The following is a 42,110-nucleotide window of genomic DNA, read 5'->3' as shown; positions in this document are numbered from 1 at the left end:
TAGCGATCCACGATCGTGGCGAACGCGCGCTCGTCACCGGCCCGCGTGAGCGCCACCAATCGGCCCGCGGCGGCGGCGGCGGCCGGTGGCGCGGCGGCGGCGACCGGTCGTGGCGGCGGCGGTCGTGGCGCGGCGGGTCGTGGGCGGAGTCGCTTCCAGCAGGGCGGCAAGTTCGAGCCGCCCGAGGACGACTCGGATCTTGCCGCGCAGGCCGACGACTCGCCCGAGGTCACGGCGCTGCTCGATCAGGTGCGCGAGCGGCGGCGGAGCGTTCGCGAGGGCCGGAAGATGGTCGCCGAGGCCGTCTCCGACGCCGCGGACACCGAGGGCGCGCGGCTCAAGCAGGCGGCAGCGCGCACGGCGTCCGCGATCACGGGCGCCGTCGGCAAGCACCAGCGGGACGTGTCGGCGGCGGGGACGGCGCAGCAGGGCGTCGTCAAGGGTGCGTTCTCCCGTGCGCAGGGCAGCGTGTCTTCGGCGGTCGCGGGCGCGAGAGGGAAGGTCACCAGCGCGGGCGCGGCGGCGAGCGGCCAGGTCAAGTCCTGGCAGGGCACGGCGAAGGGCAAGGCGCAGAGCTCGGTCACCGAGGCGGCGGGCGACGCGACGCAGGCCGGCACGCAGTTCGCGGGCCAGGGCCGCGCCGCGGGTGAGGCGACGACCGGCAAGGTCACGGGCTCGATCAACTCCACGGCGGGCGCGATCCAGGGCCAGGCCGGCGGGGGCGGCGGCGCGAACGAGGCCGCGGCCAAGGGCAACGCCGAAGTCGCCTCGCGCGTGTCCAGCGAGACGTCCGGCAAGGTCCGCTCGCAGGGCGCGGGCGTCATCTCGGGCGTGCGCGGCGAAGGCACGAAGATGGCGACGGCCTTCCAGGCCAAGGGCAAGGAGGCGGCGCAGAGCATCAAGTCGACGCTGCCCGCGGCGGTGTCGGCGATCAGCGGGCTCGCGTCGTCCGCCACGGGCGCGGTCAAGAAGGGCGTCAGCGGCGGCAACGCGGCGCTCGGCCAGGTGCAGTCCGGCGCCAAGGGCTCACTCTCCTCGCAGCAGGGAGGCGCGCAACGCGGCATCGCGTCCACGGTCTCCTCGGCCAAGGCGGGACTGGCGCAAGCGGGCAAGGCGGCGCAGACCGCCGTCAAGCAGCAGCACAGCGCCGCCACGAAGGCGCTCAAGACCAACGCCGCGCGCCTCAAGCGCCAGCTCAAGCGCGCGCAGATCACCCGCGAGGACGCCCCGGAGGCGATCGCGGACATCCGCAAAGACCTCAAGGGCCTGTCCTCCAAGGGCATCGTCGCGGGCGGCAAGGTCGCCAAGAAGGCCACGCACGCCGCCGGCAACGCGGCGAAGGGCGCCAAGTCGGGCATGGCCGGCCAGGCCGGCTCCGCCGCGTCCGGCGCCTCCTCCACGGCCGCCGGCGCGGCCGGCACCGCCTCGTCCACAGCGGCCGGCGTGTCCGGTCAGGTCAAGAGCACGGCGCAGTCCGCGACGCAGACCGGCAACAAGACGATCAGCCAGTTCTCGAGCAAGGTCAAGGCGTCGGCGGGCAAGGTCAAGGGGAAGTTCAGCTCGGGCCTGTCCGGCGCGAAGGGCAAGCTCGACGCGACGGCCGGCAAGGTCCAGAGCGGCACGCAGCAGATCCCCGGCCAGAGCTCGGGCAAGATCAGCCAGGGCCAGGCGAAAGTCAACGCGGAGGCGTCGAAGGAGCCGCCGAAGGACGACAGCCTGTGGGGCAAGGTCAAGAGCGCCGCGAAGGCGGCGTGGAACGCGCTCAAGGCCGCGTTCGAGTTCGTCACCAAGCTGCTGAGCGACCCCGGCTTCTGGGTCAGCCTCGTCGTCGCGGTGGCGCTCACGGCGCTCGTCATCGGCACCGGCGGCCTGGCCGCGGGCATCGTCGCCGCGATCGTGATCGGCGCGATCAGCAGCGGCGCCGGCCAGGTCGTCACCAACCTCGCGTCGGGCAAGAAGTGGAACGAGGGCCTCGTCCAGGCGGTCGCGTTCGGCGCGATCGGTGGCGCCGTCTTCGGCCCGCTCGGCGGCAAGATCGCCGGCGCGATCGGCTCGAAGGTGATGTCCACGACCGCGGGCAAGGCCACCGCCGCCGCCGCGAGCCGTGTCTCCAGCCGGGTCGCCTCCAGCGCCGCCGGCCGCGCGGTCTCGGCGACCGCGCGCGGCGTCTCCCGAGGCGTGAGCGCGGCCAAGAGCGGCGCCCGCCGCGCGGCCTCGGCCGGCGCGAAGAAGGTCACCGCCGCCGGGCGCTCCGTGCGCAACGCGGTCCGCACCGGCGGCCGCCGCACGCCGAAACCGGCCGCACGTGCCCGTGCCCCGAAGCCTGGGACGGCCGCCAAGCCCAAGCCCAAGGGCCGGACGACCTCGAAGGGCAAGACGCGGGCCAAGGCCAAGCCGAAGCCCAAGGCGGGCGGCAAGTCCAAGCCGGCCGCCAAGCCGAAGCCGAAGCAGCGCCCGAAGGACCAGGCCGACGGCGCGAAGCCGGACGCGAAGCCCCGGCAGCCGACCGTGGACGAAGGTCCCGAGATCCCGGTCGGGAAGACCCGGCAGAAGCTCAAGACCGAGGTCAAGGAAGACGGCGCGGACGTCCTCGCCTGCTCGGACATCTGCCGCCCGCTCGAGTCCAAGCTCAACGCGGCGATCGCCGGCTCCAAGGGCGACATCCGCGAGCGCCTGATGGCCCTGCGCAAGCGAGCGATCGAGCTCGAAAAGCGCATCGGGAAGAACAACGGCAAGGACATGCCGGAAGGGCCGCACCGGCTCGCCGAGCTGCGGCGGATCGGCGACGACCTGCGGGCGATCGGCAACAAGGACCCGAAGGTCGGCGAGCTGCTGGACACGCCGCCCGACTGGGGCAAGCTCGGCGTGACGGTCGGCGAGCCGAAGTTCATCCGGCCGGGCCAGGTCGACACGCTTGCCCTCAACGGCGACGACCAGGTGCTCTATGTCATGCGGGACAAGGCCAACGGGCAGATCCTGAAGGTCGGCAAGACGACCGGGGACACGATCGAAGGTCGCTTCGGCAAGTACGACCTGGCCGAGGGGAAGAACGGCATGCAGTTCGAGATGGAGATCCGCGTGGTCACCGTCCCGGACGGCAAGAAGGTCGAGTCGGTCGAGAAGGCGCTCCGGCAGCAGCTGGACTGGGGCGAGAGCGGCCGGCTGCCGTTCGACAACACGAAGGGCCACGCCAACGTCCCGCGGCTCGGGCGCGAAGGCCCGGGCATCCCGTACACGCGCCTGAACTCGAAGCTGCAGCAGAAGGGCTACCGCTGGGAGGGACGCGACCTCGTCGACGCCGACGGCGTGCCCGTGATGTTCCCGGCCATGCGTCCGCCGGACCAGGCGGAGCTGGTCGGCATCCTGGTGGCCAGTGAAGGTAATGTCGCGCGCGCCGCGCAGGGTGCCGGCGTGCGGGAGGAGACGTTCCGCGACTGGATGGCCAACCTCGGCGTGACCGCCGACTAGAGCGAAGGACGCAATGGACGAGAACGAGTTCTGGACGCTGGTCGACGCGGGGGTCGACGATCCCGGCGTGGTCGAGCAGCGGGTGAAGGGGATGTCCGAGCAGGAGCTCGTCGACTTCTACTGGCTCTATCAGGACCAGATCGACGAGCTGATGGACGACGAGTTCGCGGAGGTCTTCGGCGAGGACTACTCCGAGGGCCATCACGAGGACCTCGCGACGTGGGTGGTCCGTCAGGGCAAGGCGTACTTCGACGGCGTGGTCGCCGCGCCCGAGACGTTCCCGACCGAGCTGCCCAAGAGCACCGGGCCGTCCTACCAGACGCTCGTGACGCGGGAGTACAAGCCGCGCTACGGCAAGCTCATCCGGGGCCAGGACGACCCGCCGCCCGCCGACGCCTGATCTCCCGGGTAGGCTTTTTGGTCATGGCGACCCGTGAGCGTGTCCGTCTCCCGCCCTCCGTTTTCCGCCTGCCGGTGGAGAAGATCCGTGAGGGCTACTACTCCGACACCTACTTCAACCTGACGAAGCAGCTGCTGGAGGCCGACGACCACCACCCGCGGGTGCTGATGCAGGTCTTCCAGCGCAAGGAGTCGATCCTCGGCGGCGTCGACGAGGCGATCGCCGTGCTCAAGCAGGGCACCGGGCACTACGAGGGCGACGTCTGGGTCCCCACGTTCGACCAGCTCGAGGTCAAGGCGCTCCACGAGGGCGACGAGATCGAGCCGTGGGAGACCGTGATGACGATCGAGGGCGACTACGCGGAGTTCGCGCACCTGGAGACCGTCTACCTCGGCGTGATGGCGCGCCGCACGCTGATCATGCGCAACGTGCGCGAGGTCGTCGAGGCCGCGAACGGCAAGCCGATCCTGTACTTCCCCGCCCGCCACGACCACTGGCTCGTGCAGACGGGCGACGGCTGGTCGGCGCACATCGGCGGCTCGATCGGCGTCTCCACCGACGCGCAGGCCTCCTGGTGGGGCGGGCGTGGGATCGGCACCGTCCCGCACGCGCTGATCGCGGCCTACAACGGCGACACGGCGCTCGCCGCGAAGAAGTTCGCCGACCGCTTCAGCCGGGACATGAACGTCACCGTGCTCGTGGACTTCAAGAACGACAGCGTCAAGACCGCGCTCGAGGTCGCCGACGCGCTCGGCGAGGACCTGTGGGGCGTGCGCCTGGACACGTCGAACACGCTGGCCGACGAGTCGCTGCAGCGCCTCCACGGCGACGAGGCGCCCAAGGGCGTCGCCGCCGAGCTGGTGGAGCTGACCCGGTCCGAGCTGGACAAGCACGGCTACGGGAACGTGAAGATCGTCGTCTCGGGCGGCTTCAACGCCGACCGCATCCGCGCCTTCGAGGCCGCCAGCGTCCCCGTGGACTCTTACGGCGTCGGCTCCAGCCTCATCCGCGGCTCGAACGACTTCACCGCGGACGTCGTGCTCAACAACGGCCAACCCGCCGCGAAGGTCGGCCGCGAGTACCACCCGAACCCCCGCCTCGACGTCGTCAAATAAGCGGCACGAAGCGCACCCGCTCGAGCGTCGTGCGCTCGAAGCCGCGGGACGTGTGCTCGATCACGACCAGGCGCTGGTCGCCCTCCTCGACCGGCGCGACCAGTCGCCCGCCGCGCGTGAGCTGCTCCTGCAGCGCGGGCGGGATGGCCGCGGCGGCGGCCGCGACGTTGATCGCGTCGAAGGGCGCGGTCTCGGGCAGGCCGCGCGTGCCGTCGCCGACGAGCAGCGTGACGTTCGCCACCTCGGCCGCGGCGAGGTTCAACGCCGCCTGCTCGGAGAGTGCCGCGTGCCGCTCGACGCTCCACACGTGCGCGGTCAACCGCGCCAGGATCGCGGCGTGGTAGCCCGAGCCGGTGCCGATGTCCAGCACCCGCTCGTCCCCGCGCAGCCGCAGCAGCTCGCACATGCGCGCGACCACGAGCGGCTGGGAGATCGTCTGGTCGTTGCCGATCGGCAGCGGGATGTTCTCCCACGCGTCGCGGGCGAGCTTCGCGGGGACGAACCGGTCGCGCGGCACGGCGTGGACCGCGGCCAGCACGCGCTCGTCGGCGACGTGCGGGCGCAGCTGGGCCAGCAGCCGGTCGCGCCCCCGTCTCACGCCATTACGCCACCCGCGGCACGCACTTCGGAGAGTGCGCGTTCGGAGTCGCCGTCCTGCACTTCCACGCCGCGCACGGCCGTGGAGTCGACGGTCACCTGAAAGCCGGCGCGGAGCGCGTCCAGCGCGGTGTTCTTGACGCAGTAGTCCGTCGCCAGCCCGACGACCGTGACCTGCGTGATGCCACGCTCGCGCAGGATCTCCTCCAGGCCGGTGCCCTCGAAGCCGCTGTAGCCGTCGGTGTCGACGGCCTGGCCCTTGTCGACGATGACGTCGATGCGAGACCGATCCAGCGCGGGGTGCAGCTCCGCGCCGGGCGTGCCGGCGACGCAGTGCACGGGCCACGGACCACCCTGCTCGCTGAACGACCCGTGGTCGGCGGGATGCCAGTCGCGCGTGGCGACGACCAGCGCGTAGTCGCCGGACGCGGACAGCGCGTTGATGCGCTCGGCGATCTCGTCGCCGTGGGGAACCGCCAGGGCCCCGCCCGGCGTGAAGTCGTTCTGGAAGTCGACGATTACGAGTGCTCGCGCCATGAAGCCATGAACGTAGCGGCCACGTCCGACTCGCCGTGGCCGGCTTCGACGGCGCGCAACATCTGGTCGCGGACGAGCTTGGGCAGCGGCAGGTCGGGCGCGGCCTCGACGATCAGCCCCGCGTCCTTCGCGGCCAGCGCGAGCGGGAAGCTCGGCGGGAACTCGCGAGCGATCATCGGCTCGCCCTTGAGCCGGGCGTAGGGCGTGTCCATCAGGCCGCCCTCGATCATCTTCAGGAAGTCGCGCGGGTCCACGCCCAGGTGCTCGGCGAGCGCGATCGTCTCCGCCAGCGCCTCGACCAGCCCGAGCACCCACGAGTTGCCGACGAGCTTCATCCGCTGCCCGGCGCCGACCTCGTCCCCGAGGTCGATCACCTTGGCGGCGACGGCGTCGAAGACGTCCCCGAGCTGCTCGCGTCCGGGACCGCTCGCCAACACGGTGAGCTTGCCGTCCTCGGCCGGCTTGCGCGTGCCCATCACGGGCCCGTCCACGTAGGCGTCGCCGAGGGCGTCGGCCCAGTCGACGCCGACCGTGCTCGCCTGCCACCAGAGCGCGTCGTCGGAGACGAAGGCCTCCTGCATCACGGCCGCGACGGTCGGCCCGTCGGCCAGCATCGTGATCACGACCTCGGCGCCCTTCACGGCCCCGGCCGGCGAGTCGAAGACCGTCGCGCCCAGGCCCTGGGCCTTGGCGGAGGTGCGGTTCCAGGCACGGACCTCATGCCCCGCGGAGGCGAGGTTGCGCGCCATCGGCGCGCCCATGATGCCCGTGCCCAGGACCGCGACGATCATCAGAACCGGAGCAGTGCCCCGATCCCGCCCATCGGCTCCAGGTCGGTGTGGTGGCGGACGACCAGCGCGCTCGCGGACTGCTCGATCGCCTTCTCGATCGCCGGCTCGACGATGTCCGCGACCGGCTCACCGCCTTCCGCGTTGTCGGGCAGCAGCAGCCCGGCCTGGAAGTCCACACGCCCGCTCGCCCGGAAGTTCTCCGAGATCAGCAGCGTCTCCACGCGCGCCTGGTTCAAGGCGTCCAGCACCTCTTCGATGCCGGCCGCGCCGCGCCCGCCGGCGCCGACGCCCTGCTGGAGCCGGTCCAGCACCTCACGCTCGGAGCGCATGTTGTGCGCGGTGATCTCGGGGCGCGCCGCCGCGCACACGTCGTCCAGCGACGCGTTCTCGACGTCGACGTTGATCTTGCCCGCCGCCCGCTCGATCAGGTACGGGTGCAGCTTGCTCTTGAGCTCGGTGAGCAGCTCGCCGGGCACGCCGACGAGCACACGGTCCGCGCCCTGGGTCTTGTAGAGCTTGAACGCGAGGTCCGCGGCGTTCTGGAGGTGGTCGGAGACCTCTTTGTCGACGGAGCGCTGGTAGTTGGACTGCGACCAGCCGCCCTTGCCGTGCTGCTGGTGGACGTCGTCGACGAGCCGGTCGGTCTCCTCGAGCGCGTCGCCCGGCCCGAAGAACAGCCGCGCGGCGCGGCGGTTGACGAGCAGCACCATCCAGCGCTCGTCCGTGCCCTGCACCACGAGCGGCTCGACGAACGCGGTCCGGTCCAACACGACCTTGTTGTCGACGGGCCGCCGCAGCTTGATGACGTCCAGCAAGCCCTCGGAGCCACAGGCGTACACCGCGACCGCGCGCGTGCCGTTCTGGGCGATGTCCGAGCCCTCCAGCACCTCGCGCACCCGCTCGACGTCGTCCCGCAATCCCAATCGCTCGTCGTGCGTGAGCCCTTCGCTTTCGTCCACCTTGTGCGCGGCAGCGGTGATCACCGAGGTGATCGCCGATGATCGTGCCGCGGGCGTGGCGAACGAGGTCGGGTCCAGGTTCAGGAACACGGACAGCACGCGCCCCTGCTGAGGATGCACGGCGGAGAGCGCCCGGAGGCGGGCCTGCGTGATCGGTTCTGCCATATGTGTCGCGCCTACCCCACGTTTGCGGTGGCTGAACTCCGCGGCGTCAACACACGCACGCGGGTCTCATGAGCACCGGTCGTCGGACTCGCCTCGGGGACGACCCCGAGGCCTTCAAGCATCACGAAGAACGCTCGCGCCCACACGGATTCGGTGGTGCGGGAACGAACGTCGTCCCAGTCGATGCGCTCGCGCAGTGCGCGGGCGATGGCCAGCAACGACTCGTAACGCAGCGAGTGCTCATCCAGAGCCATGAGCTTCGTCACGAGCACGTCTTCTAGCGCCATCACGCGCATCTCCATGCCAAGCACTGACATTACCTCTCCCCGCTCGATCAGCGCGTCGTCGACCGGCGTGCCCTTCGGGTGGTGGATCAGATCGACGAGCGTCTCGCCGTCCCAGACCTTCGCCAGCCACTCCTCGGGCGGGTCCTCGTAGCGCATCCCGATCTCGCCGAGGGCCGCGACGGCCCGCTCGACGTCGTCCGGCTTGACCATCAGATCGAGGTCGTGCCGGGTCTCGGGGCCACCGCGCGCCCAGCTCGCCAGGCTGCCGCCCAGCAGGAACGGGACGTCGGCTTCGCGCAGCGCGGCTGCGGACCGCTTCAACGAGCTCTCGAGGTCCGAGAACGGGCTCTCCTCATCCGTGGACATGTGAACGGGCTACCCGTCGCCTGGGATCGGGTAGCCGGTTTGGATATGAGCTCGACCATCGCCACCGACGGTCGCCCCGCCGTACATCGCGAGGAGTGCCGGATCCGGATCGCTGCCGCCGGGGATATCCACTACGGCGAGCGTGACGACGATCGCGAGCGTGCACACGCCACGTTCGCCGCGCTCGAGGATCGGGTCGACGTGATCCTGCTGGCCGGCGACCTGACCACCCACGGGGAGCCGTACCAGGCGCAGATCGTCGCCGACGCCGTGCGCGACGTCGGCGTTCCCGTGCTGACGGTGCTCGGCAACCACGACTGGCACGTGGACCGCGCCGACGAGTTCAAGGCCGTCCTGCAGGAGGCCGGCGTGATCGTGCTCGACAAGGAGCACTCGCACGAGACCCTCGAGCTGTGCGACACCCAGGTCGGGATCGCGGGCGTGAAGGGCTTCATGGGCGGCTTCCCCGGCACGCACCTGCCCGACTTCGGCGAGCCGTCGCTGCGCGGCGTCTACCGCGAGAGCGTCGAGGAGGCCGAGGCGCTGGACGCCGGCCTGCGCGCGATCGCGATGTGCCCGTTCCGGATCGTGCTGATGCACTACGCGCCGACCACGCAGACGCTGGTCGGCGAGCGCGAGGCGATCTGGACGTTCCTGGGCACGGACCGGCTCGCCCCGCCGATCCTCGAGCACAACCCGGACATGGTCCTGCACGGCCACGCGCACGCGGGCACGTTCGAGGGCCGCCTCGGCGAGGTGCCGGTCTACAACGTCAGCGTCCCCGTGCTGGGCGAGGACTTCTGGGTCTTCGAGCTCGCCGGCGAGCGCCGGCGAGTCCCCTCAGAAGTCCACTAAGAAGGCTTCGTCACGTCGCGCAGATCGGGCTCCACGCCTTCCGGCGTGGGGTCCGCGTTGCCGTCGGTGGTCGCGTCCGCGTCGTCGCCCGCGCTGAGGTCGATGCCCTCGGCCGTCGCGGGGGAGTCGTCGCCGGTGGTGCGTCCCGTCGTGCCGTCGTCGTCGGTGTCGCTGGGCACGATGCCCTCGTCGGCGACCTCGGCCCACTCGCCCTTGTTCTCGTCCATGCGTTGTGCGTTACCCGCGACCGGGCCAGGAGACGCCGCGGCCCTTCAGGTTCGCCGTGATGTACGGCGGGTCGCTGCCCTCCGGCAGGTAGAGCAGCCACTGCGGCGTGCCCTCGATCGGCTGCGGGCGCAGGATCGCGTACATCGCGCCCTTGAGCCCCTTGGCGTACTTGCTCTTGGCCATCCGCTCGACCGCCCTGGCGTCCACGCGCGACAGCGGGATCGACGTGGTCTGCGCGCCGTTGAGCGCGTTCACGTCGCGGCTGGTGAGCTCGGCGTCGAACCCGAACTGGAGGCTGACCGCGCGGCCGCCCTTCTCGACCTGCACGGACGCGCGCTCGGGCCAGAGGGTGAGGTCGAGCAGGCGGCTGCCTTCCTTGGCGGCCGCGTCGAGCACCTTCTGGAGGTTCTTCGCGCGCAGCAGCGAGTCCGGCGCGCCGCCGAGCGGATCCGGGTTCTCCTCGCCGCTCAGGCGCAGGCCCGTGCCGTTGAGGTTGGCGACGAAGCTGTCGGGCTCCCCGCGCAGCATGTAGACGGTCCACTGGCGGTTGCCGCCGTACAGCGTCACGTTCTTGACCGGCTCGCCGGTCTCCTTCACCGCCGCCTCGCGCAGCACGTCGAGCGCCGCGGGGTCGATCTTGCTGACGGGGATCGTGCCGGTGGGGAGCGCGTCGCCGAACTCGTTCTTCTCGGAGTTCCCGTTGGCGTCGATCCGGATCGAGACGCGCCGGCCGTCGACGACGCCGGTGGCGGTGGCCTCGAGCAGCTCCACGTTGAGGTTCGAGATGCGGCCGTCGGGCCCGAGGTCGCGCTCGAGCGCCTCCACCACGCGGGCGAAGTTGCGGCTCTCCAGCAGGTTGCCGTCGATCGCCGTGGTGCCGCGGCCGTAGGAGTTCGAGAGGTCGCCGGGCCCGACCTCGCGCATGAGGAGGAAGCCGCCGTAGGCGCCGGCGACGGTGGCGATGAGGCCGAGCAGGACCGCGAGCGTGCGCATGCTCAGAGCTCCGAGAGGATGCGCTTGCGCTGCTCGTCGTAGGCCGCGTCGTCGAGCAGCCCGGACTGCTTGAGCTGATCGAGCTGGCGCAGCCGCGCGGCGACGTCCTCGGCGTCCTTGGGCGTGCTCCGCTGCCACTGCGTCGCGGGCGCGTCGAAGGTCGGCGGGGTCGCGGCGGTCGCGGGCTCAGGCGCGGTGAACGTCTGCGCCATCTGGGGGGTGATGACCACCCCGCGCGAGCGTCGGCGACCGAGGAACGGGACGGCGAACAGAACCAGCGGCGCGGCGACGACCGCGACGATCTCCAGCCCGGGGCGCGTGTCGGTCTCATTGAGGTCCATGAAGCCGAGGAGGACCCCCGCGCAGACGGCGATGATCGCGGGGATGATGAACCGCACGAGCGAGCTGGCCAGCGCGGCGCCGCCGAGCGCCGCGAACGAGCCCAGCACCATCAGCACGATCATCGGCCCGAATCCGTCCGGGCATGGCGCGCCGAGCACGTTGCCGTACTCGTCGGTGCCGCAGCTGCCGTTCTCGATCGCCTGGGCGATCCCGTAGGTCAGCAGCGTCAGCCCACCGGCCGCCGCTCCCATCCCGATCGTCGTTCTCACAAGCACGCGGCGATCGTATGGGGCGTCCGGGAGCCCGCGCCAGTGGGGGAACCGAACCATCGTCGGGGGTGGCCCGTCGCGTTGCCGCACGCCCACACACCACTTAGGGAGCCCTTACACGGTTTCGGGGGTAGGCTCATTGACACGAAAATCCACTCCTACGGGAGCTTTGAAACCGTGTCAGACAATTCGTTCAACGCCAAGGCCGATCTTGAGGTCGGCGGGCGTTCATATGAGATTTACCGCCTGGATGCGCTCCAGGAGAAGTTCGACGTCGCGCGCCTGCCGTTCTCGCTGAAGGTGCTCTTGGAGAACCTCCTGCGCACCGAGGACGGCATTTCGGTGCGCAAGGCGGACATCGAGGCGCTCGCCAGCTGGGATCACAACGCGGAACCCTCCAAGGAGATCGCGTTCACCCCCGCGCGCGTGGTGATGCAGGACTTCACCGGCGTGCCGGCGATCGTGGACCTCGCGGCGCTGCGCGACGCGATGTCCGACCTGGGTGGCGATCCGGCGAAGATCAACCCGCTGGTCCCGGCTGAGCTGGTCATCGACCACTCGGTCCAGGTCGACGCCTTCGGCACCCGCGAGGCGCTGCGCTTCAACACCGAGCGCGAGTACGAGCGCAACCAGGAGCGCTACGAGTTCCTGCGCTGGGGCCAGACGGCCTTCGAGGGCTTCGTGGTCGTCCCGCCGGAGACCGGCATCGTCCACCAGGTCAACCTCGAGTACCTCGCGCGCACCGTGTTCGAGAAGGACGGGGTCCTGTACCCCGACACGCTCGTGGGCACCGACTCGCACACGACGATGATCAACGGCCTGGGCGTCCTGGGCTGGGGCGTCGGCGGCATCGAGGCCGAGGCCGCGATGCTCGGCCAGGCGATGTCGATGCTGATCCCGCGCGTGGTCGGCTTCAAGCTCGAGGGCGAGCTGCCCGAGGGCGCGACCGCGACCGACCTCGTCCTCACGATCACCCAGATGCTGCGCGAGCACAAGGTGGTCGGCAAGTTCGTCGAGTTCTACGGCGCGGGCGTGACCAACACGCCGCTCGCCGACCGCGCGACGATCGGCAACATGTCGCCCGAGTTCGGCTCCACGTGCGCGATCTTCCCGATCGACGCCGAGACGATCCGGTACATGCGCTTCACGGGGCGCTCCGAGGAGCAGTGCGAGATCACCGAGGCCTACGCGCGCGCCCAGGGGCTGTGGCACGACGAGCACGCCGAGGAGCCGACGTACTCCGAGACGCTCGAGCTGGACCTGAGCACGGTCGTCCCGTCGCTCGCCGGCCCCAAGCGCCCGCAAGACCGCGTCATCCTCACCGAGTCCAAGTCCGCCTTCCGCGGCGCGCTGGAGGACATCCTCCCGCAGCCGGAGGCCGATCACACCGACGGCGGCACCGACGTCGACGAGGAGGTCGCGGAGTCGTTCCCGGCCTCCGACCCGCCGGCGCACAACGGCAACGGCTCCGGCCACGACGACTCCGAGGATCCGCACGAGGGTTCCCGCGTGCAGGTCGCCGAGCGTGTCGAGAAGGCCGTGCCGTTCACGATGGCGGACGGCACGGAGACCGAGCTCGACCACGGTCACGTCGTGATCGCCGCGATCACCTCCTGCACGAACACGTCGAACCCGTCCGTGATGCTCGCCGCCGGCCTCGTGGCCCGCAAGGCGCGTGCGCGTGGCTTGAAGGCCAAGCCGTGGGTGAAGACCTCGCTCGCGCCGGGCTCGAAGGTCGTCATGGAGTACTACGAGCAGGCCGGCCTGGTCGAGGACCTGGAGTCGCTCGGCTTCCACCTCGTCGGCTTCGGCTGCACGACGTGCATCGGCAACTCCGGCCCGCTGCCGCAGGAGGTCTCGGACGTCGTCAACGCCGAGGACCTCGCGGTCGTGTCGGTGTTGAGCGGCAACCGCAACTTCGAGGGGCGCATCAACCCCGACGTGAAGATGAACTACCTGGCGTCGCCGCCGCTGGTGGTCGCCTACGCGATCGCGGGCACGATGGACATCGACCTGCTCGACCAGCCGCTCGGCGAGGGCTCGGACGGCGAGGACGTCTACCTCAAGGACATCTGGCCCACGACCAAGGAGGTCGCGGACCTCGTCGAGGGCTCCGTCAGCGAGGAGATGTTCAAGAAGTCCTACGAGTCGGCCTTCGAGGGCGACGAGCGCTGGCGCAACCTCGAGATCCCCGAGGGCGACCGGTTCGCGTGGGACGAGCGCTCGACCTACGTGCGCCGCCCGTCCTTCCTGGAGGACATCCCGAAGGAGCCGATCGCGCCCGAGGACATCCAGGGCGCGCGCGTGCTGGCCAAGCTCGGCGACAGCGTCACGACCGACCACATCTCGCCCGCCGGCGCGATCAAGAAGGGCACGCCGGCGGCGGAGTACCTCAACGCGAACCACGTCGAGCAGAAGGACTTCAACTCCTACGGCTCGCGGCGCGGCAACCACGAGGTGATGGTCCGCGGCACGTTCGCGAACATCCGCCTGCGCAACCAGCTGGCGCCGGGCACGGAGGGCGGCTTCACCCGCCACCAGCCGTCCGGCGACGAGACGACGATCTACGACGCCTCGATCCGCTACGCGGAGGACGAGGTGCCGCTGCTCGTCCTCGCGGGCAAGGAGTACGGCTCGGGCTCGTCGCGTGACTGGGCGGCCAAGGGCACGAAGCTGCTCGGCGTACGCGCCGTGATCGCCGAGTCCTACGAGCGCATCCACCGGTCCAACCTGGTCGGCATGGGCGTGCTCCCGCTGCAGTACCTGGACGGCGACAGCGCCGAGTCGCTGGGCCTGACGGGCGAGGAGGAGTTCTCGATCACCGGTGTCGAGGGTGGCGAGGCCAAGGAGGTGACCGTGCGCGCCGACGACAAGGAGTTCAAGGTGCGGGTGCGCATCGACACTCCCAAGGAAGTCCAGTACTACCAGCACGGCGGCATCCTGCCGTTCGTGCTCCGACAGCTCCTGGCGGCCTAGATGGCGCTCCCGGAGACTTTGCGCCGGCTGCTGACCGCAGCCGGCCCGTCCGGGTACGAGCAGGCGCCCGCGGCCGTGTTCCGCGAGGCGGCGTCGGCGTTCGCCGAGGTGACTCACGACACGGTGGGCTCCACGGTGGCGCGCGTGCCCGGCACCGGCGGCGGCAAGTCCGTCGCGGTCGTCGGCCACATCGACGAGATCGGCCTGATCGTCCATCACATCGACGACGACGGGTTCCTGTGGTTCACGGGCGTCGGCGGCTGGGACCCGATCGTGCTCGTCGGCCAGCGCGTGGAGGTCTCGACGCGCGAGGGCAAGGTCTTCGGGGTGGTCGGCAAGAAGCCGATCCACCTCATGAAGGACGAGGACCGCAAGAAGGTCCCCGAGCTCAAGCACCTGCACATCGACATCGGCGCCGCCTCGGGTGAGGCGGCGCGGGCGCTCGTGCGGATCGGTGACGTCGCGGTGATCGCCGGCGATCCGGTCGAGCTGCCCGGCGGGCGCTACGTCTCGCGTTCGATGGACAACCGCATCGGCTGCTTCGTCGCCTACGAGGCGGCGCGGCTCGTCGCCGAGGCCGGCGGCGCGCCGGGTGACGTGTACGCGGTCGCGGTCGCTCAGGAGGAGATCACCTTCGGCGGCTCGCGCACGACCGCGTACTCGCTGCGCCCGGACGTGGCGATCGCGGTCGACGTGACCTTCGCGACCGACCAGCCGGGCCTGTCCGAGCAGGAGCTCGGGCGCCACCGGTTCGGCAGCGGCGCCGTGATCACGCGCGGCTCGACGCTGGACCCGACCGTGTTCGAGCTGCTGCACGAGACCGCCGAGGCCGAGGACATCCCGTTCACCGTGGACGCCTCGGCGCGCGGCACGGGCACCGACGCCGACGCGATCCACATCTCTCGCGGCGGCATCCCGACCTCGGTCATCTCGGTGCCGTTGCGGTACATGCACTCGCCGGTGGAGATGGTGCAGCTGAGCGACGTCGAGGCGGCCGCCAAGCTGATCGCCAAGTTCGCGCTGCGCCTGCCGGTGGACGTGGACTTCAAGCGCTGAGCGGCTTGCTCCTCCTGCTCTTCGACATCGACGGCACGCTGCTCCAGCGCGCCTCGCACGAGCACGCGATCGCGCTGCGCACCGCAGCCGGTCGCGTGCACGGCGTCGACCTGTCGGTCGTGGACGCGGTGGAGTACGCGGGGCGCACGGATCGCGCGATCACGCGCGATCTGCTCACCGCCGCGGGCGTCAGCGAGGTCGACGAGGCGTGGGTCGACGAGACCGTGGCCGAGTACGAGCGGCTCTGCCCGCCGGACCTGAGCGCGAAAGTCGCGCCGGGCATGGTCGAGTTGCTGGACGCGCTGGCGGCGCGGCCCGACGAGTTCCGGTTGTCGTTGGTGACGGGGAACCTGGAGGCGGTCGCGCGGCGGAAGCTCGCCGCGGCCGGCATCGGGCACTACTTCGAGCCGGGCCAGGGCGGGTTCGGCTCAGACCACGAGGAGCGGGGCGAGCTGCCGGCGATCGCGCGTGGGCGTGCTTCAGATCCTGCGTGGCCGCGTGAGCGGACGGTCGTGATCGGTGACACGCCGCGGGACATCGCCTGTGCCCGCGTGGACGAGGTTCGCGTGGCGGCGGTGGCGACTGGGCCGTATACGGTCGAAGCGTTGGCTGATGCGGACGCCGTGGCTGATGATGCGCGGGCGTTGCTGCCAGTGTTCGAAGACTGGCTGTAACGGCGAGCACACCGTCGGGCGCCGCGTCAAGAAATTCGCGCTTCGCATGCGAATTTCTTGACCCGTCGCGGCCGGTGCGCTCTTGTGCAGATGAGCCGGGTTCCCCGGACTGTGGAACGCGTTGCGTTCCCCGTCGGGCATTCGCTCGGGCCGAAAGCGAAACGAACATCGTCCTGCGACGTCATCCGTCACTTGACGCCCCTGAGGGGGGTCAACTGACGGATCACCCTGACGGCACGTGCGCGGCGCCCGCGGGTGTGATCAGCCGTTAGCCGTTCACGCGGCCACGCGCGGCACGACCAAGACCGTCGCGAACGGCGTCTCGCCCGGCCGCTTGCGGACCCGGGTCACGTAGATCGCGTCCGACGTCCCCGCGGTCGTGGTCAGCGTGTCCTGCACGCCGGCCGGCGGGCGCTCCCACAGGGGCTTGTTGATGTGGCCCTTCGCCGGGAAGCGGTTCGGCTCGTGGCCGGCGTCGCGGCGGGCGGTGGGGTAGGTGCCGTAGATCGCCGCGTCGCTGGACACCCGCTGCGGGCGGAGGCGGCCGACGCGGACCTGCTGACGGGTGTAGGTCGCGCGTACGTAGGTGAGCTCGAGCCCGACGATCGACGGGCCGCGCAGCTGGGCGCGGGCCTCGCGGCGGAGCATCGTGCGCACGCCGGTGGCGAGGTCGAGGGACTCGATCCGGCCGTCGACGTCGTAGACGAGGAGGTTGCCGCTCAGCGCCGGGCGGCCGATCCGGCCCACGACGGCCTGGCGGGGCCTGAGCTCGGCGAGCGACGCGGCCCACAGCTCGGTGCCCTGGCGCCAGACGACGAAGGTGCTCGAGACCGCGACGCTGTCCGCGGCCGGGGCGGAGATCGCGTGCGCGGCGTCGATGATCACGTGGCCCTGCTCGATCCAGGCGGTGTGGCCACCGCCGACGGCGGGATGGTTGCCGGTCACGGGCGGCCGGTTGACGGTCGGGCCGCGCAGCTCGCCGACGCCGCCCGGGCGGTGGAGCGCGAGTGTCTGGCCGTCCACGCTCGGGTCGGCGAAGCCGATCGCGGCGGCGGACACCTGCGCCTGCGCCGGAGCGGCGAACAGCGCGACCGCGACGACGGCCAGCGCGGCGGCGTCCGCGAGCCGCAGGCCGCGCAGGATCCGCGGCTGCTCGGCCATCGCGGCGTGGGCGGCACCACCGCCGAACGGGGCGAGGATCACGACGGGCAGCGTCCGGCCGACGCCGAAGGCCAGGCCGATCACCAGCCCGAGCTCGGGGTCGCCGAGCGCGACGGACACGCCCGCGAGCGCCCACACGGCGAAGGTGAGGATGAAGGTCGTGAAGCCGAGCCCGAGCAGCACGCCGTACAGGCCGGCGGCCAGCGGCACGGGCATGACCCGCCGCCAGGACTCCGGCACCTGGCGCCGGACCTGCGGCATGATCCGCGCCCCGCGCGCCTCACCGGCGGCCGCGGCCAGCGCGATCAGCGCGGCGATCGCGGGCGCCGCGGCGCCGAGCCAGGAGCCAAGTAGCGCGAGCCCGCCGAACGTGACCACGCCGCCGCCGAGCGCGCCGAGCGCGAACGTCGTGCACGCCACGACCGTGACCCGCATCCGTCCGGCGTAGCCCGAGGGCGCCAGCGTCTCCACCATCGAGAACCCGCACGGCGACCACGCGCCAGTGACGCCGGCGACGAGCGCCAGCGCGATCAACGTCACTTCGACCATTGTCGATCAGCTTACGGAGCGATCCTGAGTTCACGCCCAGGTAACCCCCGCGCGCCCGTCCGCCCAGAGACTCCGCCGGTCAATAAGGGAACGGGGATGTATGCAGCGGTTCACGGACGAACTGGCGGAGGCCAGGCCTGAGGCCCTTCTGGGCACCAGACGGCGCTTCCTCACATTGGCGGGCGCGGCGGCCGTGCTCGCCTTCAGCACGCGCCTTCCGGGCACGGGCACCGCCTACTCGAAGGCGGGCGCGCTCGGCGGCTACCCGTTCACGCTCGGCGTCGCGTCGGGCGATCCCCTGCCGGACTCGGTCGTGCTGTGGACGCGGCTCGCGCCCGACGCGCTCGACCCGTTCGGCGGGATGCCGTACACGCCGGTTGACGTGACGTGGGAGCTCGCGGACGACGAGGCGTTCACGAAGGTCGTCCAACGCGGCACCGCGGTCGCGCGGCCCGAGTTCGCGCACAGCGTCCACATCGACGTGCAGGGCCTCGAGCCCGGCCGGGACTACTTCTACCGCTTCGTCGCCGACGGCGAGCGCAGCGCGACCGGCCGTACGCGCACCGCGCCGGCGTCCGGCAACCGCGACCTCAAGTTCGCGTTCGTCTCCTGCCAGAGCTGGCACGCCGGCTTCTACACCGCCTACAAGCACCTCGCGAACGAGCACCCCGACGTGATCCTGCACCTCGGGGACTACATCTACGAGTTCGCGACCGACCCCGTGGGCGGCCCGCGCAACACGCCGATCCCCGCGTCGGCGCAGCTCCCGAGCGAGTCGCTCGACCAGTACCGCCAGCGCTACGCGCTCTACAAGACCGACCCGGACCTGCAGGCCGCCCACGCGGTCGCGCCGTTCATCGTCACCTGGGACGACCATGAGGTCGTCAACAACTACGCCGACCTCACCACGCCGGCCGCCGAGGCCGACTTCCTGGTTCGGCGCGCGAACGCCTACCGCGCGTACTGGGAGAACATGCCGCTGCGCCCGCTGCAGCAGCCCAAGGGCAAGGACCTGCAGCTCTACCGCCGCTTCCGCTACGGCGACCTCGTCGAGTTCAACGTGCTCGACACACGCCAGTACCGCAGCGCGCAGGTCACCGGCGACGCCCGCTTCGACGAGGCGCGCACGATCATGGGCGCGACGCAGGAGCAGTGGCTGCTGGACGGCCTCAGCGCCTCGCCCGCCCGCTGGAACGTTCTCGCCCAGCAGGTGCTGATGGGCCAGCTCGACTCCGACCCGGGCTCGGCGGTCACCGTCGGCAACGACTCCTGGGACGGGTACGCGGCCAACCGCATCCGGGTCGTCGACGCGATCGAGCAGCGCAAGATCGCCAATCCGGTCGTGCTGTGCGGCGACGTGCACCGCCACCAGGCGTCGCACGTGAAGGGCGACTACCGCAAGGCGAACGCGAAGACCGTCGCGCCCGAGTTCACGTGCTCGTCGATCTCCAGCGCCGGCGACGGCACCGAGCAGACGCCGAACGCGTCCGACCTGTACGCCGCCAACCCGCACCTGCGGATGACCACCAGCCTGCGCGGCTACGTCACGTGCACCGTCACGCCGGACGAGTGGCGCACGGACTACCGCGTCGTCCCCTACATCACTCGCCCCGACGCGCCGGTCTCGACCCGCGCGAGCTACGTCGTCGAAAACGGCAACCCGGAGATGGAGGCGGCATGAGGCGCATCGTCGGCTTCACGGCCCTCTCGCTCGCGGTCGCGGCGCTCAGCGGCACCGCCGTCGGCGTGCCCGGCGCGGAGGATGACCAGGTCCAGTTCACGCCCAGCGTGGAGCGACTCGAGATCCTGCGCTGCATCGGCTTCGAGCAGCTGCGCGTCTCGCTGCACAACACGACCGCCGACCACCAGTACGGCGACCTGTTCCTCAAGCCGACCGGACCGCTGCAGCCGTCGCGGACGCAGTGGTCGAGCTACACGCCGGTCGGGCAGGACGTCGCCATGCCGATCCGGGTCCGCGTGGCCCCGGACGCGCCGGTCGGCGACTACGAGCTCGGCTACCAGCTCGGCGCGACGGTGCAGGCCTCGACGCCGGTGAAGGTCGTCTCCGACCCGGCGACGCAGTGCGTCCCCCACGCCCGCATGACGGCGACGGCCACGAGCCTGCAGGGCAGCGACGACGCCTCCAAGGCGGTCGACGGCGACCCCGCGACCATCTGGCGCTCGGCCGCGGGCAGCCTGCCGCAGTCGATCACGCTGGACCTCGGCGGCGTCTACGACATCACCGAGCTGCGCTACCAGCCGCGCTTCGACGGCCTCCTGAACGGCCACATCAACGGCTACACGCTGGCCGTCAGCACCAACGGCACGACCTTCACCGACGTCCGCACCAGCACCTGGGGCGCGTCGGAGCTGATGAAGAGCGCGAAGCTCACCACGCCGGCCCGCGGCGTCCGCAAGCTCCGGCTGACGATCACCGCCGGGCGCAACAACTTCGCCTCCGCGGCCGAGCTCATCCCGATCGGCGTGCCGGTCGACGTGCCGGCGGTCACGGCGTCGGCGCTCACCGTCCCGAACGACCTGTTCGCCGGCAAGCCGGTGACCGCCACCGTGACCGCGGGCAACTGGACCAACGACCCGCTCCCGGTCGACGTGACCGTCGGCGCGCCCGCGGGCTGGACGGTCCAGCCGGTGCGCGTGACGATCGCGCCGGGCACGACGCAGACCGTCAACGTCCCGGTGACGCCGCCCGCGATGCCGTTCCCGGAACCGGGGCTGCAGCCTGAGGTGATCCTCACGGGGCGCGCGACGCCCGCCACCGGCGGCGGCAAGGTCGAGGGCGCCCCGACGGCGACGGTGTGGGTCAAGCCCGACGCCCCGCTCTTCGCTCAGGCGCGGGACTTCGGCACGCCATCGTCGGTGGTCATCATCGGCGGCTGGACGCGGATCTCGCCCAGCGACGTGTGGACCGAGGGCGCCACCGCCGGCTGGTCCGGCGGCGTCCGGCCCACGGGCCGTGACCGCGGGGCGGGCTCGGACGCCCTGCGCCGTGACCACGTCTACGCCACGGGCGAGGCGACGCTGCGGCTCGCGGTTCCGCCCGGGAAGCACCGGGTGGCGCTGCTGCGTGGCGACGTGACCGCGGCCACCGGCTCGCTGATCGTCAAGGCCGAGGGGAAGACGCTCGTCGGCCCGGGCGCGGCGCTGAAGGCCCGCGAGTTCGCGTGGGAGCGCTTCGTCCTCGACGGCGGCGCCGGCGGTCGCACCGTCGATCTGACGCTCAGCGGCGACGCTGGCGCCGAGTGGAAGCTCGCCGCGCTCGTGCTCGACCGGTCGGTGCAGGAGGACGGGGGCGCGGGCGGCACCGTGCCCGCGACGCTCTCCCTCGAACTCGGGGCACCCGCGACCTTCGGCACGTTCGTCCCCGGCCGTGAGGCGATCTACGACACGTCCACGACGGCGACCGTGATCTCCACGGCGGGCGACGCGACGCTGACCGCCTCCGGCCCGGTCCACCTCCGCAACGGCGCGTTCTCGCTGGCGAACCCGCTCCAGGTGACGCTGTCGAAGGCGGCCTGGAACGCGCCGGTCAGCAACGACGAGGTGACGGTCGGCTTCCGGCAGCAGATCGGCGCGACCGAGTCGCTCCGCTCCGGGACCTACTCGGGCACGGTGACCCTGACCCTGGCCACGACGAACCCGTGATCAATCACATTTGACCTTGGTGTCGTTGCCGTTGTTCGTGCCCGCTCGCATTGAGCTTCAGGGTACGGGAGGCGAGCGATGACCCGCGCGACCAAGGTCGATCTCTACGCGGAACCCGACGGCGCGCGGTTCCGGCACGCGTGCGGGTTCCGCGCGGTCGTCGGTGCGCCGAGCGGCGAGGAGGCCGACGGGGACGGTCTCGGGAAGCTCAAGTGCCCGAACCCGGATTGCGCCGAGTCGTCCTTTGCCTACGCGGCTTGGTACCACGACGACCGCGTTCCTGTCGATGCCGATGCACTCCTGGCGCTGGGCGAAGCTCAGCCCGAGCGAAGCGAGGCTGGTTCTCCTGCTCCTCTTCCTGCCCCTGCCCCTACCCCTGTGCACACGGAGAACGGCGAGGGCTCGGAGAAGTGGAACGACTTCCTGCTCGCGGAGCACGAAGCGGGACGGCTCACGCCCGCCGCGGTCGCCGCGCCGTCGCTTCCGAGCGACGCGCCCCCGCTCGCGGCGGTGATCTACCGGGAGATGCTGCTGCTCTGGGGTTTGAGGCTGGCGAGCATCGACGACCGGCCTCTTCCCTACGCGTCGAACTGGGCGGTTCAGCGCGGGCACTGCCGCCATCACGCGCAGGCGCGGCGCGCGCTGTCCTGGCTGGAGAGGCGAGGCGTGATCCGCTACGCCGGGTCAATGCCGAAGCGCGGCAAACGCGACGGCACCAAGACGTTCCTACCGGGCGGCCCGGTTGCGGGCCTCGTTCTCCCAGCGGGCGCGCTGGGCGTCGAAGCTGATCGCGGCGCGGGCGGGCATGTTGAAGCTCTCGACCAGGCTGCGCAGGAGGTTCCCGTGCGTCACGCAGTAGCCGACGATCGTGAGGTTGTAGGGGAAGACGGCGATGTGTTCGTCGCAGCCGGGGACGGAACAGGCGTGCTCGCTCATGACGATGGCTCCAGAGGCGTCGGGTACGCCTCGATGCTGTCGTCGGCAGCGGCGGCAATGCACCGCAACGAAGCAGACACGGAGGGCCGATGAGCCTCATGACCGACCTCGCCATGCACGTAGCCGCCAGGAGCGCAGAGCGCGTCGACGTCTGGCAGCTCGACGAGATCGCCGCGGAGGCGGACGCCGATCTCGCCCGGCTGCCGCTCGCGCGCTGGGTCGTCGACGCGGTCCTTGCCCTTGAGCCGCGGCAGCGGGAGACGATCGCCGGGGCGCGCTACATGCTCGCGATGGAGTCTCCGGAGGACCTGCCCGCGATGGACCTGCTGCTCGTCGCGGCGACGACCGGCGGGACGCTCGACGTGCTGGCCGCCGAGCTCGCCGCGCAGACCCGGCGGCACCTCGTCACCGCCGTCGCGCTCACACTCGACCCCGATGAGCTGTCCGGGCCTTGACGACAGGCTGAGCGCATGACGACGAAGCGGAGGCCAAAGTGAACGCGGACTGGATGACGGGCGACCGGGACGAGGACAATCGGATCGCGGCGGAGATCGCGCGCATCGAGCGGTTCGTGCTGTACCGGGACGGGACCTGCCGATGCGGCGCGCCCGTGACGAAGGTAGTCGACGTGCGCCAGCCCGTCCGGACGACGGACGACCTCGCTGCCTCCTGCGGCGAGTGCGTCGCGCCGCCGACTTCGGCCCGGCCCGCCGCCGACCGCGGGCGGATCGAGCGTGAGGTCGTCGCCGCAGCGCTCCTGGGTTGAGTCGGGCCGTCGTCTAGCCGGCGGCGTTCCTTGCAGCGAGCAATCGCTCGGCGTGCTCGACTCCAAGCGGCGAGATGTCCACCGTCCGCGAGCCGGCGTCGTACTCGATCAGCTTCTCCTTGTGCGCGCGCCGTAGGACATCGCGTCGGAACACGCTCGCGTTGGAGTGCTCGACCCACGCGACGAGTTCGGCCTCCGTCACGGTGCCGGAGGTCGCATGCAGCAGGACCAGCGCCTTGTCCTTCATCGACAGCTTGGTGTCGAGGACGCGCTTCTTGCCTCCGACCTTCCACACGATTGGTGTCTCCCGCTCGACGAGCGCGTCCACCAAGGCGGACGCTTCCTCGACGGGTCGGTGATGGAGCACGCGGATCAACTCCGCGACGATCCACTTGGACATCTGCAGGACGCAAACGGCGTCCATATGGCTCGGGTCCACCTCGCCGCCGACATGCCCGACGTTCCGGTTGTTGCGGACTTCGTATAGGGCGACGAGCATCCGCGGAATCTGGATTCGTACGGAACGCGGCGCGCTACTGCCGGAGGACTGCTCGAGCTGCTGGCAGGCCTGCACCATGTTTCTGGGCTTCGACGCGCTTGCCGGGTACTGCCCGTCGATCATCCCTTTCGCGATGGAGTAGACGACCTCACACAGCTTCCCGCCGTTGAGCTCGGCGGGCTCCCAGCGATGCTCGCTGAAGTTCTGGACGATCTTGCCGAAGGAGTCGAGGAGCTCCTCGCGCAACCTGTCGGGCAGGTCCGAGAAGACATCCTCGGGGAGCAGGGGCGGCGGGTCGGCCAAGCTACTTCTTCTTCGGCTGCGGCGGCAGATCGTGCTGAACCATGTCCTCGCCGCGCGTCGTCAACTTGATGTCGTCGAAGTCACTCGGGTCGATCCAGCCCTTCTTGTACGCCGTGACGCTCAAGGCGTTGGGAATCTGCGCCGGGCGCGGCCAGTTCGCCTCCAGGTAACACGTGTTTACGTGGTCCACTGTGACACCGCTGTCGAGGCCAGCCTCATGCTTCAGCCAGTAGAGGATGGCCGCCTGCTTCTGCTGGTGTGTCGAAGGCTTCTTCTCCTCGATGAAGTCCGCGAATGACTTCTTCCCGGCAGGGCGCATGCTCAGATCCTTGACCACGCCAGGGAGTCCGCTGCGGCGCTTCTTCTTCGGCTTGCCGTCGTCGCTCTCGCCCGTCGTGCGAGCCCGCCGGCGGGCCGGAGCCTTGGGCTTGCTGGTCGAGCCCGTCGACGATGGTTGAGCGATCTCCGGCGCCTTCCCGCCGAAGAGGATCGACATGACGTTCATGGCGGTCTCGCCGTCGAGATCCCGTTCGACCGTGATCCCGTCGCCCACGAGCGTTAGCTTGTAGCCGCTGGAGGAGTTCGTGTCATTCATTGCTTGAATGGTCAGAATAGAAGCGCCAGCGGCGGAACAAGGGAGTTCTCTCGCCGCACGCGCCGTCCCCTGAGCGGGGAGCCCCACCCGCTCGCGGGCGAGGCTCCCTGGAGAACCGGGGCTAAACGCGCCGCTACTTGCGCAGGTAGGTGAGCAGCGCAAGCACCGTCGCGCCGAGTTGCAGCACGAGGGCGAGGACGGCCAGGACGGCGATCAGTTCGATGATCGGCTCCTCGGTCGACATGGATACCGCGCGAGCCCGGCTGGGGCTCGGCAACTTCGGTCCAGCGAGACGGACAAGTACGACGATCCGAGCCCGTGTCAAGGCCGGAGCGCTCCGCAGCGCCCGCGCGGCGTCACGGCGCCAGGGGGGCGGCCTGAGGATGAAACGAGATCGGCCCAAGTGCGACTCCCGCCGCTTCCGAGGAAGAACACCGCGGATTCCCCCCCCGCGTCCGGGGCTGACGCCAGGATGCGCCGCATGGCGGCCGACGACGAGGACCTGATCCGCGAGGCGCTGCGGGCCGTGCTGGCGTCCGACGGCAGCAACTCGGGGAAGGCGTTGGAGGCGAAGGCGAGCGCCGCCCGCGCGCTCGGCCGACTGAACGGCATGGACGCGTTCGCGAAGGACGGCGCAGTGGCCGACGAGTTCGCCGGGCTCCCGCCCGACCCCTTCGCGGACATGGACGAGTGGGAGGCGGCGCGGCTCAGGCGCGGCGGGCGGCCGGTCGGGCGCCAGCTGAGGGCCACGGGCAGCTGACGGGCGCAGCGGGCGAGCCTCGGGCCGAGGAGGGGCGCCGCGAGGGCCAGCGGTAGCCCGGGCGTCTCTGCCAGGCCAGGCGGTTCCGCCGGTTCGTGACGACAACGTGCGTTGCGACGACGAGCCCTCGAAAGGAACCGCATGCCCGGCACGCCCGCCACCACTCCGAACTTCGGAATCCCGCGCTACGACAACACGGACGACGCCGACTTCGCGCCCCAGGTCAACGCGATCTCGGACAGGGTCGACTCGATGGTCAAGGCCGCCATCGACGCCGCAACGACGGCCGCCGTCGCCGCCGCCACGCCCGCAGGCTCGGTGATCGCCACCGCCCGATCCGAGGCGCCGACCGGATGGCTCCTGTGCGACGGCGCGGCCGTGAGCCGCACGACGTACGCGGCCCTCTTCGCCGCCATCGGCACGGCGTACGGCGCGGGCAACGGCTTCAGCACGTTCAACCTGCCCGACCTCCGCGGCCGCGTGCCCGTGGGCGTCGACGGCTCGGCGAACCGCCAGGACGCGAACGACGCGCTCGGCAGCGCGGGCGGCGCGCAGAAGCACACGCTGACGGCGCTTGAGCTGCCCGCCGCAGCGCCGCGCGCCGCGTCGGGCCTCGGCGGCGTGCTTCAGACGGGCGTGAACGCCTCGGGCGGCAGCGGCACGAGCCACGTGGTGCCGTACTTCCCGACCGCGACCGACCTGTGGACCACCGGCGGCGACCAGCCGCACAACAACATGCCGCCCTTCCAGGTCCTCAACTTCGTCATCAAGCAGTAGCCCCGCGGGGCCGCCGCGTTCGTTCCGCCGGTTTTGGACGACAGCATCGAAGGCAAGGTCCGGGCTCGGTTATATGAGCGATCGACATCCGGAGTCAAGCGCAGGGCAGTACGAGGAGGACCCGGATGACGAGCACGATGCGAGACCGGATGACTGATGTCCGGCAGCGCGCGGCGGCGGCGCGGACGGCCCGCAAGGACGCCCGCGAGGAGCGCGACGAGGCAAAGGCCGATTTCGAGGCTGCGAGCCACGACGGGCCGGTGACGGACTGGCCCGAGTTCAAGCGGATGCAGCGGGCGGGAGCGAAGTTCAGCTCGGCCGACGCCGAGGTCGAGATGATCGAGGACGAGGAGCGGTTCCTGCTGGAGCAGGTCGGCGGCGTCGCCCGCTCGTTCTCGGGCGAGAGCTTCCTCAACGACCCGCGGACGCTGGAGGTCCTGGAGGCCACGGCGTCGAGCTCGGCGCCCATCGGCAACGGGATGCGCCTGGGCATCGGCGTGGCCCGCGACGACCTCGTCGCCATGCTCGGCCAGCACGCGGGCGGCGGGATGATGGCCGCGACGCCCGGCATCGCGGAGGTCGGCGACGGCGGCCGGCACGGCCGTCACCTCGGCGTCCGGGAGCAGATGCGCCGCCCGCTGACGCTGCTGGACCTGTTCCCGTCCGCCCCGATGGACGGCAACATGATCGAGTACCTCCAGGAGACCGGGGAGCTCGACGTCGGCGCGGCCGAGACGGCCGAGGGCGCCGTCAAGCCGCAGGGCGGCGTGGACCTGCTCGACGCCGAGGCGCGGGCACGCACGATCGCCGAGTGGGTCAAGGTCAAGCGCCAGCAGCTCGCCGACGTCGCCGCCCTCGGGGAGGTGCTGCGCAACCGGCTGACCTACAAGGTCCTGCGCCGACTGGAGCGCCAGATCGTCAACGGCGACGGCCTGGGCGAGAACATCAAGGGCATCATGAAGACGACCGGCGTCGCGGAGATCGCGTACAACGCCTCCGAGCTCGCCGCCGACCAGGCCCTGGAAGGCCTCGTCGCCGTGATGCTCAAGGACGCCCGGCCGGACTTCATCGCGCTCAACCCGCGCGACTGGGCCGACATGCTCAAGGCCAAGACCACCGGCTCGGGCGAGTACTTCAGCGGCGGCCCGTTCGTGGCGACGGCCGAGCGCCTGTGGAACACCCCGGCGCTGCCGGTCACGGGCGTGGCGTCGGGCTCGGCGCTCGTCGGTGACGCCGCCCGCGGCGCGACGGTCTGGGTCCGCGAGGGCGTGCAGGTGCTCGCCTCGGACTCCGACCAGGACGACTTCGTCCGCAACCGCGTCACGCTGCTCGGCGAGGGCCGGTTCGCGCTGTCGGTCTGGGAGCCCGCCGCGTTCGCCGTCGTGCGGTTCAAGGCGCCGTGATGAGGGTCGCGGCCATCGACACCACCGCCGCCGAGGACGTGAACGGCGCCGAAGTCCGCCGGCTCGTCTTCGCGGGCGACCCCGTCCCCGACAACTGGCAGGTCGACGCCGACGCGCTGGCCGCCGACGAGCCCGCGCCCAGCGCGCCAGCGACGGACGTGTTCGACGCGATGGAGGGCCCGGAGCTCAACGAGCATCTGGCCTCGCGCGGACTCGAGCAGGGCGGAAGGCTCGTCGACCGCCGTCGCCGCCTCCGGGAGCACGACGCGGCGCACCAGGACTGACCAAGCCTCGGGGCGCCTGATCCTCGCCCCGCGGGAACCGGACCCTCATCCTCCTCGTCGTCGGGTCCGGCGCAGGGCCCCGGCGGCGCAGCTCACTCGCCGCCGGGGAGCAGTTCGGAGACGGGCTGGCCGGGTTTCATTCCTTTCCCCGGCTGGCCCGCCTCTCCGCGCTGCCGTCGTGCGGCCACGACACGCTCAACGCATGAGCACCGCAGAGATCGTCCGCGAACGACTCGCCGCTGAGCGCGCCGCGGGCGCTCGCTTCGACGCCGCCTGGGAGCGCGCGCTGGCCGACGTCGCCCTCGTCGAGGACGGCAAGGAGCTGCGCGACTGGGTCGAGGCGCTGCACGCCACGGAGCGCGACTGGCGAGAGGCCTTCCACCGGCTCCCGGCCCGGCGTCACGTCCTCGCAGTCGCCCGGCTCGCGCCGATGCTGAACGGGCCGGTCGACGACTTCGCCACGATCGGGCGCGGCTCCGGCCTGCTGCGCATGGTTGCCTGACCCGCGGTAGTCGCCACGACCTGACGGCCTTGGCAGTCGGAGCCCGACACGACAGCTTCAGCGGCATGAGCGAACCCACCGCCGCCCCCGCCAAGAAGCGCGCCGCCAAGCCGAAGCACGCGGCCACCAAGTACAGCGACGACGTCCGCGCCGCCGTCAAGCTGTCGAAGGAGATCCGCGGCAAGTCGCACGGCGAGGGACCGGCGCAGCACGTGCTCGTCCGCGACCTCGTCACGACGCTGCTCAAGGATCAGGGCGAGGAGCCCACTCCGAAGACGATCGCCAAGCTGGCGGGCTTCTCCAGCCCGAAGGCGCTGCTGGACGTGGCCAAGGGCGAGGGCGGCCGCTCGGCCGTCGCGCCGCTGCGCCCGCTCGTCTCGCAGATCCCCCAGGACACCGCGTCGCGCGCCTGGACCCAGGGCCGCTTCGCCGCCGCGATCCTCGCCGCCTGGTCGCTCCAGCTCGCCAAGCGCTGAGCGCCGCGTTCCCGGCCCATGCGGCCGCAGAGTCCTCCGACGAAGGCCGGGCATCGGCTCGCGGCAGTCTTGCCTAGCGCCCGCCCCGCGCTGTACGGTCCCTGACTGTGCAAGAACCACTGGACAACCTCAGCGACGACGCGCGGACGGTCTACGACTTCCTCGCGGCGAACGGCGGGCGCAACTGGCAGCCCGAGGAGATCTCCGAAGGCCTCGGCGGCGAGCTGCGCCCCGGCGAAGTCGCTGACGCCCTGCGCGAGCTCGATGGCGCTCGCCGCGCCGACGAGGCCATGGGCGGCTGGTCCATCCTCACGTAGCGGCGTGAGGACTAGCCACGGTGCGCGCTGGGCGACCGACCGTTTAGGCGCGATCCGCCAGCAGCGTTGCCGAATGGCTACCGGCCACGACAGCCTATAGGCGTAGAAAGGCCCGAGTGACGTCGTCACACGTCCCCGGGCCGGAACACCGAGAAAGCCTGTAAGGAGGCTCGATGCTCACCACGAATCGTACCGCCGTTTCGCCCGTCGGGGAACGGGAGCTATGAGCGCGCCCACCATCCCCGTCGTGATCTATGCGGCGCGCTCCAAGGCGGAGGAGCCCGGCAAGGACAGCACCGGTGACCAGGTGAAAGACGTTCGCGCACGCCTTGAGAGCGACCAGGAGCGCTTCGAGTGCGCGGGGCCTTTCATCGATCACGCGTCGGGGTCCAAGGGCGACCGGGGGCCAGACCTGCGGCGTGCCATCGAGGCGGCCGAGAGCGCCGCCGCACGGCACGGACGAGCCGAGCTCTGGGCGTCGATCAGCTCTCGCTTCGCCCGCGGCAGCGGCAAGCCTGGAGAGGCCCGCGCGCTCGGAAAGCTGTTCTACGACCTGCGCGCGGTCGGCGTCACACTCCGCACCGTCGAGGACGACGAGTTCATCACCAACGAGATGCTGATCGGGTTCGCGAGCAAGCAGGCGAGCAAGTACGCCGACGACCTGTCCGCGAACGTGCGGCGGGGCATCCGTCACCGCGACCCGACGAAAGGCCCGTGGGGCGTGCCCGCCTACGGCTTCCGCAAGCGGGATGACGGCCACTGGGAACCCGACCCGGTGGAGGCGCCCGTGGCGCGTCGGATGTTCGACATCTACCTGCAGACGTCGGCGTACAACGCGGTGCTCGCGGCGCTGACGCTCGACGGCGTTCGCCCGCGGCGCGGCTCGATGTGGACCGTCGCGCTGATCCGGAAGGTCATCACCGGCCGGAGCGTGCTCGGGTACTTCCGGCGCGGAGATGACTGGGTCCGCGGCGAGCATCCGGCGATCGTCGAGGAGGCCATCTGGGAGGCTGCGCAGCGGATTGCCGAGAACTCGCGCAAGTGGACTCCGAAGGGTGGAGGGCGACTTCCGGCCCGGCACGTCTTCGTGCGCGGGATGCTGGTCTGCGACATCTGTGGCCAGGCGTTCCTGCCGCGCACGGAACGCAACGGTCGCGAGACCTACCAGTGCAAGACCGCCAAGCAGGTCGGGAAGAAGGGCTGCCAGATGCCCATCCTCAGGCGCGCCGAAGTCGAGGTACCCGCCCTGCGCCTCTTCGAGCGGTGGGCACTCGACGTCGACGGAACGCGCGAGCGGCTGGCTGAGCAGCTCGCGGGCCGCGAAGGCACGGCGCGCGAACAGGCCGCCCGCGCCGCCCGTGAGGCGGCGGACGCCGCGTCCGCGCTCGATCGGTTCGACCGCGACTACGCCAGCGGCGCTCTCGACGCCGCCGACTACGGGAGGCTGACGGCCAAGTTCCGCGACGAGCTCTCGGCCGCCGACGCCGAGCGCGACCGGCTCCACGCCCGCGCCGATGAGGTCGCCGCGATGCTGGGCGGGCTCGACGCCGAGCACGAGGGGCTGCGCAGGCTCGCCGAACTCCGCGCGGCCATCGCGGGTCAGATCGGGTCGGCCGGCGATGACGTCCAGGCGCTCCGAGCGGCGATGGCCGCGGTCTTCGAGAAGGTGCACGTCGTCCCCGAGCAGCTCTACGAGGACCAGATCGAGCGCGCGGAGCAGCCTCGTGGATTCGCGCCGGGCCTCGCGGCTGGGCTCGAAGGTGACCTCCTCGTCGTCCCCGCCGTGCGGCTGGACATGATCGCGGACCCGCTGGAGGCGGGGGAAGCGGACGCGTTCCTACGCCGCGTCGCGCTCGCGTTCGGGCCGCTTCAGCGGCAGCCCGACAATCAGCACTTGACCTTGGTGTCGTAGTACATGACGCAGAAGACCTTGCGGCCCTTGTAGCAGTAGCCCGTGAGCGCTTTGTCGCCGTTGATGCGGTTGCGGACCGCGCCGCAGCAGTCGACGAGCTTGCGGACCTTGCCGCCGCAGCAGCGGTACCAGGCACCGTCGACGTAGGGCTTGAAGCCGTATACGTCGGCGGTGGCCGTGCAGACCGCGGTGCGCGTCGCGGCGGGCAGGCGGGCGCCGTCGGCGTCCGTCAGCGGCGCGCCGTCGTCGTCGAGGGGCAGGCCGGTGGCGTCGACGTAGCGGCCGAGGTCGTCGACGGGCCGGCCGTTCTTCGCGCGGATCGGGAAGCCTTTGCTGTCGATCCGCGGCAGGCCGGTCGGGTGCGGGCAGGAGTCCGTCGTGTAGATGTGCCCGCAGAAGTGGTACGCCTCGGCCTCCCCGGGGGCGACGAGGCTGCCGACCGTCTTGACGCCGGCGACCCCCATCGCGGCGGCGCCGACGCGGGCCAAGAAGCCACGGCGGGAGCTGGAGGCGGCGACGTCGTCCGCGAACCGGCCGCCGTTCACGCGCGCACCGCCCCGCGCCGTCGCTCCGCCGCGGCGAGCACGGTCTCCAGCTGCGCCCCGGTGTTGAACGTGCCCTTGGCGAGCACGGTCCCGTCCGTGTCGAGCGCGACCGCGAACGGGCTGCCGGGGACGTCGGCCGCCGCCCAGGCGTTCTTGTCGAGGACCTCGTCGAAGCTGCGCAGCTCGACCGCGGGGTGGCGGCCGAAGCTGTCGATCGTCGGCTTCAGCGCGCGGCACACGCCGCAGCCCTCCGAGGTGAAGACGGCGACGCCGAGCGTGCCGGGTTCGAGCGCGAAGTCGTGCGCCAGCGCGATGAACGCGCCGATCTCCGGGCCTTCGTGGTCGACCTCGAGCGCGCCCTGGGGCGCGACCGACAGCCGCAGCATGCCGACTTCACGGGCGAGCGCGAGTACGACGACGGCGAGCGCCACCAGGCCGAGCAGCGCCGCGCCGAGGCCGATGCCGAGCCACGTCTCGGTGCTCGGGTCCGTCCTCGGCAGCAGCGGCGCGAGCGCGAGGGCCGCGGCGAACAGGGCCGTCCGGCCCGCCGAGCGCGTGGACAGCGTGCCCTTCGCGCCGTAGCAGGCACACGGCGCGCCGCCCCGGCCCGCGGCCAGCGCGGCGATCTGCGCGGCGGTGAGCGCGGCGAGGAAGATCGCGGCGGCGCGCAAAGCCCATTCCAGCCCGGCGCCGACGAGCACGCCGAGCACGAGCTCGACGCCGATCAGGCCGCCCCAGACGGCCGTCGCGAGCCGGGGCTCACGGACGCCGTAGGTGGTGAGCGCCGCACGCGCGGACGCACCACCCGCCGCTTTCAGTCCTGCGGCGGCGACCAACCCGAGCCCCAGGGCGAGACAGACGACGACTGACACCATTGACGGCCGCGAAGGTAACAGCATTCGCTGAGAAGTCGACCCCGGTAGGCTCGGGGCCGCTCTCAGAACCGGCTCACGTGCAGGTCTTCTGCACCTTCGTCGAGCCCGGCAGCACGCAGTACGGCACGATCGCCGGCTGCTTGCCCTTCTTCAACGTGATCCGCGCGACCTTCGTGTTGAAGCTCGGCGCGCTGACCCAGATCTCGACCGTCTGGCCGACCCGGAACTTGCGCTGCTTCTTCGTGAGCGATGAGATCACGCTCGACGCCTGCTTGCTGATCTTGCCGGCCTTGAGCGTCTTCGACCGGAACGGGCACTTCTTGCCGGAGCACTTGATCGTGACCTTCCAGCCCTTCGGGAACTGCTGGGTCACCTTCAGGGTCTTGAGCGTGAACGTGCTGCCGCGCTTGGTGTAGGACCAGTTGTGCAGCACACCCGACGTGAGCGTCGGGAACGGCTCGGCCACCCCGTCGCAGTTCTCGTCGATGTTGTTGCCCTTGATCTCGGTCGCGCCCGGCCGGATGTTGCGGTTGCCGTCGTTGCAGTCCTGCCCGGCCATGAACCCGTCGCCGTCCGCGTCGAGCCCGGCCGGCACCACGTTCGGCGCGCCGGTGACGTGCACCTGGACCGACCCGTCGCCCTCGAACGTGCCGAAGCTCGTGTAGCTCGCACGGAACAGGATCGTGGTCGACCCGTTCTGGCCCTGCGGCGCCGCGTAGATCACGCTGGCCGCGCCGTGGTCGAACGCCCCGAGCGTGCCCAGCGTGGGCGGGTTGATCGTGCTGAAGGTCAGCGGGTCGCCGTCCGGGTCGTAGCACGGGATCGACAGCGCCGACACCGAGCCGTGGCCCACGGTGGTCGCGACGTGATTGCAGAGCGGGCCGCTGGAGTCACGACGGAGCGTGACGAGCCGTCCGGCGCTCGAGATCGCGTAGAGGTGCCGGCCGTCGGGCGCCACTGCCAGATCGGTCGGCGTGCCCAGCGACGCGAACGCGTTGCACGCGTTGATCACGGCGGTCGTCTGCACGCAGCCGCGCGCGTCGTTGCGCGGCGTGAGGTTGCCGGTACGGTCGAGCTCGACGACGCCGGTGCCCGTGGCGTAGACGTCCTGCCCGTCGGGTGTGGCGATGAGATGGCTGGCGACCGTGGTCGCGAGCGAACGGCCCGTCGCACAGCCGGCGACCGCGCCGTTGGTGACGCAGCCCGCGGCGCCGCCGCGTCTGCCGAGGCCTTCCGCCACCGGGTCGAGGGTGAGGACGCGGCCCGCCTGGGTGTCGCTGGCGGCGATCGTCGCGTAGATCGGACCGTCGGCGGCCGCGGCGAGGTCTGCCACGCCGGCGGTGACCTCGGGGTAGGTCAGGCAGCCGGCGAGCGCCGCGCCGAAGCACGCGTTCGGCCCGGCGGCGACCTGCAGCAGGCCGCTGCCCGTGTCTCGCTTGATCGTCACGATGCGCGAGGTGGAGGACGCGTAGACCCGGTCGCCGCGTGCGACGATCGAGTTCGCGCCCCCGAGGCCCGGGGACGTCAGGCAGTTGTCGTTGTTGGCCTGCTGCACGCACTCGGCGCCCGAGTTGGACTGTCCCAGCGCGCCACCGGGGCCGATCACGAGCGCGCTCACGCCACCGACGGCGCCGGAGGAGGCGACGTAGAGCGTGCTGCCCTCGATGGCCAGGTCCTGCGGCACCGACATCGCTCGCGCGTCGATGCACGCGTTCAACGGGGGCGGACCGCCGCCGTTCGCGATGCACGGCGAGCCCGGCTTGAACGACAGACCGCCGCCGGCACCGCGATCGAACTCGTGGATCGCACTCGTCCCGGCGTTGGCGACGTAGACGCTGCCGCCGTCCGGCGTGATCGCGATCGACGTGGGGCTGGACAGCGGGAGCGTCACCGGCATCGCCGTGCAGCCGGCGAGCACGCCCGTGCGCAGGCACTGGGCGAGCGCGAGCTGCCCGCTCGCGGGGTCACGCGCGAAGACGAGCAGCGCGTTGCCCGACGTCGTCACATAGACGTTCGCACCGTCGGGGGAGACGGCGATGTCGGTCGGGGCGCCCGCGAACGGCGAGCCGATGTTCGTGCAGCCCGCGGCCACGGCGTTGCTCAGGCACCCCGTCGCGTAGATCCCGCCCGGCACGACCGCCGAGGCCGTGCTCGCTCCCGCGAGCGTGCACAGCGCAGCGACCATCACCGCGATACATGCGCGTCGCGTCCAACTCAAGCCCCGCATCGGCGCCTCCCTGACCCTTCCGTTCTGCATCCCTGGGACGGCCGAAGCTAACCCGGCAAGTTCGAAACCGTCAACCCAAGACGGTCAGGTTGCAGGGCGTCTGGACCATCGTTCGAGCCCGCGACGGGCCGCGATCAGGTGCAGGACTTCTGCGGTTTGGTCTGCCCAGGCACGACGCAGAGCGCCTGGATCACGGGTTGCTTGCCCTTCTTGAGCGGAATCCGGGCCACCTTCGTGTTGAACCCGGGCGCGCTGACCCAGACCTCCACGGTTTGTCCGGCTCGGAACTTCCGCTGCTTGCTCGACAGCGACCCGATCACGCTCGACGCGTTGCGTTTGACCTTCGCGGCCTTGAGCGTCTTGGCCTTGAACGGGCACTTCTTGCCCGAGCACTTGATCTCGGCCTTCCACCCCTTCGGGAACTGCTGCGTCACCTGCAGCACCCGCAGCGTGAACGCCGAGCCGTTGCGCTTGAACCCCCAGTTGTGCACGACGCCCGCGGTCAACGTGGGGAACGGCTCGACGACCCCGTCGCAGTTCTCGTCCACCCGGTTGCCCTTGACCTCGACCGCACCCGGCCGGATCGCGCGGCTCGCGTCGTTGCAGTCCTGCCCCGCGAAGAACCCGTCACCGTCCCCATCGACCCCGGCGGGCACCACGACGGGCGGCGGACTCTGCGCATCCGCGCCCGAGCAGTCCTCGTCCACCCCGTTGTCGAGCATGTCCGCCACGCCGGGATGGATCGCGGCGTTGCCGTCGTTGCAGTCGGCGGGCACGACGTGCCCGTCGAGGTCCCCGTCGTCGCCGACGAAGCGCCCGTAGAGCTCGAACTCCCCATCGGCGAGGGGCGGACGGTTGTCATCCGCGCTCCACACGTGCAACCACGCGCGCTTGCCTGGGATCGCGGTCGTCGCGCCGCCGGTCGGGACCGATGTGGTCGTGCCATCGTTGCCGGACACCGTGAGCCGGAAGTCCTGGGTCTCGACCTCCGTGCCGGCGCCATCGATCGCCTGCCCGTAGCGCTCGATCTCACCGTCCACCATGCCTGGCAGGTCGTTCTCGGACGCCCACGTGACGAGATAACGGTCGAGCGCTGGGTGATAGCTCGCGGTCGTCGGGCTCGAGGTGGAGACGTCGTAGGCCACGTTGTTCTCCGGGCCCATGGACGAGATGCGCTGATCCGTTGCGTTCGGGAGCTGGGCCCCGGTCGAGGACACGCGCTGAACGAAGGCCTCGGCGCCGTCCGTCCCGAGGTTGTTGCGGACGAACGAAATCAGGACCTCGTTGCGCGCAGTGTTGACGGCGATGGCCGGCATGGTGGCGAGCCCGCCACCGGAGGAGATCTGCGCGGGTGCGACCACGGCGCCGCCCGAGATGGTCAGGATGGCTGCGACGATCTCGGTACCGCCCGCCACGGCGCCCTCCCATGTGGCCGCCCAGCGGTCCTGTGCCGGCATGTACGCGATCGCCGGCGCGTCGGCGCTGCCGGCCACAGTTGTCGAGACCTTGGACTCCGCGAACCCGTCAGGGTTGATCAGGCCCGACGACGCTCGCTGCGTGCTGACCTCGAAATCACCCTCGGTTGTGGCGTCCGAGAGCCAGAGGAACCGGTACTGGTCGTGCTCCGGGTCATAGGCCATCGCCGGATCCGAGGCTTGATCGGCGTCCGCGTTGTTTCTGTCGGTGTCAGAGATTCGTGCCGGGTTTCCCGAGCGGACGCCCGTGGCGGTGACCGACTGGGCGATCACCTCACGCTGGAGGGGCGGGCTGTTGTCCGGGCTGCCCGGGATGACCTTGGGGGTGGCGATGTACGCGACCACGTACTGGTTGACCACCGGGCTGTAGCCCGCGATCGGCTGAGCAGGAGCGGGCTCGCTGTCGGGCACGTCGCTGAGCTTCTGGATCGCGCCCTTCGGTGTTCCGCTGCCGTCGAGGATCTGACCGAGGATCTCGTCCTCGACCCCCGTCGCCGTGTTCCCGACCCAGACGACGAGGTACTCGTCGTTCGCGGAGTTGTACGCAACAGAAGGATTGCGGGCACCCACCGTGGTGGTCCCGTCGGGCCCAACGTGCGTCAAGCGCGCCTGCGAGCCGATCGCGAAGATGTCCGCCGCCTGCGCCGCCGACGGTGCGACGAGAAACAGTGCAAAGAGCAGGAGGGTTGCGCGGACGGTGGACATCGTCCGACGCTATCCCTGCCGCGACGGGGCAGTCAACTGGGCTGAGCGCATCGTTTGCATAGGACGCGTTGCGCGGCGATGGCATTCCCGGTTCACTGTCCGGCGAAGCTGGCGCAAGGTGTGTTGAATGCGTGAGAGTGCGTCAACTAAGGGGCGAATCACCGAAGGGCTGACCTATGAATGGCATGAACGTGATCCGACTGACAGGCGCGACGCTGATGGCGGCCGCGCTGTGGAACGTGTCCGCGCCGGCGGCGTCGGCTGGAACCTACGTCGTCGAGGCTTGCCGCACCAAGGACGGGCCCGCGCCGACCACGGCGTGGCGCGCAGTGGCGCTGGGGGACGGCGTGCCGATCCGCGAACCCTACGTCCTCAACGGATGCCTGTCCGGGGGGCCGATGATGATCAACGACCTTGCCTTCGAGCATCCTCTGCAAGTTGGGGTCCAGTGGGGTTTCACGCCTCCCCGAGGCACGACGATCGAGGGGTTTCGGCTGCAACGGCACGCACGCCAGTTCGCCGACGCCGGCCTCTACTACCGCGTTCGGGCCGGCGGAACCGAGGTGGAGGTGGGTCACCCTGACGTCTCGTGGGAGTTCGGCGACTATCTGGTCTCGGGAGAGCTCGTGGCGTCCGAACTACGTGAGTCCGACGTTGCCGTTGAGGTCTTCTGCGACATGGAGTGCCACAAGGAGTTCCAGATCACGATCGCTCGAGCCGCCGTCACGGTGCGGGACGAGATTTCGCCGGAGTTGGTTGGCGTGCCCTCCGGGACGCTCGTCTCCGGAGGGTCACTCCAGGGCGTGGTAGACGTTCACGTCGGGTTCCAAGACGTCGGTGGAGGGGTTGCGACGGCTGAGCTGACGGTCGACGGCCGGACGCGAAACTCCACCCCCGTCGGCGGGCCTAAATGCAGGGCTCCGTACGTTGCATCGGTCCCATGTGCGGCGGCGGGACAGGTTGAGCTCAGACTCGACACGGCCGACCTCGCACCCGGGCACCACTCCGTGGAGGTCGAGCTACGGGACGTGGCGGGGAACCGGACCACGGTGGGGCCCTATGGAGTATGGGTTCGAACGCCCACGTCGTCGGCGACGACCGAAGAACCGGCTCCGGGAGCGACCAGCGCGACGGCCGCACCGACGCCTTCGGGAACGCTGTCCATCACCGGAAAGCGCACGCGCCGGGTCAAGTTCGTCAGCACGAAGCTCGCCGGCACGCTCGCGGGCACGGCGATCGCCGGTCAGCGCGTCGAGGTGTGCACGCGACCCCTCCGCGGCGGCTCGTGGAGCGCGCCGACGGTCGTCACCACCGACGCCAAAGGCCGCTTCTCCCTCTCACTGCCCCGTGGGCCGTCGCGTGAGGTTCGCCTCGCGTACGGCGCATCGGTGCAGACGGTCAAGTTGATCGTCGCCGCGCCGGTGCGGCTCAAGGTGAACCGCAGGTCGACCCGGAACGGGCGTAGCGTGAGGTTCTCGGGAACCGTGCCGGGCACCGACGGCGCACGCACGCGGGTCGAACTTCAAGCGTGGGCGGGGAAGTGGGTGCCGTTCAAGACCGCCGCGCTCCGCAACGGGCGGTTCAACGCGAGCTATCGCTTCACGTCGACCTACTCCAAGACCCGGTACCGCTTCCGGGCCGTGATCCACGATGACGACGACTTCCCCTACGCCGGCGGCACTTCGCCGGAGGTGAAAGTCGTCGTCAGACCGTAGATCGGGCTAAGCGCGGGTGAGCTTCTTGTAGGAGATGCGGTGCGGACGGTCCGCCTCCGCACCGAGCTTCGCGCGGCGGTACTCCTCGTAGGCCTCGAAGTTGCCTTCGAACCAGGTGACCTGCGAGTCGCCTTCGAAGGCGAGGACGTGGGTCGCGACGCGGTCCAGGAACCAGCGATCGTGGGAGATGATCACCGCGCAGCCCGGGAAGGCGAGGATCGCCTCTTCCAGGGCGCGGAGGGTGTCCACGTCGAGGTCGTTGGTCGGCTCGTCGAGGAGGAGCAGGTTGCCGCCGCGGCGCAGGAGCTTGGCGAGGTGGACGCGGTTGCGCTCACCGCCGGAGAGCACGCCGACCTTGCGCTGCTGGTCGGCCTTCTTGAAGTTGAAGCCCGACACGTAGGCGCGCGAGTTGATCTCGCGGTTGCCGACCTTGATGTGCTCGTAGCCCTCGGAGATCTCTTCCCAGACGGTCTTGTTGGGGTCGAGCGCGTCGCGGGACTGGTCCACGTAGGACAGGTCCACGGTGTCGCCGAGCTTCAGCGTGCCCGAGTCCGGCTGCTCGTGGCCGGCGAGCATCTTGAACAGCGTCGTCTTGCCGGCGCCGTTCGGGCCGATCACGCCGACGATGCCGGCGGGCGGGAGGTTGAACGAGAGGTCCTCGATCAGGAGCCGGTCGCCGAAGCCCTTGCGCAGGTTGGTGGCCTCGATGACGGTCCCGCCCAGACGTTCGCCGCCCGGGATGTGGATCTGGACGTCGTCGAGCTTCGCGTTGCCCGCTTCGGCGACGAGCGCCTCGTAGCGGTTGAGGCGTGCGCGGGACTTGGTGCGGCGGCCCTTGGGGTTCTGCCGCACCCACTCGAGCTCTTCCTTGATCGTCCGCTGGCGGGAGCTCTCCTTCTTCTCCTCCATCTCGAGGCGCTTCTGCTTGGCGACGAGCCAGGCAGAGTAGTTGCCCTCGTAGGGGATGCCGTAGCCGCGGTCGAGCTCCAGGATCCAACCCGCGACGTTGTCGAGGAAGTAGCGATCGTGGGTGACGGCGACGATCGTGCCCTTGTAGTCGGCGAGGTGCGTCTCCAGCCACGCGACGCTCTCGGCGTCGAGGTGGTTGGTCGGCTCGTCGAGGAGCAGCAGGTCGGGCTTGGAGAGCAGCAGGCGGGCGAGCGCCACACGGCGGCGCTCACCACCGCTCAAGGAGGTGACGGGCGAGTCGCCGGGCGGGCAGCGCAGCGCGTCCATCGCCTGGTCGAGCATCTGGTCGAGCTCCCAGGCGCCGGCGGCGTCGATCTCGTCCTGGAGGCGCGCGAACTCCTTCGCGGTCTCGTCCGAGTAGTTCATGGACAGCTCGTTGAAGCGATCCAGGAGATCCTTCATGTGGCGGACGCCGTCCTCGACGTTCTCGCGCACGGTCTTGGTCTCGTCCAGGTGGGGTTCCTGCTCGAGGAAGCCGACGGTGGCGCCGGGCGCGAGCTGAGCGTCACCCCGGTACTCCTTGTCCTGGCCCGCCATGATCCGCAGCAGGGTGGACTTACCGGTCCCGTTCAGACCGAGGACGCCGATCTTGGCGCCGGGGTAGAAGCTGAGCGTGACTTCCTTCAACACCGTTTTATCCGGTGGATGGGTCCGGCTCAGCTTGTACATCGTGTAGATGTAGGAGCTCGACATCGCGCCTTCTGACTTTAGAAGGCTCGTTGAGCCCGACCGTTGGGCGAATTCACAAGTTGAAAACTTGGACCAACGGCGGGGTGTGCAACACGCCCGTGCGCCCGATGATCCTCCAATGCGGCCGCTCATCGGCGTCACCACCTCTGAGATGCGTCCCAGCAGCCTGGCGACGACCCGCCGCCACGGCGAGCCGCCGCACCCCGAGATGGCGCTTGGGATGACCTATCTCCGCACCCTCGACGCGGCGGGAGCGATCCCCGTCGTGCTGCCCCCGACGGGCACCGACCACCTCCAGGGCCTGCTCGAGCGCCTCGACGGCATCTGCCTGAGCGGCGGTCCGGACCTCGATCCGGCGGCCTACGGCGCGACCGACCGCCACACGCAGCTCGGCCCGACCGAGCCGAGCCTCGACGCCTTCGAGCTCAGCCTCGCCCGCGAGGCGCTGAGCCGCAACATCCCGATCCTCGCGATCTGCCGCGGCTCGCAGGCGCTCAACGTCGCCTGCGGCGGCACGCTGCACCAGCACATCGACGGCCATCGCCAGACGGCCACGGCGACCGAGCCCACGCACGCGGTGGAGGTCGAGACCGGCTCGCGCCTGCACCGGATCATGCGCCAGCGCAGCCTGTCGGTGAACTCCTTCCACCACCAGGCCGTGGACCGCGTCGGCGAAGGCCTGAAAGTCGTCGCCCGCGCCGACGACGGCACGGTGGAGAGCGTCGAAGGCCCAGGCGCGTTCACGCTTGGCGTCCAGTGGCACGCGGAGACGCTGTACGCCCACCTGCCGCTGTTCGAGGCGCTGGTTAGGGCGGCTGCCCGTACCGAACTGCGCATAGCCGCGTGACACCCTGGGCGGGGTGCCCGCCCTTCGCCTCCGTGGCGTCGTCAAGCGCTTCGGCAACCTGACGGCGGTAGATCACCTCGACCTCGAGGTCCCAGAGGGAACCTGCGTCGGCCTGCTCGGGCCCAACGGCGCCGGCAAGTCGACGACCATGCGCATGCTCACGGCGCAGGCGATCCCGGACGAGGGGGAGATCGAGATCCTCGGCCTCCCGGTCCCGGCCCGCAGCAAGGAGGCACGCGCCCTGTGCGGCGTCGTGCCCCAGCTCGACAACCTCGACGTCACGCTCACGGTCGAGCAGAACCTGCGCGTGTTCGCCTACCTGTACCGCGTGCCGCGCAACGAGCGCAAAGCCGCGGTCGAGCGGGCGCTGGGGATCGCGAACCTGTCCGACCGCCGCGACACGAAGGTCGACAACCTGTCCGGCGGCATGCGCCGGCGACTGCTGATCGCGCGCGGGCTGGTGCACCAGCCCCAGCTCATCCTGCTCGACGAGCCGACCGTCGGCCTGGACCCGCAGGTGCGCCAGGAGCTGTGGGCGCTCGTGGACCGGCTCCGCAGCGAGGGCGTCTCGATCCTGATGTCCACGCACTACATCGAGGAGGCCGAGCGCCTCGCCGACACGGTGACGATCATGTCCCACGGCAAGGCGGTCGCCGCCGGCACGCCGCGCGCGCTGATCACCGAGCACGCGGGCGCCGAGGCGGTCGAGGTCTACGGGCCGCCGGCGAAGCTCCAGGAGGTCGAGCTCCAGGCGAAGGCCGCCGGCTACTCCACGCGCCGCACCGGCACGAGCATCAGCGTCCTGAACGCCAACGGCTACGAGGGCGAGCGCCGCCCGACCAACCTCGAGGACGTCTTCGTCCTGCTGACCGGCGAGGAGATCGCGTGAGCGCCCAGCAACGCAGGCTCGGCCGGCTCGAGCGCCCCGCGCTGATGGGCGTGCTCGTCCGCGAGATCATCAACTTCGCGAGCTTCTGGCGGTCCTCCACGTTCAGCGCGACGGTGGAGCCGACCGTCTACCTGCTCGCGTTCGGGTTCGGCTTCGGGTCGCTGGTGAGCACGGTCGGCGGCTACGACTACG

The 42,110-nt window shown here is 70.8% G+C and carries 40 protein-coding genes (1 of these 40 running past the window's edge); 24 read left to right on the top strand and 16 right to left on the bottom strand.

Annotated features, from left to right (window positions below; all coding sequences use genetic code 11):
* The first annotated feature begins 45 nt into the window (after positions 1–45).
* Genes OJ997_RS01985 through OJ997_RS01975 form a run of 3 tightly spaced genes read left to right on the top strand, consistent with a single transcriptional unit; the run spans position 46 to position 4,983 of the window.
* The gene (locus OJ997_RS01985; RefSeq protein WP_270023316.1) at positions 46–3,468 is read left to right on the top strand and encodes an MFS transporter; all 3,423 of its coding nucleotides are present in this window, start codon (positions 46–48) and stop codon (positions 3,466–3,468) included.
* A 13-nt stretch (positions 3,469–3,481) separates the two neighbouring features.
* On the top strand, positions 3,482–3,868 hold the full coding sequence (locus OJ997_RS01980) for a DUF4240 domain-containing protein (protein WP_270023315.1): 387 nt from the start codon (positions 3,482–3,484) through the stop codon (positions 3,866–3,868).
* 23 nt (positions 3,869–3,891) lie between these two features.
* Positions 3,892–4,983, top strand: coding sequence for a nicotinate phosphoribosyltransferase (locus OJ997_RS01975; protein ID WP_270023314.1), 1,092 nt, complete (start codon positions 3,892–3,894; stop codon positions 4,981–4,983).
* On the opposite strand, the gene OJ997_RS01970 is transcribed toward OJ997_RS01975, so the two are convergent.
* From OJ997_RS01970 to OJ997_RS01950, 5 genes are read right to left on the bottom strand one after another with little or no spacing between them, the layout of a single operon-like run.
* Entirely contained in the window at positions 4,976–5,581 is a 606-nt protein-coding gene (locus OJ997_RS01970; protein WP_270023313.1) for a protein-L-isoaspartate(D-aspartate) O-methyltransferase, read from the bottom strand. The genes OJ997_RS01975 and OJ997_RS01970 overlap by 8 nt on opposite strands.
* The gene (locus tag OJ997_RS01965) at positions 5,578–6,117 is read right to left on the bottom strand and encodes a nicotinamidase (RefSeq protein WP_270023312.1); all 540 of its coding nucleotides are present in this window, start codon (positions 6,115–6,117) and stop codon (positions 5,578–5,580) included. The genes OJ997_RS01970 and OJ997_RS01965 overlap by 4 nt, the downstream gene beginning before the upstream one ends.
* Entirely contained in the window at positions 6,099–6,908 is an 810-nt protein-coding gene (locus tag OJ997_RS01960; RefSeq protein WP_270023311.1) for an NAD(P)-dependent oxidoreductase, read from the bottom strand. Before OJ997_RS01960 ends, OJ997_RS01965 begins: the two co-directional genes overlap by 19 nt.
* Entirely contained in the window at positions 6,908–8,032 is a 1,125-nt protein-coding gene (locus OJ997_RS01955) for a baeRF10 domain-containing protein (RefSeq protein WP_270023310.1), read from the bottom strand. The genes OJ997_RS01960 and OJ997_RS01955 overlap by 1 nt, the downstream gene beginning before the upstream one ends.
* Positions 8,033–8,043: 11 nt before the next feature.
* Complete coding sequence (locus OJ997_RS01950; RefSeq protein WP_270023309.1) at positions 8,044–8,685, bottom strand: nucleotidyltransferase; 642 nt, start codon at positions 8,683–8,685, stop codon at positions 8,044–8,046.
* A gap of 45 nt (positions 8,686–8,730) precedes the next feature.
* Here OJ997_RS01950 and OJ997_RS01945 point away from each other — a divergent pair, with 45 nt between their 5' ends.
* Positions 8,731–9,540: a metallophosphoesterase family protein gene (locus tag OJ997_RS01945; protein WP_270023308.1), complete on the top strand. Its 810-nt coding sequence runs from the start codon at positions 8,731–8,733 to the stop codon at positions 9,538–9,540.
* Here OJ997_RS01945 and OJ997_RS01940 read toward each other — a convergent pair.
* The 3 genes from OJ997_RS01940 to OJ997_RS01930 are packed head-to-tail and all read right to left on the bottom strand — an operon-like array spanning position 9,537 to position 11,378.
* Positions 9,537–9,767 (bottom strand): hypothetical protein, encoded by a 231-nt coding sequence (locus OJ997_RS01940; protein WP_270023307.1) that lies wholly within the window; start codon positions 9,765–9,767, stop codon positions 9,537–9,539. The genes OJ997_RS01945 and OJ997_RS01940 overlap by 4 nt on opposite strands.
* Positions 9,768–9,777: 10 nt before the next feature.
* Entirely contained in the window at positions 9,778–10,761 is a 984-nt protein-coding gene (locus tag OJ997_RS01935; RefSeq protein WP_270023306.1) for a hypothetical protein, read from the bottom strand.
* Positions 10,762–10,763: 2 nt separating this feature from the next.
* Positions 10,764–11,378 (bottom strand): hypothetical protein, encoded by a 615-nt coding sequence (locus tag OJ997_RS01930; protein WP_270023305.1) that lies wholly within the window; start codon positions 11,376–11,378, stop codon positions 10,764–10,766.
* A 171-nt stretch (positions 11,379–11,549) separates the two neighbouring features.
* On the opposite strand from OJ997_RS01930, the gene OJ997_RS01925 reads away from it, so the two are divergent.
* Genes OJ997_RS01925 through OJ997_RS01915 form a run of 3 tightly spaced genes read left to right on the top strand, consistent with a single transcriptional unit; the run spans position 11,550 to position 16,078 of the window.
* Positions 11,550–14,348, top strand: a complete 2,799-nt coding sequence (locus tag OJ997_RS01925) for an aconitate hydratase (protein WP_270023304.1) — start codon at positions 11,550–11,552, stop codon at positions 14,346–14,348.
* A complete protein-coding gene (locus tag OJ997_RS01920; RefSeq protein WP_270023303.1) occupies positions 14,349–15,404 on the top strand; it encodes a M42 family metallopeptidase in 1,056 nt (351 codons plus the stop codon).
* A gap of 5 nt (positions 15,405–15,409) precedes the next feature.
* On the top strand, positions 15,410–16,078 hold the full coding sequence (locus OJ997_RS01915; RefSeq protein ID WP_270023302.1) for a haloacid dehalogenase-like hydrolase: 669 nt from the start codon (positions 15,410–15,412) through the stop codon (positions 16,076–16,078).
* Between the two features lie 276 nt (positions 16,079–16,354).
* Here the strand turns inward: OJ997_RS01915 and OJ997_RS01910 are convergent, their stop codons facing one another.
* Positions 16,355–17,788 (bottom strand): hypothetical protein, encoded by a 1,434-nt coding sequence (locus tag OJ997_RS01910; protein ID WP_270023301.1) that lies wholly within the window; start codon positions 17,786–17,788, stop codon positions 16,355–16,357.
* A 100-nt stretch (positions 17,789–17,888) separates the two neighbouring features.
* Here OJ997_RS01910 and OJ997_RS01905 point away from each other — a divergent pair, with 100 nt between their 5' ends.
* The 5 genes from OJ997_RS01905 to OJ997_RS01885 all read left to right on the top strand — a co-directional run bounded on the left by OJ997_RS01905 (position 17,889) and on the right by OJ997_RS01885 (position 23,153).
* Positions 17,889–19,469, top strand: a complete 1,581-nt coding sequence (locus OJ997_RS01905) for an alkaline phosphatase D family protein (RefSeq protein WP_270023300.1) — start codon at positions 17,889–17,891, stop codon at positions 19,467–19,469.
* Entirely contained in the window at positions 19,466–21,451 is a 1,986-nt protein-coding gene (locus tag OJ997_RS01900; RefSeq protein ID WP_270023299.1) for a discoidin domain-containing protein, read from the top strand. Before OJ997_RS01905 ends, OJ997_RS01900 begins: the two co-directional genes overlap by 4 nt.
* A 78-nt stretch (positions 21,452–21,529) precedes the next feature.
* Positions 21,530–22,480, top strand: coding sequence for a hypothetical protein (locus tag OJ997_RS01895; RefSeq protein ID WP_270023298.1), 951 nt, complete (start codon positions 21,530–21,532; stop codon positions 22,478–22,480).
* Positions 22,477–22,842 (top strand): hypothetical protein, encoded by a 366-nt coding sequence (locus OJ997_RS01890; protein WP_270023297.1) that lies wholly within the window; start codon positions 22,477–22,479, stop codon positions 22,840–22,842. The genes OJ997_RS01895 and OJ997_RS01890 overlap by 4 nt, the downstream gene beginning before the upstream one ends.
* 38 nt (positions 22,843–22,880) lie before the next feature.
* Entirely contained in the window at positions 22,881–23,153 is a 273-nt protein-coding gene (locus OJ997_RS01885) for a hypothetical protein (RefSeq protein ID WP_270023296.1), read from the top strand.
* Between the two features lie 13 nt (positions 23,154–23,166).
* Here OJ997_RS01885 and OJ997_RS01880 read toward each other — a convergent pair whose 3' ends face one another.
* Both OJ997_RS01880 and OJ997_RS01875 read right to left on the bottom strand, forming a co-directional pair.
* The gene (locus tag OJ997_RS01880; protein WP_270023295.1) at positions 23,167–23,955 is read right to left on the bottom strand and encodes a hypothetical protein; all 789 of its coding nucleotides are present in this window, start codon (positions 23,953–23,955) and stop codon (positions 23,167–23,169) included.
* 1 nt (position 23,956) lies between these two features.
* Positions 23,957–24,550, bottom strand: a complete 594-nt coding sequence (locus OJ997_RS01875) for a hypothetical protein (protein WP_270023294.1) — start codon at positions 24,548–24,550, stop codon at positions 23,957–23,959.
* Between the two features lie 481 nt (positions 24,551–25,031).
* On the opposite strand from OJ997_RS01875, the gene OJ997_RS01870 reads away from it, so the two are divergent.
* The 8 genes from OJ997_RS01870 (at position 25,032) to OJ997_RS01835 (ending at position 30,981) form a co-directional block, all read left to right on the top strand.
* The gene (locus OJ997_RS01870) at positions 25,032–25,310 is read left to right on the top strand and encodes a hypothetical protein (protein ID WP_270023293.1); all 279 of its coding nucleotides are present in this window, start codon (positions 25,032–25,034) and stop codon (positions 25,308–25,310) included.
* Between the two features lie 141 nt (positions 25,311–25,451).
* On the top strand, positions 25,452–26,087 hold the full coding sequence (locus OJ997_RS01865) for a phage tail protein (protein ID WP_270023292.1): 636 nt from the start codon (positions 25,452–25,454) through the stop codon (positions 26,085–26,087).
* A 149-nt stretch (positions 26,088–26,236) separates the two neighbouring features.
* Positions 26,237–27,490: a phage major capsid protein gene (locus OJ997_RS01860; RefSeq protein WP_270023291.1), complete on the top strand. Its 1,254-nt coding sequence runs from the start codon at positions 26,237–26,239 to the stop codon at positions 27,488–27,490.
* Positions 27,490–27,774 (top strand): hypothetical protein, encoded by a 285-nt coding sequence (locus tag OJ997_RS01855; RefSeq protein ID WP_270023290.1) that lies wholly within the window; start codon positions 27,490–27,492, stop codon positions 27,772–27,774. Before OJ997_RS01860 ends, OJ997_RS01855 begins: the two co-directional genes overlap by 1 nt.
* 202 nt (positions 27,775–27,976) lie before the next feature.
* Positions 27,977–28,276: a hypothetical protein gene (locus OJ997_RS01850; RefSeq protein WP_270023289.1), complete on the top strand. Its 300-nt coding sequence runs from the start codon at positions 27,977–27,979 to the stop codon at positions 28,274–28,276.
* Between the two features lie 65 nt (positions 28,277–28,341).
* The gene (locus OJ997_RS01845) at positions 28,342–28,752 is read left to right on the top strand and encodes a hypothetical protein (protein WP_270023288.1); all 411 of its coding nucleotides are present in this window, start codon (positions 28,342–28,344) and stop codon (positions 28,750–28,752) included.
* Positions 28,753–28,859: 107 nt separating this feature from the next.
* Positions 28,860–29,069: a hypothetical protein gene (locus OJ997_RS01840; RefSeq protein WP_270023287.1), complete on the top strand. Its 210-nt coding sequence runs from the start codon at positions 28,860–28,862 to the stop codon at positions 29,067–29,069.
* A 223-nt stretch (positions 29,070–29,292) separates the two neighbouring features.
* Complete coding sequence (locus tag OJ997_RS01835) at positions 29,293–30,981, top strand: recombinase family protein (RefSeq protein WP_270023286.1); 1,689 nt, start codon at positions 29,293–29,295, stop codon at positions 30,979–30,981.
* Here the strand turns inward: OJ997_RS01835 and OJ997_RS01830 are convergent.
* The 4 genes from OJ997_RS01830 to OJ997_RS01815 form a co-directional block, all read right to left on the bottom strand.
* The gene (locus tag OJ997_RS01830; RefSeq protein ID WP_270023285.1) at positions 30,957–31,526 is read right to left on the bottom strand and encodes a hypothetical protein; all 570 of its coding nucleotides are present in this window, start codon (positions 31,524–31,526) and stop codon (positions 30,957–30,959) included. The genes OJ997_RS01835 and OJ997_RS01830 overlap by 25 nt on opposite strands.
* Complete coding sequence (locus tag OJ997_RS01825) at positions 31,523–32,401, bottom strand: MauE/DoxX family redox-associated membrane protein (RefSeq protein ID WP_270023284.1); 879 nt, start codon at positions 32,399–32,401, stop codon at positions 31,523–31,525. Before OJ997_RS01825 ends, OJ997_RS01830 begins: the two co-directional genes overlap by 4 nt.
* A gap of 73 nt (positions 32,402–32,474) precedes the next feature.
* Complete coding sequence (locus OJ997_RS01820; RefSeq protein ID WP_270023283.1) at positions 32,475–34,586, bottom strand: MopE-related protein; 2,112 nt, start codon at positions 34,584–34,586, stop codon at positions 32,475–32,477.
* Between the two features lie 176 nt (positions 34,587–34,762).
* Entirely contained in the window at positions 34,763–36,808 is a 2,046-nt protein-coding gene (locus OJ997_RS01815; RefSeq protein ID WP_270023282.1) for a putative metal-binding motif-containing protein, read from the bottom strand.
* Positions 36,809–36,993: 185 nt separating this feature from the next.
* Between OJ997_RS01815 and OJ997_RS01810 the strand changes: the two genes are divergently transcribed.
* Positions 36,994–38,523 carry a hypothetical protein gene (locus tag OJ997_RS01810; RefSeq protein WP_270023281.1) on the top strand — a complete coding sequence of 510 codons (1,530 nt, stop codon included), beginning with the start codon at positions 36,994–36,996 and terminating at the stop codon, positions 38,521–38,523.
* A gap of 6 nt (positions 38,524–38,529) precedes the next feature.
* Here the strand turns inward: OJ997_RS01810 and ettA are convergent, their stop codons facing one another.
* On the bottom strand, positions 38,530–40,185 hold the full coding sequence (gene ettA / locus OJ997_RS01805) for an energy-dependent translational throttle protein EttA (RefSeq protein ID WP_270023280.1): 1,656 nt from the start codon (positions 40,183–40,185) through the stop codon (positions 38,530–38,532).
* 115 nt (positions 40,186–40,300) lie between these two features.
* Between ettA and OJ997_RS01800 the strand changes: the two genes are divergently transcribed.
* The 3 genes in view from OJ997_RS01800 to OJ997_RS01790 are tightly spaced (at most 13 nt apart) and all read left to right on the top strand, a layout consistent with a single transcriptional unit that may run on beyond the window.
* A complete protein-coding gene (locus OJ997_RS01800) occupies positions 40,301–41,029 on the top strand; it encodes a gamma-glutamyl-gamma-aminobutyrate hydrolase family protein (RefSeq protein WP_270023279.1) in 729 nt (242 codons plus the stop codon).
* Between the two features lie 13 nt (positions 41,030–41,042).
* Positions 41,043–41,918 carry an ABC transporter ATP-binding protein gene (locus OJ997_RS01795; RefSeq protein WP_270023278.1) on the top strand — a complete coding sequence of 292 codons (876 nt, stop codon included), beginning with the start codon at positions 41,043–41,045 and terminating at the stop codon, positions 41,916–41,918.
* Positions 41,915–42,110, top strand: the 5' end (the start) of a protein-coding gene (locus tag OJ997_RS01790; protein ID WP_270023277.1) for an ABC transporter permease. It continues 593 nt past the right edge of the window; 196 of the gene's 789 nt are visible here — the first part of the coding sequence; the start codon lies at positions 41,915–41,917; its stop codon lies beyond the right edge, outside the window. The genes OJ997_RS01795 and OJ997_RS01790 overlap by 4 nt, the downstream gene beginning before the upstream one ends.

The sequence above is a fragment of the Solirubrobacter phytolaccae genome (genome assembly GCF_027587195.1).
GTDB classification, from domain to species: domain Bacteria; phylum Actinomycetota; class Thermoleophilia; order Solirubrobacterales; family Solirubrobacteraceae; genus Solirubrobacter; species Solirubrobacter phytolaccae.
This window is presented reverse-complemented; position numbering and strand designations above follow the sequence as displayed.

What these genes read in the sequence shown, in the direction of transcription:
- OJ997_RS01980 (WP_270023315.1), top strand. Translation starts at nt 3,482, where the DNA reads ATGGACGAGAACGAGTTCTGGACGCTGGTCGACGCGGGGGTCGACGAT.
- OJ997_RS01975 (WP_270023314.1), top strand. Translation starts at nt 3,892, where the DNA reads ATGGCGACCCGTGAGCGTGTCCGTCTCCCGCCCTCCGTTTTCCGCCTG.
- OJ997_RS01965 (WP_270023312.1), bottom strand. Translation starts at nt 6,117, where the DNA reads ATGGCGCGAGCACTCGTAATCGTCGACTTCCAGAACGACTTCACGCCG.
- OJ997_RS01960 (WP_270023311.1), bottom strand. Translation starts at nt 6,908, where the DNA reads ATGATCGTCGCGGTCCTGGGCACGGGCATCATGGGCGCGCCGATGGCG.
- OJ997_RS01955 (WP_270023310.1), bottom strand. Translation starts at nt 8,032, where the DNA reads ATGGCAGAACCGATCACGCAGGCCCGCCTCCGGGCGCTCTCCGCCGTG.
- OJ997_RS01950 (WP_270023309.1), bottom strand. Translation starts at nt 8,685, where the DNA reads ATGTCCACGGATGAGGAGAGCCCGTTCTCGGACCTCGAGAGCTCGTTG.
- OJ997_RS01945 (WP_270023308.1), top strand. Translation starts at nt 8,731, where the DNA reads ATGAGCTCGACCATCGCCACCGACGGTCGCCCCGCCGTACATCGCGAG.
- OJ997_RS01940 (WP_270023307.1), bottom strand. Translation starts at nt 9,767, where the DNA reads ATGGACGAGAACAAGGGCGAGTGGGCCGAGGTCGCCGACGAGGGCATC.
- OJ997_RS01935 (WP_270023306.1), bottom strand. Translation starts at nt 10,761, where the DNA reads ATGCGCACGCTCGCGGTCCTGCTCGGCCTCATCGCCACCGTCGCCGGC.
- OJ997_RS01920 (WP_270023303.1), top strand. Translation starts at nt 14,349, where the DNA reads ATGGCGCTCCCGGAGACTTTGCGCCGGCTGCTGACCGCAGCCGGCCCG.
- OJ997_RS01910 (WP_270023301.1), bottom strand. Translation starts at nt 17,788, where the DNA reads ATGGTCGAAGTGACGTTGATCGCGCTGGCGCTCGTCGCCGGCGTCACT.
- OJ997_RS01905 (WP_270023300.1), top strand. Translation starts at nt 17,889, where the DNA reads ATGCAGCGGTTCACGGACGAACTGGCGGAGGCCAGGCCTGAGGCCCTT.
- OJ997_RS01900 (WP_270023299.1), top strand. Translation starts at nt 19,466, where the DNA reads ATGAGGCGCATCGTCGGCTTCACGGCCCTCTCGCTCGCGGTCGCGGCG.
- OJ997_RS01895 (WP_270023298.1), top strand. Translation starts at nt 21,530, where the DNA reads ATGACCCGCGCGACCAAGGTCGATCTCTACGCGGAACCCGACGGCGCG.
- OJ997_RS01890 (WP_270023297.1), top strand. Translation starts at nt 22,477, where the DNA reads ATGAGCCTCATGACCGACCTCGCCATGCACGTAGCCGCCAGGAGCGCA.
- OJ997_RS01875 (WP_270023294.1), bottom strand. Translation starts at nt 24,550, where the DNA reads ATGAATGACACGAACTCCTCCAGCGGCTACAAGCTAACGCTCGTGGGC.
- OJ997_RS01870 (WP_270023293.1), top strand. Translation starts at nt 25,032, where the DNA reads ATGGCGGCCGACGACGAGGACCTGATCCGCGAGGCGCTGCGGGCCGTG.
- OJ997_RS01865 (WP_270023292.1), top strand. Translation starts at nt 25,452, where the DNA reads ATGCCCGGCACGCCCGCCACCACTCCGAACTTCGGAATCCCGCGCTAC.
- OJ997_RS01860 (WP_270023291.1), top strand. Translation starts at nt 26,237, where the DNA reads ATGACTGATGTCCGGCAGCGCGCGGCGGCGGCGCGGACGGCCCGCAAG.
- OJ997_RS01855 (WP_270023290.1), top strand. Translation starts at nt 27,490, where the DNA reads ATGAGGGTCGCGGCCATCGACACCACCGCCGCCGAGGACGTGAACGGC.
- OJ997_RS01850 (WP_270023289.1), top strand. Translation starts at nt 27,977, where the DNA reads ATGAGCACCGCAGAGATCGTCCGCGAACGACTCGCCGCTGAGCGCGCC.
- OJ997_RS01845 (WP_270023288.1), top strand. Translation starts at nt 28,342, where the DNA reads ATGAGCGAACCCACCGCCGCCCCCGCCAAGAAGCGCGCCGCCAAGCCG.
- OJ997_RS01835 (WP_270023286.1), top strand. Translation starts at nt 29,293, where the DNA reads ATGAGCGCGCCCACCATCCCCGTCGTGATCTATGCGGCGCGCTCCAAG.
- OJ997_RS01825 (WP_270023284.1), bottom strand. Translation starts at nt 32,401, where the DNA reads ATGGTGTCAGTCGTCGTCTGTCTCGCCCTGGGGCTCGGGTTGGTCGCC.
- OJ997_RS01820 (WP_270023283.1), bottom strand. Translation starts at nt 34,586, where the DNA reads ATGGTCGCTGCGCTGTGCACGCTCGCGGGAGCGAGCACGGCCTCGGCG.
- OJ997_RS01815 (WP_270023282.1), bottom strand. Translation starts at nt 36,808, where the DNA reads ATGTCCACCGTCCGCGCAACCCTCCTGCTCTTTGCACTGTTTCTCGTC.
- OJ997_RS01810 (WP_270023281.1), top strand. Translation starts at nt 36,994, where the DNA reads ATGAACGTGATCCGACTGACAGGCGCGACGCTGATGGCGGCCGCGCTG.
- ettA (WP_270023280.1), bottom strand. Translation starts at nt 40,185, where the DNA reads ATGTCGAGCTCCTACATCTACACGATGTACAAGCTGAGCCGGACCCAT.
- OJ997_RS01800 (WP_270023279.1), top strand. Translation starts at nt 40,301, where the DNA reads ATGCGGCCGCTCATCGGCGTCACCACCTCTGAGATGCGTCCCAGCAGC.